This is a genomic window from Streptococcus mitis ATCC 6249, assembly GCF_000146585.1.
Taxonomy (GTDB): domain Bacteria; phylum Bacillota; class Bacilli; order Lactobacillales; family Streptococcaceae; genus Streptococcus; species Streptococcus mitis_AZ.
The window spans coordinates 240334-297373 of sequence record NZ_GL397179.1 but is presented as its reverse complement, the minus strand read 5'-3'; the positions used below and the strand labels follow the sequence as shown (position 1 = coordinate 297373).

The window sequence follows — 57040 nt, the reverse complement described above, 5'->3', positions numbered from 1 at the left end:
GAACCATACAGAGATAACTGTATTTACGACAAAATTCTAGTTCTTGTTGCAAGGTCGTTTCACGCTCATCGGAGATATTGTTACGCAACAAGCTACTAAATTCATAGATAATATCCGCCAGCTCATCTTGGCTTTCCATCACCGCATACATGCGCAAAAATTCCAAGGTATTATACATAAAATGCGGATTGATCTGAGCTTGCAAGGCTCGCATATTGGCATCTTTTTGGCTAAGTTCCAACTGATAAATATCGTGGATATTTTTTTCCAGTCGGTCCAACATATCATTGGTTGTTTCTGAGATAAGGAGTAACTCCTGATCTTTCTCAGAGGTATCGATGCGAAGTCCCTCTTCTCCTTGAGCAATAACCTGAATAGACTCGACCAAGTCCACCACCTGTTTTTGATATTTTGAAAAGGTCTGTCTCAGAGTGATATACAAAATGATGATGAAGAGAATACTTAGTCCAATAATGACAGCAGAACTAGTCAACGTTCCCTTAAGAACAAAATCCTTAGGAACGGCTACACGAACTTGATAGCCATGAGAGGTGACTCCTACAAGCCAGTTCTCCCGCTCTGCTGACACCTTCTCCCCAAGCTGAAACATCTCCGTATCAAAAGGCGAAGTCACCGTCACGGCCATTGGTGTGTTGCCTCGGGTATTGTCAATAGCTCCACGTAAGACATCTGGGGATAAAGAGATGTAGATCACTCCTAAATCCTGGTCAGAAACGGGATCGGATACAGGAATGGCAAAACTATTAGGAGCTGGTTTGAAATTTTCTGCTGGAATTTTCTCTCCACTTCGTTTCCCTCTAGTTGAAACAAAAACTTCTTTGTAATCTTGGAGGACAATTGCCACCCCTGTCACAAAATCATTACGGACATAGAGATCGTCGATATTTTCATACAAGGATACCGAGATATAGGGAGAAGCCTTGCGCTCTAATTGCCAATAAAAATAGTCTGGCGTACTGAGACTAAAGTACTTGTAAATCCCTTCGATACGAGCCTGATTTTCAACCAAAGTCTGGGCAAGCCGAGTCGACTCTCTATGGTAATATTCAATCTCACTTACTGTCCGAGTCGTCACGCGTTGAGCTACTCGCTGAGCTTCTTTCTCGCGCGAATCCCAGTCAGCATAGGAAATCATCACCGCAAAACTAGCAATGATGATGATCATAACGAGGCTATAAATCCGTAAAAGAGAGTGAAGCCAAAATTGCTTCATTCTATTTTGTCGCCAATTTTTCATGGATACTTTCATAAATAGGTTCCAACATATCACTGATAAAGAAATGCCACACACCAATTCCTACAAAAAAGAGGAGAGCAGGCATATAGTAACCAACTCCTACAAGCAAGCCTGTGCCAATCAGAACCTTGGCGATTGCTGGCAAGCTCATGAAAATCCCAATAAGAGACAATTTCACGGTATTTCGGTAGGATAAATCAAAATATACCTGAAGTTTCAAGGAAACAGTATAGGCTAGAAAGACAAGGGCCACTACAAGAACATTAAGAAAGGTTGCCAAGAGATGAAAAATAGTCTGATGGGGCAATTGAACCAAAAGATACAGACCATAAACTAATACTAAATCTACAAATACAAAACTATAGAAAGTGAGGTTGCTCTTGACAAAGTTACTCTTATAGAGTTCCCAAGCTTCTTTCAAACTATAAGCTCGATAAGTATAACCGTGCTCAGCATATAAACTCATAAGGGTTGCACTAGCTGGTGCCAAACCAAAGACCACACCTCCTGCTAGTGTGAATAACCAGAAAAAAGCCGTCACAATCATTCCTAAAAAGAAACGATTAAAGACGAATTCTAGAAATTTTCCCATGATATCCTCCTTCAAACAACTGTGTAACTATTATATCATATTTCAAACGTTTTCAAAAATATAGAGTGTCCATTTACAATCATCTAAAAGCGTGATACAATTGATTTTGTTAGTTTATATCAAGGAGAAACTCATGAAGAAAAATATCTTAACCACCCTCTTAGCTGTCGTCCTCTATTTCCTCTGTCTAGGGATTGGAGTAGTACTTGGACACCTGGTTGACTCAACGGGCAATATGTTCTATGCTCCGGCTTTTTCAGCCCTTGTTGGGGGGAGCGTTTACATGTTTCTTCTGGTAAAAGTTCCTCGTTTTGGTGCCATTTCCACTCTAGGGCTCTTTATGGCTCTCTTCTTCCTAGCTAGTAAACACGGCGCTGGAGCCTTTCTACCAGCTATCGCCTGCGGTCTTGCAGCAGATGCCACCGCTCGCCTCGGTCACTATCAGGATAAGCTTAAAAATCTTTTCTCCTTCCTAGTCTTTGCTTTTAGCACAAGTGGTCCTATCCTCCTCATGTGGATCAATCCAGCATCCTACGAGGCAGCTCTCCTCGCTCGTGGAAAATCTCAGGAATACATTGACCGTATCATGGTCGCTCCAGAGCTAGACAAAATTTTTCTCTTTGTCGCAAGCATTCTCCTTTGTGCCTTGATTGGTGCTTTGCTTGGGCAAGTCATTAGTAAAAAGTTTACACACAAAATCTAATCACTAAAAAAGAGCCCTTCGGCTCTTTTTATTTATGACTTAATTTCTTGGTCAAGAAATCTCCCAAGAACTGGATTGTAAAAATAATCAAGATGATAATGATGGTCGCTAAGATGGTCACATCGTGATTGTAACGGTTGAACCCATAGGCAATGGCCACATTACCGATACCACCAGCACCAACTGCTCCCGCCATAGCTGTTTCACCAACAAGGGAAATCAAGGTCACAGTCGTCACACGAATCAAATCTGGAAGACCTTCTGATAGGTAAACACCCACGATATCCCAGAAGGTCGCTCCGCTCGCTTGAGCCGCCTCAATGACACCGCCATCCAGCTCAGCCAAGACGACCTGCACCTGACGGGCAAAGAAGGCAAATACCGCAAAAGAGAGTGGGACAAGGGCTGCATTTGGCCCGATACTAGTCTTGACAATCAAGTGAGACAGTGGTGACAAGATGGCCAAAAGGATGATAAAGGGAACCGCACGAAAAATTGAGGTAATCTTGTCTAAAATCCAGAAAACGACCTTGTTCTCCAAGACACCGCCTGGCGCTGTCAAGACAAGGAAAAGACCTGCTACCAACCCCAAGAACCCTCCGATAATGAAGGAAAGAACTGTCATATAAAGAGTTAGGTAAATGGCTGTTCCCCAGCCTGCCTGACCAGACCAGCCCATCTTGTAGACATTTGGTAGATAAGTTTGAATCAACTCTGTCATCTTACTGTCCTCCCTTCAATACTTTTAGTTGCACACCAGCCTGACGGATAGCCTCTTGAGCGCTTGCCAGTGCTTCTTTTTCCCCTGACAAGACAACCACAAGCTCACCCACAGGAGTACCATCCAAAATTTCAATGTTCCCATAGAGAATATTGGCTGTTACTTGGTAGTGTTTGTATAATTCATTCAAAAGTGGTTCATCTGTAGAAGCGCCTGCATACTTGAGTTGTACCAAAATGCTATTCGCAGACAAATGCTCCACAATTTCTTGCTTCTCAATCTTGACCATGGCTTCGTCAATACCTGTGGCAGTTGAGATGAAGTCTTGAGTCAAAGGTTGTTTAGGATTTGAGAAGATTTCAAGGACACTGCCTTCTTCAATCAAACGGCCATCCTGCATAACTGCCACACGGTTGGCAATGTCTTTGACAATCTGCATTTCGTGTGTAATCAGGACAACGGTCAAGCCTAATTTTTGGTTCAAATCTTGCAACAAGGCCAGAATTTGCTTGGTTGTCTTAGGGTCGAGGGCAGACGTTGACTCGTCTGAAATCAAGATTTTTGGATCGTTGGCCAAGGCACGCGCAATGGCCACACGCTGTTTTTGCCCTCCTGATAGTTGTGAAGGATAGTTTTCAGCACGATCCGCCAAGCCAACTAAGTCTAACAACTTAGCTACTTTTGCTTTCTTTTCTTCCTTGCTGAGTCCAGAGTGTTTAAGGGCAAAGGCTACATTTTCCTCTGCTGTTTTTTGACTCATGAGGTTGAAATGCTGGAAAATCATCCCGATATCTTGACGTTTGCGACGCAACTGCTCTGCCGTCAAGGTAACCTTACCATCAAAAATCACATCGTCGTCAATGGTAATTTTCCCTGCGGATGGTTTTTGCAGGAGGTTAATCACCCGGACTAGAGTGGATTTTCCTGCTCCAGAATATCCTACGATACCGTAGATATCCCCTTCTTGGATATGAATGGTCACATCCTTGACCGCTGTGATGGTTCTCTTCTTTTGGTGAAAGGTCACATCGATCTGATCTAACTTGATAATATCTCTACTCATAGCTTCTAATCAGCTCCTCTACTAATTCAATATGGGTGTAGTAATCGGCGATCCGCACGTTTTCATCTCCACCGTGGTCTCGGCTATTGGCATTCCCTAAACCGAAGGCTACCATAGGTACCTCTAGGGCGTCAAAGACCGTATGCATGGGTCCTGTCCCCGCAGTAGTCGGCAAGACCGATACGCCCTGCGGATAGAATTTCTTGGCCAACTCGATCACATTGAGAATGGCTGGTGCGCTCATATCGCTTCGATAGCTCATCTCTCCCAAGGTATAATATAATTCTACCTTATCAAAACCATTTTTGTCTAGCTGTTTCCGAATTTTTTCCAGAACATCATGTGGTTCTAAGCCTGGAACCAGACGAACTTCTAGCTTGGCATTAGCTTCTGCTGGCAAAATAGTCTTAACACCCTGACCTTGATAACCAGACTGGATTCCTTCGATATTGAGTGCAGGCTCAAAAAAGAATCGTTTGAGAAAGGCTGCACGATCCTCTTGTAAGAGAGGCAATTCCAAGCCGTAAATGCGACTGATTTCCCCAGGATTGCCTTGTGCATAGGTATCCACCAAGGCTAGTTCTCGTTCATTTGGCTCTTGAACATCCTCGTACAAGCCCTCTACCAAGATATGACCATCTGCAGCACGCAGGCTACTTAAGGCCTGGAGGAGATACCATGGAGCTGATTCCACGACACCACCATAACTCGAGTGAATGTCCACATCCGCACTTTTTACCTTGGCATCAAAGGTCACAATTCCCTTGTTTCCACCCGAAATTTCTAACTGCTCCAAGGCATTTTTGGTTCCTTGCTCCCAAACTAGCAAATCTGCTCCACGAAGTTTGTCTGAGTGTTTCTCTAAATACTTGTCTAAATCCATAGAAGCAGACTCCTCTGCCCCTTCCATGATAAAGCTGATATTGACTGGCAGGTCGTCGTGGTGCTGCATATACTTTCTCAGAGCACTCAAACGAGCCGTGATATGTCCCTTGTCGTCGTCAACCCCACGCCCATACATAAATCCATTACGCACAGAAAGTGTAAAGGGATCCTCTGTCCAAATTTGATCTCCGTCCGCTGGCACAGTGTCATAGTGGTTATAGAAGATCAAGGTCTTAGCATCTGGACGCGAACTCTTGAAATGCGCCATGACAAAAGGTGCCGTGTAGCTCTCATCAATCTCAACTTCAGCTCCCACACGCTTAAAAATCTCACCCAGATAGTTTGCGACTTCCTTGAGTCCAACCTGCTGAGCAAAGACTGATTTCTTGGAAATCAAGGTGCGCAAAACTTCAAAATAATGCTGAGCTACATGATCCTTTTCAAATTTTTCAATCTGTTCTTGTTCGCTAGGAAAAACCATTTTTCTCTCCCTTTCTACTGAGGACTTGTGTCTATGGACGGACTACAAGATCATCTTCTTCAAAACCAACAGTCTAGACAAAAGCAAGAGGTGGAAACTCTCCCACCTCCCTGTGTCTTATTACCAAACTGGTTGGTCCAAACCGTCTGATGTTTCTTCGATAACTTTTTTCACTTCATCAGTGTGGTAAGCCGCGATAATTTTCTTGATGGCATCCGCTTTAGGTGATGATTCCCAATCTTTTTTCGCAACGATGATGTTGTACCATTGTTTTGAGTTTTCATCAGCTTGTTCTTTGAAGAGTGCTTTCTTGTAGTCCAATTTTGCTTCTGTAACGAAGGTATTGTTTACAACGGCAGCGTCAACTGATGACAATGAACGAGCTGTTTGACTAGCGTCCAATTCAGTAATCTTCAAGTTCTTTGGATTTTCTGTGATGTTCGCAACTGTTGCAAGAGCAGTTCCAGAAACATCCAATTTGATCAAACCAGCTGATTGAAGCAAGTAAAGCGCACGGCTTTCGTTTGTTGCATCGTTTGGTACAGCGATTTCACCGTTATCTGGGATTTCTTCCACTTTAGTGTACTTGTTGTCACTTCCATTCAAACCTGAGTAAAGGCGGATTGGCGAGATGTACGTATCTGCAATCGCTACAAGGTCTTTCCCGTTTTCTTTGTTCCAGTTGTTCAAGAAGTTGTAGTGTTGGAAAGCGTTCAAGTCTACTTCGCCATCAGCAGTTGCCTTGTTTGGTTGTGAGTAGTCTGTGAACTCTGTAAATTTCAAGGTAATGCCGTCTTTTTTGACCAATTCTTGCACTTTGTCCCAACGTGCTTCTTCAGAACCGCTGCGGTTAACTGTTGCAATTTTGACAACTGTTTCGTTGTCTGCTTTCTTTTCTGAATTTCCGCAAGCTGCAAGAGCCAAACCTGCGACTGTAGCAAGAGCCGCTACACCGAGCCATTTTTTAATTTTCATGATTCTATCTCCTTTAAAAATAATACCGTAATAGTATCTCATACTTTATTTGATTTAGCAAATTGTTATTAGATAGGCAGACATATAGTTTGAAACTATATACCTAAAAATTGAGAAATCATCCGCCTTTCTCAGACTGGATGATTTCATACGACTATTTAATGTCAGCTTCTGCTGGTAGGTAAGTATCTCCGAAGAACTGTTTAGACAATTTTTCAAGAGTTCCATCTTTATAGAGTTCTTGGATACGTTTGTCTACAAATGATTTCAACTCATCTTGACCTTTAGCAAGAAGTGGATATACGTAAGGTTGTTGGTCGCTTGGAAGTTCGATGACTTTCAAGTTATCCAAACCTTGGTTTTTGATAACTGTTTCTACACCGATCTTGTCAAAAATCTTGTAGTCAAATTGTCCATCACTCAAACGAGACATGATTTGTTGGAAATCTGCCTTAGTGTAGTTAAGAACCGTTGGATTGTCTGCGTGTTGTTTGTTATATTCTTCCAATTGTTTTGCTGAGGTTGTTCCTTGAACAACTTCAGTAGATTTTCCACCGATGTCATCGAGAGATTTGATGCTATCGTCGTCTTTCTTCACAACGAGAACGTTAGGGTTTTTAGCAGTTGGTGCTGCGTAAAGGTATTTTTCTGCACGTTCTTTGGTATAGCTGAGGTTGTTAACAGCCATTTGATAACGGTCACTATCAAGTCCTGGGAAAATCCCTGACCATTCTGTCTTTTCAAACTTGACTTCATACTTGTCAGAGTCTTTAAAGATCGCGCGGATAAGTTCAATCTCGTAACCAGTCAATTCACCATTTTCTTCATAGATAAATGGTTTTGGTGATCCGTTAGTTGCTACGATGATTTCTTTTTTACCAGATGTTGCTTCACCGGATGCTGCATCTTTCTTCTCACCACCTGAGCAAGCTGCTAGTAGACCTGCGGCAACAAGCCCTAGAGCAGCAAGAGATGAATATTTGACGATTTTTTTCATGTCATTTCCTCCAAAATAGAATACTGTACTATCTTAACAGAAAATATTTTTTTTCGCCATTATATGATATCTATCTCGGTGATAGGTTTTTTTTATGGCTGACTAAAAGACCAGACGCAAGACTGCAATCAAGACCACTCCAAAAAGAACTGTGCCCACTAGATTGCGGTAGCGAAAGGCTACCCAAGCCGTTGGAAAGACTGCTAAAAAGTCCAACCATTTGATTTGAGGAAGGCTCCCAACCTTGCCTGTCACTACGCTTGAAAGAATCAAAGCAAAGATAATGGAAACAGGCAAAAATTTCAAAAAACGCTCAACGATAGCTGGTAACCCCTTGTACTTAACCAAGATGAAGGGAATCATACGAGGTATCCAAGTCACTAGGCCTGAAAAGATAACGGCTAACAAAAGATATTTACTGACCATCTAAGACCACCCCCATTGTACATCCAAGTAGCGTCGCAAATAGAACAGCTAGAGACTGAGACACCACTGTCAAGAGCAAAAAGAAAGACACCGTAACAACTGCTAGGATCTTCAGCAGATTGCGGACAGGAATCCGTCTTTGCATAATCTGGAACTGCGAAGCAAAAATCCCGATAAACATTCCCACCAGGGCAAAATCAAGGCCAAAGATTTCTGGATTTGGTAGGAGTCCACCTAGAGCAGTTCCGACTACTGTTCCCACAAACCAAGCTACATAGCTGTTGAGATTGTTCCCATGCATCCACATAGGATTGACCTTGTCTGTATGGGCTAATTCTCCCATCAAAACTCCGTAAGTCTCATCCGTCAAGAGGCTAGACATACCGATATTTTGCCAGAGACTAGTATGACGGAAATAAGTCGACGCATGCAAGCTCAGCAAAAAGAGTCGTAAATTGATTAAAAAGACCGTCATAGCAATAGCTGCCACAGGCGCTTGGACCGCAATCAATGCCAACATGGCAAACTGAGCGCTCCCAGCATAAACAAAGAGGCTCATCAAGCCCATCTCAACAGGTGTCACATAGGGCGCGCCGATAATCCCGCAAGCTAGACCGATACTAACATAGCCAAGGGCAGTCGGCATAGCTGCCTGTACACCTTCCCAAAATCCTTTTTCTTTCATCCTTCTCCTCATATTCTCTCCAATTGCGGCTGTTCGTCATCACAGTCACAGCACGGACTATTATAACATATTCAAAGAAGAGAAAAAAGTTTCGGAATCGAAACTAAGTGCTAGCAAAAAGTGCTGAAGAGGAAGCATCATGGATACATGAGAAATTGATCCACTCGGATAGTATACTTATCGGTTTCTGTGTCTGTAGCATATTTATTTTCTGTCGGATAGACATCGACCCAGAGTTCCCACTGTTGTCCTTTCAATTTGACCTTGTAGCGATAACCGTCATCGTATAGTCCTACCGGATCAGTGGTCATGGACTGGTAATCTGGGAGTGCTTCAAGTTCTTTTTTTACAGTCTGGGATAAGTTATTGAGCAATGCTTGCTGCTCAGCTTTTGAGGTAACGGGGAAATAAGTCGCTACTGTCTCCAAGCGATGCGACTTTGAAAATGTGAATCTTACTCGACCTGTATGGCCCTTCAAAGAAATATTTTCATAATCATAGAAAAGGCGGCCTGTTTTATAGAAATAAGGGTCTTCTGCACGCCAAGTATCGCGATAAGCCATTTCCTCTTCTTCCTCCATCTCGCTAGCCTCTCCCAATACTTCTTCAAAAGATTTAACAGGCATACCGAAAGAAAGGGACTCAAACAAGACTAGTTGCGTCTTTTTGATATTCTGGCAAGCTGATAAAAGCATGAGTAAAGCTCCAAGAGCAAGCAAACTACTAATTATTTTTGTGAATTTCATATTTCTACTATACAAAAAAAGGCTAGGATTGACAAACTTTGATAGAGTCGGATTCCGTGATGGATTTTAAAATTACTTTTTCATTTAAGGTAACAAGGAATTGAGCAAGGACTATTGTTAGATATTGGAGATAAGAAAAAGACTGGGAAACCAGCCTTATCTATGTGATGTAAAAATTTCTGCTAAATCTAATACCCAAACACCAGTAAACTGACAATAATTAAGAAACTATTCCACAAGATGTGAAGGGCCATTGACCAATAAACTGAACGTGTATAACGAAAGAACATACAGAGTAGCAGACCTGCTCCTGCATAAATGATGAAGTCTGTTAACACCCATCCATACTGTAAAACATGAATGAGACTAAAAAGAGTAGAGGAAACAATGACATCAACATAGTATGTTTTAAATTTAGCTAGAGCTGTCATCAGAAGCCCACGAAAGACCAATTCTTCAACTATAGGAGCAATGAGACCGCCATAGAAAATACGCGTTATAAAGTAACTAATTCCTGTCAAATTAGCTGCTTCTTTCACAATTGCACTCCCATTTTGCGTGCTTGGAAAGATCTGAGTCGTTATATTTACCCACAAAAACATCAATATAAAGGAAAGAAAGAAGATAGCTAGATAGGGCCAACGAAACTCGAAGCGACCATAATCTTTCCAACGTTGACTCTTGACAAGAACCACAGTAGCAGCAATTCCCTCAATTACTATCAATAAAATTTGAATCCCATAAAATCCAAAATCGGATAACTGGTTCACTGAGTCTAATTTTGCTACAAGATTAAAAATCGAGTAATAGGACACGAGCACCAAAATTGTCCCTAAATAAAATTTCGTTTCTTTCCTTTTCATAGTTGATCCTTTTAAGTTTTATTTGCGTCTTCTTTCAGCCAAACCTGCCCAAAGTCCTTTCGTCCAATCAAAAGCTCTAGCACGAGGAATCGGCCTTATATTTATATTTCTAAAAAGACTCTAAAACAACAAGGGCAGAATTTGACCAATGCCGTTGTAGACTATATGCAGTCCAATTGGCCAATAAATGGACTTGGTTGCTCTAAATAAGACGGCAAATATGAGACCGCCACCCATATAGAAGACAAAGTCTGTCAAGACCCAACCGTGATTACTAATGTGCAAGATTCCAAACAAAGCAGCAGAACCAAGCACATCCAGTCCCCATTTCTTTCCTTTCTCCAGAGCAGTCATCACCAATCCACGATAAATCATCTCTTCAAAAATGGGACCTGCAATCACAGGATAGAAAAAATACATCAAAAATACCGTAGCTCCTGTAAAAGTAGGAACATCCAGTTGATAAGCAATTTCATTTTTGGTAGGTGGGAAAATAAAAAATGTAAGGAAATTCCAAATAACAAAAGCAAGAAGAGCTAGGAAAGAATAAAAAAGATAGGAACCTTTAAATTTTCTACTGTTAATTTTCTGCCATTTCCCTGACCAAATCATAACAATAATAGCAAGCAGAATCACTAGAAAATTTAACAGCATATCTGACAAATAATAGGCAAAGTCAGATAGACCAGCAGCAAGCTCGCTGTGTAAGAGCAGACGAATCAAGAACTGGTCAGTAATGACAAGTAGAATAGCTACAAACAAGTAGTAGCGTGAGATTATCTTTTTCATTTTATTTTCTCCTATACTATGAAATAAAGACAGTATAACACGAAAAATGCCCTATTTTAGAAAATCGCATATTTGACATTTTTTCTTATAGAAATTTCATTATTGCGATTGTTTGTTAATCGATAAGGTCTTTATATTGCTGTAAGCGTAGTTCAAAAAGGGCTGTTAATTGTGGATTTTCTAATATTTGCAGAGATTGGATAAAGTGTTCAATCTCTTTTTGATTGCTCCCCTTAGTTTGAAGGAAAATGCTCATCTTCTTTAAAAACTGCCACAATAATTTCTCAAAAACATCGTATGGTCGGAGCATACTCTCCAACTCGGCTTCAAAGATTGGGATATAAGAAAAAAGTTTGCGCTCCATGAGCTCTGATATGATATTCAGAAAGCCACTTTTCATATACAGTCTATTGTGTGCCAATTCTTTAAATTCCTTGGATTTTTCAAGTAAAGAGGTTGATAAAAAAATCAGGTCTTGGTTGCTCAAGAAGGGCATGGTATTGCAAAAAAGATAGAGTTCAAACCAGGTCCAAGACTCGATAGCATAGAGATAGCTAGTCAAAAACTCGCTATCCTCCTCTTCTAGCAGATAATTTTTATCCAGAGAATGGATAGCGTTTTTAATCACAATAGCATTCAAACAACGATAGGTCTTCGCCATCTGTTCTTGCTCGACCTCCTCTAATAATTGCTCTAAGCCAGCCATATCTTGATGGGCAAAGCGATCTACAACCTTCCGTCCAAATCGCATATGTGGTGATTCTTGATAATTGTTAAGCTTGTGTCCAAACTCATCGAAGGTTACATTTATCCCTTGGATAGCTAGAATCAGTTTATCCGCAGACAACATAGACTGCCCCAGTTCAAACTTGGATAACTGAGAAGCTGTTAGACCCTCACAAGCCACATCTGACTGCTTGAGTTTTCTCGCCAGACGCAATTCCTTGTAAAATTCTCCCAATTCCATTCTCTCAATCATCTCACTACCTCCTATTTTTATATATTATATCATTATTTTTATATTTTTATCAAAATATTCTGACACTTCAGCGAGTGAAAAAGCCAGCCTCAAGCTGACTCTTTATTCTATGGTATCAAAGGCGAGACTCGGTTTGGCATTAAGGTCCAAGTCTGCAAAGTTTTCTTTATTCCACTCGCTGACGCTGGCATAGGCAATCATTCCTGCATTGTCTCCACAGAGACGCAAGGGTGGAATGATGACCTTGACATCTTTGATTTCGTCTGCCAAGCGTTCTCTGAGACCTTTATTGGCTGCCACGCCACCTGCCACTACCAGAGTTTTAACAGGATATTTCTCCAAAGCCTTCTTGGTTTTTGCCATGAGAATATCCATGACAGCTGCTTGGAAGGAAGCACTCAAATCCTTTGTAGACAAGCTTTCTCCCTTTTGCTCAGCATTGTGGTGAAGATTGATAAAGGCAGATTTCAAACCTGAGAATGAAAACTCCAGATTGTCTTCCTTGATCATGGCACGGGGAAAGTCATAAACATCCTGACCTTGATGGGCCAACTCGTCAATCTCGCGACCTGCTGGATAAGTCAAGCCCATGACACGACCGACCTTGTCATAAGCCTCCCCAACTGCATCGTCTCGTGTCTCCCCAACAATCTTGTAATCGCCAGCCTCTGACACATAGACCAACTCGGTGTGTCCTCCGCTGACCAAGAGTGCTAGGAGAGGAAACTCCAAAGTCTCCACACTCTGAGCTGCCATGAGGTGACCAGCCATGTGGTTGACGGGGATAAGTGGCAAGCCATGCGCCCAAGCAAAGGCCTTGGCAGCTGACAAACCAACTAGCAGAGCTCCAACCAAGCCCGGTCCATAGGTAACCGCCACAGCTGTTATGTCCTCTTCGGTAATCCCTGCTTCTGCTAGCGCCTCCTCAATACAAGCCGTAATAACCTCGACATGGTGACGACTGGCCACTTCTGGCACTACGCCACCAAAACGTTTGTGGCTCTCGATTTGACTAGCGATGACATTGGACAAGAGCTGGTCGTCGTTTTTTAAGACAGCGACACTGGTCTCATCACAAGATGTCTCAAATGCTAAAATATATCTATCTTTCATCTATTTCTCTCTTCATGATAATGGCGTCCTCGACTGGGTCATGGTAGTAGGCCTTCCGCCGCGCGATTTCTTCAAATTTTTCTTTTTTATAAAATAGCAGAGCTGGCCTGTTCGACTCCCTCACTTCGAGGAAAATTTCTTTGTCGGCAGGCAAAAAGTCAAACAAGGCTGTCGCGATTTTCTGCCCCTGATAGCTAGGCAGTACAGCAATCTGCAAGACTTCTGCTTCAAAGTCTGTTTCCTGCCATACTAAGAAGCCGACAAGTCGACTTTCATCTTCTGCTAGTGCACAACTGTTCACATCCGAACGCAGAACCTCTGCCACTTGGTCCGCTGTCCAAGGGCTGACCTCATAGACTGCAAGTAAGAGCTGTTCCAGCTCTTCTGCTAGAACTGCCACGTCCACATCCGAGCTGTCGCTCCATTTTCTCAACTTAATCATAGGCGCTGAATGTAAGAATCACTGGATTCCTTGTGATTCTTGAGCCAATTTTCCTCGGCTTCTACCCGCTTGAGATAGTTAGGAACAAAGTCATGAATGGACTGGGCAGGCAGGTCTAAACCGAGACGACCAATAGCTGCCGCATCTGGCAAGCTTGGCTGAATGGCAGCCTGAGGAAGAGCAGCTCCAATCTGCTCCGCAAAAACCGCTGTCTCTCCGACAAAGGTGACTGGTTGGTTAGTGGCTCCAGCTATTTCCAAAACCTCTGCCAAAGGCAGATGAGCCTCTGGCCGTACAACATGACCAGACTGGTAAAAGCCAGCATAAACATTATTGCGGCGGGCATCCATGATAGGAATGACCAAGCCTTCCGCCTGCTCTGGGACTAAAGCCAGCAAACTAGACACACCAACCAGCTCAATCTTGAGGGTATGCGCCAGAGTCTTAGCTGTCGCCACCGCAATTCTCAGACCTGTGTAGCTGCCTGGACCCTGAGCAACTACGATACGATCCAAATCCGTTGGCTTCATGTCCAGACTATTCATCAGAAAATCAATAGCCGGCATCAGGGTAATGCTGTGGTTTTTCTTTATATTTAAAGTCATCTGCGCCAGCAAGGTCTCGTCCTCTAAAATCGCGAGCGTCAGCGCCTTACTTGACGTATCAAAAGCTGCAATCTTCATGCTTATCCTCTATTTTTCCTCTTGCCGCCAAAGTGAGCGGCGTTTTAATTTGTCTTCGTAGAAACTATCTACCAAAAATTCCTCTAAAATCTGGCTAAAAGCCTCCAAATTAGGCACTTGCTGCGCCAAGTGTTTTCCAAAAATCGCTTCTTGCTCAGCAATCTTGGGCAGCAAATCCGCTCCAGCAGCAGTCAAGCTCAAGCGAGAACTGCGCTTGTCCTTGCTAGAAATTTCCTTCTTGACCAAGCCTTTTTTAATCAAAGCCTGCACCAAGCGACTAGGGCTTTTTTCCTCACAAATCAGGGATTCCCCCAAGCCCTTGAGAGACAGCGGAGCATGTTCGCCCAAAACGAGCAAGACCTCGCTTTGATTGGGCGTAATTCCCAAAGGCTCTAGCAACTTCCCATATTCTCTCGTCGCTAAGCTCTCTGCACTTCTAAACAAATAGCCAAATCGAATTCCTTCTGCTACCACGCTGCTCTCCTTTCAAAAATCACTTCTATACTATTTTACACTAGATTAGGTAAATTGTTGACAATTTTAGTTAAAAAATATAAAATCTTAAATAGATGATATGTCATCTATTTGCAAAAGGAGGAAAAACGGATGACCCCAAACCCTACAAATCAAAAACCAGCTAGAACAATGACCCACGCTTTTGTGACTGGTGCGACCGGTCTTTTAGGAAATAATCTCGTGCGTGCTCTGCTAAAAGAAAACATTCAAGTGACCGCTCTCGTTCGCTCCGAGGAAAAAGCGCGCAAACAATTTGCCGACCTGCCTATCCAGATTGTCAAGGGGGATATTTTAGAGCCCGAAAGCTATCGTGACTATCTAGCAGGCTGCGACAGCCTCTTTCATACCGCTGCTTTTTTCCGCGATAATTATAAAGGCGGCAAGCACTGGCAGGAGCTCTACGACACTAATATTATAGGCACAAATAACCTCCTAGAAGCTGCTTACGAGGCTGGTATCCGCCAATTTGTCCATACTTCCTCCTGTGTCGTACTGGAAGGTGAGGCCAATCAGCTAATCGATGAAAGCATGTCTCGCTCAAAAGATACTCCTTTCGATTACTATCGCAGCAAGATTTTGAGTGAAGAGGCCGTTCGTGATTTCTTGGACAAGCATTCAGATGTTTTCGGTTGCTTTATCTTGCCGAGTGTAATGTTGGGTCCTAGAGACCTTGGTCCGACCTCCAGTGGGCAGCTGATTATCAATTTTGTAGAGCAAAAACTTCCAGGTATCTTAAAGGCTAGCTATAATATGGTGGATGCTAGAGATGTAGCAGATATTCATCTCCGCGCCATGAAATACGGACGCTCAAAGGAGCGCTATCTGGCAGTTGGACGGCAAGTGACCATGACAGAATTGTACCAAATACTGGAAAAAATCACTGGCGTTCCCGCCCCCAAGCGCAAGATCTCCCCTCTTTTCGTCAAAATCTATGCCCAAGCAAGTGAGCTCTACCACCGGCTCACCAAAAAACCAATTTTGGTTACCAATGAGCTCGCTCATCTCATGGCCGAAGAATATCTCAAAAGTAATTTTAGCTTTGCCAAAACCGAGAGCGAGCTAGGCGGACAGCATCGCCCTCTCGAAGAAAGCTTAGCTGACGTGGTAGATTGGTACCGCAAGCACGGCTATCTCTCATAAGATTAAAAGTATCCGGAACAGGCATTTCAGGAATATGGAATCCGAATACTTTTAGACTAAATCACTCTTACATTTTCTTATCTCCACCTTTTACTATTCCCTTATTTTATGGTATAATCATTATAATTGTGACGAATCAGGATTAATCTACTACTCAGAATTAAATAAAAGAAAACAGCTAATCAGCTGTTGTTTTCTGCAGGTTAATCATGAAAATATGAAAGGAAATGTAATGATTTACAAAGTTTTTTATCAAGAAACAAAAGAACGTAGCCCACGTCGTGAAACAACACGCTCACTTTACCTAGACATCGATGCTAGCTCAGAACTTGAGGGCCGTATCGCTGCTCGCCAACTTGTCGAAGAAAACCGCCCAGAGTACAACATCGAGTATATCGAACTCTTGTCTGACAAATTGCTAGATTACGAAAAAGAAACTGGCGCTTTCGAGATTACGGAGTTCTAATATGGCCTACACTCTTAAACCTGAAGAAGTCGGCGTTTTTGCCATCGGTGGTCTGGGAGAAATCGGGAAAAACACATACGGAATTGAATACCAAGACGAGATTATCATCGTCGATGCTGGGATTAAATTTCCAGAAGATGACTTGCTGGGTATCGACTACGTTATCCCTGACTACTCTTACATCGTGGACAATATCGACCGCGTTAAGGCCGTTTTGATTACACACGGACACGAGGACCACATCGGTGGGATTCCTTTCCTGCTCAAGCAAGCAAATGTCCCTATCTACGCTGGACCACTTGCCCTGGCTTTGATCCGTGGAAAACTCGAAGAACACGGCCTCTTGCGCAACGCCAAACTTTACGAAATCAACCACAACACTGAGTTGACCTTTAAAAATCTCAAGGCAACTTTCTTTAGAACCACTCACTCCATTCCAGAGCCTTTGGGGATTGTCATTCATACTCCTCAGGGAAAAATCGTCTGTACGGGTGACTTTAAGTTTGACTTTACTCCAGTTGGAGAACCTGCAGACTTGCACCGGATGGCAGCCCTTGGTGAAGAAGGTGTACTCTGTCTCCTCTCTGACTCGACAAATGCAGAAGTACCAACCTTTACCAACTCTGAAAAAGTCGTTGGCCAGTCCATCATGAAGATTATCCAAGGCATTGAAGGACGTATCATCTTTGCATCCTTTGCCTCAAATATCTTCCGTCTTCAGCAAGCAACAGATGCCGCTGTTAAGACTGGACGCAAGATTGCTGTCTTTGGTCGTTCTATGGAAAAGGCCATTGTCAACGGGATCGAGCTTGGCTACATCAAAGCTCCTAAGGGAACCTTTATCGAGCCAAATGAAATCAAAGATTATCCTGCAGGCGAGGTCCTCATCCTCTGTACAGGTAGTCAAGGGGAGCCGATGGCGGCCCTCTCTCGTATCGCTAACGGAACCCACCGTCAGGTGCAACTCCAACCCGGCGATACGGTTATCTTCTCTTCAAGTCCAATCCCTGGAAATACGACTAGCGTCAACAAACTGATTAACATCATTTCTGAAGCTGGTGTCGAAGTTATCCACGGTAAAATCAACAACATTCACACCTCTGGACACGGTGGTCAGCAAGAGCAAAAACTCATGCTCCGCTTGATCAAGCCAAAATACTTCATGCCTGTCCATGGTGAATACCGCATGCAGAAAGTCCACGCTGGACTAGCAGTGGATACTGGTGTCGAGAAGGACAATATCTTTATCATGAGCAATGGTGATGTGCTTGCCCTTACTGCTGACTCAGCTCGTATCGCAGGTCACTTCAATGCCCAAGACATTTATGTCGATGGAAATCGTATTGGTGAAATCGGTGCGGCCGTCCTCAAAGACCGTCGTGATCTATCTGAAGATGGTGTCGTTCTAGCAGTCGCAACTGTTGACTTTAAGTCGCAGATGATTCTATCTGGACCAGATATCCTCAGCCGCGGCTTTGTCTACATGCGAGAGTCTGGAGACTTAATTCGCCAAAGCCAGCGCATCCTCTTCAATGCCATTCGTATCGCGCTGAAGAACAAAGATGCTAGCGTACAATCTGTCAATGGTGCTATCGTCAACGCTATTCGCCCCTTCCTTTATGAAAATACAGAACGTGAACCGATCATTATCCCTATGATCCTCACACCAGATGAAGAAGAATAAATCATCCCTCATCTATGAAGCACACCCCAAAAGTTGGAGTTTGTCTCTTACTTTTGGGGTGTACTTCATTATTGTGTGAGCTTTATTTAAGTAAAAATTCCTGAGGACTATCAGTTCCTCAGGAATTTGATGTGCTTATGCACCACATCTTCGTTTTTCTAGTATGTTATATTTTTTCTTTTATTTTATAAAGTAATTAACTGTAAGTTCTCAACTCGGTCCAAACATTTTGGTTACTAAATGTCTTAATCCGTCCAGCTGGACGCCATTCATTAGTTCCTTGATATTTAACCTCTAATTTATAAATATTAACTGTAAAAGAAGCTTTCAAAACTATATAACCATATTTATAAGGCGGAACAAAATGAGTGGCTGCGCTTCCATAAGTAAAACCTATTCCATACTCAGAAGAAGAAAAACTTTGTCCTGATGATATTGACACACTAGCTCCTGAGCTCCCCCCATAAACAGTATAAGAAACTCGTCCAGAAACCGCTGTATCACGGTAAGAGCTGAGGTATGTTCTACGGACACTACTCACTCCATAAGAACGGAATGAACTTGCACTAGAAGGCGTTGTGTTTCTAGATTTTAAAAATTGTTCTCTAGTTTCTAAATTTTCAAACTCATAAATTACCCCAGTTTTATTTTCTTTTAATACCAACTCTGATACCACTTCAAAATCAGAACCTGGAATAGTATCTGCTTTGACGTCTAAAAATATTCCAAAAGTGAGCAAGCTAAACAACAATAAGAATATCGACTTAAGTCTGTTCATATCCAATCTACATTCTAACTAGAAAATCGAAGACGAAAAATAAAATGATATTATTTTTTCAAACTCTTAAAAATCATGATTACCCCTACCATCATTCCTAAAGATGGAACTGGACGCCACAACAAACTCCAAAATATAGATTGTATTTTTAACATTGGTTCATCATCAACTACATGGTAAGGATTTATATGAAAAAGCAAAAGACAGCAACATATGACCAAAACACCACATAGAAATAAGATATCTGGATTTATTTTTCTAATTTTAATCATCCCCTTCCACAATACTTTATTTTTTCAAAAAATGGGAACTTCTTATAGAGAGAAGTGTCTTTTTATTCGTGATAAAATGCAAGGACTAGGGTTAGTGTAACGATGTCTCGCCTAAAATCCGCTCAAAGAATCTTAGGCGAGACAATCGTTTCAGCTACCAAGTGATAGGTACTATTCTCTGGTCAACCTCCGCACCTACATTTGAAATTTGTATATATCTCCCAATTTTGAAAGTATAAAGTATAAACTAAAAGACGAATAGTGTATTCAGCAAAACAACTACTGACAGATCCCTCCCTTCTAGTTTAGCTAAATACTTTTGTTAACGCTTTCATTTTATCATAAAATAATTTCAATGTCAAATTTATTTATGAATATAGCTCTATAAATTATAATAAGTAACAAATGTCCTAGAAATTAAAAGCAAAAAACTTTTAGAATATTTATCACTTATGTTTCTAAAACCCTTATTCTCTTGTATTCAATATTCAATATTAGTATCATTGCTTTTACAACGGCCAATCTCAGATCAGTATTTCTTCCACCAATAGTATATTTAATCATTATTTTGAATATTTTGATAATGTTTTATCAGTGACATAAAAGATTTCTTTTAATTTAATATTTAAATGTGCAATATAAATCCAGAGTCCGTCAAAAAAACAGCCCCATCTTCGGAGCTGTTTTTCTCTATGCTTTCTTTTCTTGATTCTTAGAAATACTACGATTTTTACCTTCTAGGTACACCATCAAAATAGAAATATCTGCTGGATTTACTCCCGAAATACGGCTAGCTTGACCGATGGTTTCTGGATTGATGAGTTTGAACTTCTGACGCGCTTCTGTCGCAATCGAGTCAATATCATCCCAGTCTATATTGGCTGGAATGCGTTTTTCTTCCATGCGTTTCATCTTAGCAACCTGATCCATGGCTTTGGAAATATATCCCTCGTACTTGATCTCTGTTTCAATCAATTCGATAATCTTGTCATCCAAGTCCTCTGCTGCAGGTCCGATGAAAGCCACCACATCCTGGTAAGAAACTTCTGGGCGACGAAGGAACTCCTTGGCTGTCACGGCATCTGTCAACGGCTTAAAGCCCATCTCCTCAACCTTGGCATTGGTTTCCTTGACCGGCTTGAGTTTGATACTGTCTAGGCGCTTCATCTCGTTGTCAAATTGATTTTTCTTGATTTCAAAACGGGCCCAGCGTTCATCATCAACGAGACCAATCTCGCGCCCCATTTCTGTCAAACGCATATCGGCATTGTCATGACGGAGAATGAGACGGTATTCAGCCCGACTGGTCAAGAGACGGTAGGGTTCAATGGTTCCCTTGGTCACCAAGTCGTCAATCATGACCCCGATATAGCCGTCGCTTCGCTTCAAAATCAACTCAGGCTTGCCTTGGATTTTCAGAGCTGCGTTGATCCCAGCGATAATCCCTTGACCTGCTGCTTCTTCATAACCTGACGTTCCATTTGTCTGACCAGCAGTGAAAAGACCTGAGATTTTCTTGGTTTCCAGAGTGGCACGTAACTGGTGAGGCAAGACCATGTCGTACTCGATAGCATAACCCGTTCGCATCATCTCAGCATTTTCCAAACCTTTGATAGAATGAACTAGCTCGCGCTGTACATCTTCAGGCAGACTGGTTGAAAGACCTTGAACATAGACTTCCTCAGTATTGCGCCCTTCTGGCTCAAGGAAGAGTTGGTGGCGTTCCTTGTCCGCAAAGCGCACAATCTTGTCCTCAATCGATGGACAGTAACGAGGCCCCACTCCCTTAACCACACCTGTAAACATTGGCGCGCGGTGGAGGTTGTTTTGGATAATCTCATGACTGGTACCATTAGTGTAAGTCAACCAGCATGGCACCTGGTCCTTGACATAATCCTCATCACGTGAAGTATAGGAGAAGTGATTTGGCGCCTCGTCTCCTGGCTGGATTTCTGTTACATCATAATTGATAGAGGAAGCCTTGACGCGTGGAGGGGTTCCTGTCTTGAAACGACCGATTTCGAGACCCAGTTCCTTGAGATTATCAGCTAGGTTAATCGAAGCTAGACTGTGGTTAGGTCCTGATGAGTACTTGAGGTCTCCGATGATGATTTCCCCACGGAGTGCAGTTCCTGTCGTCACGATAACGGCCTTGGCAGCATATTCTTGATGGGTCGCAGTACGCACTCCAACTACCTTGCCATCTTCCACCAAAATCTCATCGATCATGGTTTGACGAAGGGTAAGGTTGTCTTGATTTTCAACTGTCTTGCGCATTTCCTTAGAATAAAGCTCCTTGTCAGCCTGCGCACGAAGGGCTCGGACAGCTGGACCTTTCCCAGTGTTAAGCATCTTCATCTGGATGTAAGTCTTGTCAATGGTTTTGGCCATCTCGCCACCGAGGGCATCGACTTCACGCACGACAATCCCCTTGGCAGAACCACCGATAGAAGGGTTACAAGGCATGAAAGCCAGCATTTCAATGTTGATGGTCGCGAGCAAAACCTTGCAGCCCATACGGCTAGCAGCCAAGGAAGCCTCAACCCCAGCATGTCCCGCACCGATTACAATAATATCGTATTCTTCCGTAAAATTATAAGTCATTTTCTCTCCTATTCTTCAAGATGAATGTGTCTTAGTTGGCCGTCCCAATCTGGTAGGGCTGTTTTTAAAAAGGCTGGAACGAGCTGGATATTCTGGAGTTTATCCAAATCAATCCACTCACAAGGCTGCCTTTTCTCATCTTCCTGCATGGTTAAAGGAGCGTCCTCCAGTAGATCAACTAAATAATGAAATTCGATGTTGTGATAGGAAACACCGTCCTGTTCAAAACGATTTTCAACCACGAAAGCTAGCTGCCCAGCTTGAGCTCTGACACCCAGTTCTTCCTTCACTTCACGGACTACCGCTTCTTCCGTTCTTTCATTGACTTGGATGGCACCACCGATAGTGTAATACTTGCCCTCATCTTTTGTAACCAAAAGCTGATTATTTTGGACAATCAAGGCTGTCGCCCGAACTCCAAAAACCGTATTTCCCACTTTGGTCCGAAAATCCACTTGAGTCATCTCTTTCCTTTCCTCAAAACGACACAAAAACAGTCAAAACTCCAAAGAAGTGCAGGACAAAAAGCCTGCAACATCCATGAGCTTTGACCATCATTTCTATTGCTGTTATTATTGTAGCAAATTGAGAAAATTTGTCAATCTATATGTACTGACAAACTTGTCCATCGCGGTAAGCATTGTCAATCAAACCACCACCGAGACATTCTTCACCGTCGTAAAAGACAACGGCCTGCCCTGGTGTAATGGCTCGCTGTGGCTCCGCAAAGATGACCTCTGCCTTGTCTCCTTTGACATGTACAGTCACCTTAGAATCAGGCTGACGGTAGCGGAATTTAGCCGTACATTCGAGCGTGAATTCCTCTGGCATGTCACGAGTAAAGTGAACTTGACTGGCCTCTAGGCTAGTTGACATGAGCGAATCATGGTAGAAACCTTGTCCGACATAGAGGATATTCTTGCTGAGGTCTTTTCCGACAACGAACCACGGCGCATTGTCCCCACCGTGTTGACCACCGATACCCAGTCCGCCACGCTGACCAATCGTATAATACATAAGGCCTGCATGCTCCCCCATATCGCGACCATCCACAGTCATCATGCGACCAGGCTGGGCTGGTAGGTAGTTGCTGAGAAAGTTTTTAAAGTTCTTTTCTCCGATAAAGCAAATCCCTGTAGAGTCTTTCTTCTTAGCAGTCGCAAGTCCTGCTTCTTCAGCTAGTCTGCGAACTTCAGGCTTTTCCAAATGTCCCAAGGGGAACATGGTTTTTTGGAGTTGTTCTTGCGAAAGTTGGCTGAGGAAATAGGTCTGATCCTTGCCATTGTCAACGCCACGAAGCATGTGAACGATGCCATCCTCATCACGCGCCACTCGAGCATAATGCCCAGTCGCTACATAGTCTGCTCCCAAGGTCATGGCATAGTCCAGAAAGGCCTTGAACTTGATTTCCTTGTTACACATAACATCTGGATTTGGCGTGCGCCCTGCACGGTATTCCGCTAGGAAATACTCAAAAACGCGGTCCCAGTACTCTTTTTCAAAATTGACAGAGTAGTAAGGAATGCCGATCTGGTCTGCCACCGCAGCCACATCCTTGTAATCTTCGGTCGCCGTACAGACGCCGTTTTCATCTGTGTCATCCCAGTTCTTCATGAAGATACCGATCACATCGTAGCCCTGCTCCTTGAGCAAGAGAGCCGTCACCGACGAATCAACACCACCACTCATCCCCACAACAACACGTGTTTTAGAGTTATCACTCATGGTAAGTCTCCCATCTATTCGTTTATTTATACCCCTCAAAATTCTATTTACTATGACTTTCAATAGAATTTATTTGAGTATAGTCATTTCGTTTGCTTTTAGTACTAGGCAACGAGTTGCAGGCATAACTTGAGTTAGGCAAGACGAGTTAACGACGTAATAAAAGATAAACGAAATGACTAGTTCACGATTGAAGGTCGTGTGTGCTTAACGATTGAAGGTCGCTTGAGCAGTATTCATTATAACACGCTTGGTTGGAGAAGACAAGGGAGGGATGGGAATACATGCAGAAAAGCAAACAAAAAGTCGAGGGATTTCCTCGACTTTTACATATTTTTCTGTTAGCTAGTTCTTAATACCAACCGTTGTTAAGCCAGAAGTTCTTGGCAGCTGTCCATGAACCGTAACGTCCTGCAACGTAGGCATCTGCTACACGTTCTTGGTTTTCAGCTGAGTAGTCACCGTTCAAGTATGAATCTGTCAATTGGTAACGTCCGATGTAACGTCCGTTTGTCGCTGTGTAGCTACCACCTGACTCTTTTTGAGCGATCCATTCTTTGGCTTCTGCTTCAGAACCACTTACTGTAGAAGCTGCTGCAGTGTTACTTTCTGCTGCTGGTGCTGCTGGCGCTTCATAGGTTGTTGTTTCAGTTGTTTCTTCTGCAGTTTCTTCTGTAGCAACTGGTGCTTCATAAGTTGTCGCAGAAGCTGCAGCGGTTGCTGTTACTGTCGATGGAGCTGTTCCTTCGATAACCAATACTTGGTCCACAAAGATCAAGTGGATGTTTTCAATCTTGTTTTTTTCTGCCAATTTTTCAACAGTAGTGTTGTACTTCTCAGCGATTTCTGAAAGAGTGTCACCTGGTTTAACTGTGTAAGTTACAGATTCTTGCGCAGACGCAAGGGCTGGTGCAAAGAAAGCAAGCAAGGCTGCTAATCCTGCAAAAGTTGTTTTAATTTTTTTAGTTGTTAATGACATATCTAAAAATTCTCCTTTTTATCTATGATACTATTTTACTCCTCGAATGTTACCATTTCTTGACGGTTTTATGTAGAAATATTACAAAAATGTTTTATATTTACCGTTTTAAGGAGGTTTTTGTCACAAAAGGCCTTATTTTATACTATCTTTAATCATTTTGAGGTTTTGATAAGGGAAATAAGCGCAGAGGTTCATTCTTTGATATAATAGATATAAGAATCTTTGTAAGGGGAAACAGATGCAATCACTTCGTTTTCAATCTGTCTTTGATATTATCGGGCCTGTCATGATTGGCCCATCAAGTAGCCATACAGCTGGTGCCGTTCGTATCGGGAAAATCGTCTCTTCCATCTTTGACGATACGCCAACAGAGGTAGAATTCCAATTATTTAACTCATTTGCCAAGACCTACCGCGGTCATGGAACGGACCTCGCTCTCGTAGCTGGTATTTTAGGTATGGATACGGATGATCCTGATATTCCAAATAGCCTTGAGATTGCCCATAAACGGGGCATCAAGATTGTCTGGACCATTCAGAAAGACAGCAATGCTCCTCACCCTAACACCACTAAAATCACTGTAAAGAATGACCATAAGTCCATTAGTGTGACAGGGATTTCCATTGGTGGGGGAAATATCCAAGTTACGGAACTCAATGGCTTTGCCGTCTCTCTCAACATGAATACCCCGACTATCATCATCGTGCATCAGGATATTCCGGGTATGATTGCCCATGTCACAGAAGCCCTCTCTCGTTTTGATATCAACATCGCCCAGATGAATGTGACTCGGGAAAAAGCTGGAGAAAAAGCCATCATGATTATCGAAGTCGATAGTCGAAGTTGCGAAGAGGCGATTGAAGAAATCCGAAAAATCCCTCATCTCCACAATGTCAATTTCTTTAAGTAGGAGGAAACATGTTTTATTCTATCAAAGAATTGGTCGAGCAGGCGGATCTAGACTTCCGAGGAAATGTTGCAGAGCTCATGATTGCGACAGAATATGAACTGACCGGCCGATGCCGAGACGAGGTTCTCCTCCTCATGGAACGCAATCTAGAAGTCATGAAAGCCTCCGTTGAGCTCGGTCTTAGTGAAAACAAATCCCGCAGTGGCCTAACAGGTGGAGACGCGGCCAAGTTAGATCGCCATCTCAAAAGTGGCAAGGCCTTGTCAGATTTTACCATCCTATCAGCAGCCCGAAATGCCATCGCGGTCAACGAACACAACGCTAAAATGGGCTTGGTCTGTGCCACTCCAACCGCAGGAAGTGCTGGCTGTCTGCCAGCCGTTCTTACTGCAGCTATCCAAAAGCTTGACCTCAGCCACGAAGAACAGCTGGATTTCCTCTTTGCCGCAGGTGCCTTTGGATTGGTTATCGCAAACAACGCTTCTATCTCAGGTGCTGAAGGTGGCTGTCAAGCCGAAGTCGGCTCTGCCTCTGCCATGAGTGCCGCAGCCTTGACCTTGGCCGCAGGTGGAACGCCCTATCAGGCTAGCCAAGCTATCGCCTTTGTCATTAAAAATATGCTAGGTCTCATCTGTGACCCTGTCGCTGGTTTGGTTGAAGTTCCTTGTGTCAAACGAAATGCCATGGGAGCCAGCTTTGCCTTTATCGCGGCTGATATGGCCTTGGCAGGTATCGAATCTAAGATCCCTGTCGATGAAGTTATCGATGCCATGTACCAAGTCGGTTCCAGCCTCCCAACTGCCTTTCGTGAAACGGCTGAAGGTGGACTCGCAGCCACCCCGACTGGTCGTCGCCTACAAAAAGAAATCTTCGGAGAATAAATTTATCTATTAGGAGAAATCATGCCCTCTATCTCAGCAATCTTTTTTGATCTAGACGGAACTCTGGTTGACAGTTCCCTCGGGATCCACAATGCCTTTACCTATACCTTTGAACAACTAGGAGTTCCAAGTCCTGATGCCAAAACCATTCGTGGTTTCATGGGCCCGCCACTTGAAAGTAGTTTCGCGACCTGCCTTCCAAAAGAACAAATCTCAGAAGCTGTTCAAATCTATCGTTCTTACTACAAGAGAAAAGGCATCCACGAAGCCCAACTCTTCCCCCGAATAACGGAGTTGCTTCAAGAGCTTTCGCAAAACTACCCTCTCTACATCACTACAACAAAGAATACTCCTACTGCTCAGGATATGACTAAAAATCTGGGAATCCATCATTTCTTTGATGGCGTTTACGGTTCTAGTCCTGAAACGCCGCACAAGGCGGATGTCATCCGTTATGCCTTACAGATGCATCAACTGCCCGCAGACCAAGTCCTCATCATCGGGGACACCAAGTTTGATATGATTGGCGCCCAAGAAACTGGCATTAAAAAGTTCGCTGTTACTTGGGGATTTGGAGAAGAGGCTGATTTACTCAGCTATCAACCTGACTGGATTGCTCATACCGTTGACGATATCATTAGCCAGCTCTAACCATACAAAAATACTCCTAACACTAGTGAACTAGGTTGAGGAGTATTTTTTTGTATAGGTTGTTACTATAAGCGATTATTTGCTGTGAAACGACTCAGCCGTTTTTAGCTAGACTAAAAATATCTTAATATTTTCGTACCATGTCTTCAAATTGAGAGTCTTTCTTATTCTCTTCATTTTTTTCACTATTTTCTATCACTTTTTCTCTAAAGCGTTGACTGGGCATAGCGAGCATAATTAGCAGTGTTAATGCACCCAAAGGGACAAATACAATAAAGATATAGGCCCAATGGATACCCACATCTCGTAAGCGACGTACTATCAGTGCTAGTAGAGGAACAAACTCAACCAGCAACAAAATAATATACATACTGAAAAGCGCTATATTGATGATGGGGTTGTCAAATTCTAATCCAGTGAACAGCGAGTAGTAGACGGGAAAGAAAATCACCATATTTAGTAGCCAAACCCACCAAAATTCTGGACGTGTGGAACGACCAGAAAAATTTAAATACCCCTTCCAAAAATTTTTATAAGCATTCAGCATGCATGGACCTCCTTTCATTATATCTATTCACCATCTAGCCCATATCTTTATCTTGCTTTCGAAAATAAATCTATCGTTTCAGATCTACTTAATCCTCAAAAACCAGCCTCCTGCTTTAAACAGAAAACTGGTTTAGCATTTTCATTTTAAAAATCAGTCGAAATCCTTACTCAGCATGGGTTGTTTCATTTGCAAAAGAAATGATCGCTTCTTTGAGCTCATCTCCACTGAGTGAACGGAACTCCTCTATTTTTTGATTGATGGCTTCTAGAGGCATGACATTTACCTTACCAACGAAAATCTTGTCCATGACTTGATTATCAACCAATTCGGTCGAAACCAAGAGTTCTTCATAGAGTTTTTCCCCTGGGCGAATCCCAACTTCAACGATTGGAATTTCACTTTCTGTATGTCCACTTAGAAGGACCATTTTCTTAGCCAAGTCATAGATCTTGACTGGTTTGCCCATATCAAGGATAAAGACTTCTCCGTCCTTGGCATAAGCGCCAGCATGGATGACCAGACGACTGGCCTCTGGAATGGTCATGAAGTAACGTGTCATACGGAAGTCTGTTACCGTTACCGGACCACCTTCAGCAATTTGACGTTCAAAGACAGGAATCACGCTACCACGGCTACCAAGAACATTTCCAAAACGAACTGCACAGTAGGTTGATTTGCTACGTTGGTTAAAGCCAGTGACAATCAACTCTGCCACGCGCTTGGTTGCACCCATAACATTCGGTGGATTGACCGCCTTGTCAGTCGAAATCATGACCATCTTAGGCACTTTGGCCTCATCCACAGCCTTGGCAACATTGTAGGTTCCGAGGATATTGTTTTTGAAGGCTTCTTTTGGATTGCGCTCCATCATCGGAACGTGCTTGTGGGCAGCGGCATGGTAGACAATGGCTGGTTTGTACTGCTCAAACACCTGTAAGAGACGATCATAGTCCTGAATATCTGCAATAACAGGAACATAATCAATTCCTTGGAATGTACGGATCAATTCATGATAAACGAGATAGATTGAGTTTTCCCCATGCCCCAGCAAAATCACACGCTCTGGATTGAAGCGGCTAACCTGACGACAAATCTCCGAACCAATCGAACCACCAGCTCCTGTTACCAAGATAGTCTTGCCTGTCAGTTCTGAACCCAGACGGGACTCATCCAGACGAATTTCCTGGCGTCCTAAAAGGTCTGTGATATCAATTTTCTGGAAGCCACTGCCTCCACCCGGTTGGTGAAGTCCTTGCACAACTGTCTCAACCTTAGGCATCTTGTAACATTTGACACCTAGCTTATTACACATCTGCAAGATGCGTTCGTACTCTGAAGGGTCAAGTGAAGGAATCGCTACGATGACACGTTCGATTTGGTGACGTTTAGCCAATTCTGGCAGATTGTCATAGGAGCCCAAAACTGGGATGCCACCTAGTTTTTGTCCCTTTTTCTTTTCATCATTATCCAAAATTCCCACTAGCTCAAGCTCGCTAGTTGGATGTTGGTAGCTGTTCATAAAGAGGGCACCACCATCACCAGCACCAATCAAGAAGGTTCGACGGTGTTCTCCATCTCCACTACCTTTTTTACGTTTGGAGTAAATCAATTGCCAAGTGATACGAGGAAGCAAGATCAGGAAGGTACTCAATAAGATGAAGAGCACGATGAAACGGATAGAAAATAGTGGAAGGAAGGCATAGCAAATCCCATAGGAAAGAACACTACTAAATGTTACTCCAAAAAAGATTTTCATAAAATCCGTAATCTTACTGTAGCGGCTAATACTAGCATTCAGCCCCCAAAAAGCAATCATGATTTGATAGAAGAAGAAGGCTAAAAGAGTGTAGATCACATAGTCCACAGGCGCAGGATTTATTAGGCCATAAAACAAGATATAAGATACGATGATGGAAACCACCATACTCAGAATGTCGAATATCCCCCAAAACACCTGTTTTTGTTGTTTATTCAAAATTTCAACCAGATCAATAACATAATCTGCTAGTTTTTTATTCATCGAAGTTTACTCCCCCTTACAAGAGTCGGATAAAGCTGTTTTCTTCATAATATGCCTCGTTTCAACATACTCAACCTGAGGCTTATTGGCTTTTTCTTAGAAGTTTGACAAAGATAAACTGACGTACAAAGCCTGGGCAGAGTGCAACGATTGCTTGAATGGCAAGGCTTTTTGCATATTCCATGTAGGAAATTTGCCCTCTCTCAAGCATGCGCTGACGAGCCTGGCGATAGAGTTTTAGGTAACGCAAGCCACCTCGACGCTCAAACATCCCTGCACCGACACGAACCTGACACAAGATCTGATCCAGATTTCCAGTCTTAGCTCCTGCGGCAATCATATTGAGCCAGAGGAGATCATCTTCCATATAAAGTCCATCTTCATAGTTACCTGCCTTGAGAACCATATCCTTCTTGAACATGACTGTCATATGGTTAAAGGCACTTCTCATTCTTTGGTAAGCCACAATGTCTGCATGCCGAGTTGGGACACGACGGTAAGAAACAATCTCGTCAGGATTGTCAATAAATTCTGCAATATGTCCACCTAAGAGATCCAGATTTTCCTGTTCCATTAGTTGGACTTGCTTTTCAAAGCGGTCAGCTACCGCTATATCATCCGTATCCATGCGAGCGATGATATCGTACTGACACTGTAAAACACCGTATCGAAGAGCCAAACCTAAACCTTGATTTTCCTCTAAGGGGCAACGCTTAACTGGAATTTCTGACTGAGCTTCCACTTCATCTAGCACCTGATAGAGTTCTGGTGTGAGAGGCCCATCCTCTACGAGAACAAGCTCACTCGGTTTTAAGGTCTGGTTTTGAACACTTTTGATGGCATCTCTCAAAAATGTCGGATTTTCCTTTACATAGACCGACATCAAGACGCTAATTTTTTGCTTTTCAGACACAGTTTTTCTCCAATATATAGATTTCCTTCCACTATTTTATCACAAAATTTCCTAGTTTCCTATTTTTATATCAAATCAAGGAAAATTCTAGTAAAGAAATCTGTCTTCTTTCTGTATATTTTCAGTTAAATCTTTCCAGCTTTCCTCCCAGTCTTTACTTGACATTATATAGAAAAAACCTTAAAATAAGCTGTTATTAAAGTCATCTTATCGAGGTTTTCATGAAAAAACAATCACTCTTTTTTGTTCTTGGAATTGTCTTAATCGGGACTGTTTTACGCTCTCCTTTTACTGCTCTTCCAACCATTTTAGGAGATATTGCTCAGGGACTAGGAGTGGAGGTTAGCTCTCTTGGGATTTTAACCAGTCTCCCTCTCTTGATGTTCGCCCTTCTCTCTGCTTTTACGAGTCGCTTGGCGCAAAAAATCGGGTTGGAACATCTCTTTACTTACTGTCTTCTCCTCTTAACTGTTGGCTCTGTCATTCGGATTTTCAATCTTCCCCTTCTCTATCTAGGGACTCTGATTATCGGTGCGAGCATCGCCATCTTCAATGTACTCCTCCCAAGTATGATCCAGGCAAATCAGCCTCAAAAGATTAGCTTCCTAACGACACTCTATGTCACTGCTATGGGGATTTCCACAGCTATTGCTTCTTATCTATCTGTCCCTATCACCCAAGCTAGTTCTTGGAAGGGCCTCATCCTCGTTCTCAGCTTTCTCTGCTTGATCACTCTGCTAGTCTGGTTGCCAAATCATCGCCACAACCACTATCTAGAAGGGCAGCAAGAAAAGAAATCGAAAGAAAATATTCTAAAAAGCAAATCTGTCTGGGCTATCATTGTCTTTGGTGGTCTTCAGTCCTTGCTCTTTTATACAAGCATGACCTGGTTGCCAACTATGGCCATTAGTGCTGGTCTTTCTAATAGTGATGCGGCTCTTCTGGCTTCTATCTTCTCGCTGATCAGCATTCCTTTTTCGATGACTGTTCCAAGTCTAACCACTCGTCTGTCAGATGGTCACCGTCGAATCATGCTGGCAATTATCTCTATCGCTGGTATGATGGGAATTGCCATGCTCTTGTATCCAGCCAATAATTTCCTCTACTGGTTAGTCGTCCATCTCTTGATTGGAACGGCCTGCAGTGCCCTCTTCCCCTACCTCATGGTTTGCTTCTCACTTAAGACCAGCTCGCCTGAAAAGACTGCGCAACTCTCAGGACTAGCGCAAACAGGGGGCTACATCTTGGCGGCCTTTGGTCCTACCTTGTTTGGCTATAGTTTTGACATGTTCCAATCTTGGGTTCCAGCGGTTCTTGCCCTTCTAGCCATTGATATCATCATGACTATCTCACTCTTTATGGTGGATAAAACTAAGAAAATCCTCTAAACTCCTAATTTTTACTAGGAGTTTTTTATATATAAAATTTTTACACATATTTCTTGACAGGGCTTTCATTTTGAGATACAATATATTTGAAAAGAGTATATATAAAATTTTTATATAATATAAAGGAGGTTTCCCATGTACTTCCCAACATCCTCTGCCTTGATCGAGTTTCTCATCTTGGCTGTACTGGAGCAGGGGGATTCTTATGGTTATGAGATTAGTCAAACCATTAAGCTCATCGCCAATATCAAAGAATCTACGCTCTATCCCATTCTCAAAAAATTGGAAGCCAGTGGCTTTCTCACCACCTACTCTAGAGAGTTTCAGGGGCGTATGCGCAAATACTACTCCTTGACCAATCGGGGCGTAGAGCAGCTCGTTACTCTAAAGGAAGAGTGGACGCTCTATACCGAAACCGTCAACGGCATCATAGAAGGGAGTATCCGCCATGACAAGAACTGACTATCTGACTCAGTTAGAAACCTATCTCCATAAATTACCTGAAGCTGACCGCATCGAAGCCATGGACTACTTTAAGGAACTATTTGACGATGCAGGTCCAGAGGGCGAAGAAGAACTCATTGCCAGTCTAGGAACACCAAAAGAAGCTGCCCATGATATCCTCTCTGATCTTCTCGATAAAAAGGTCAATGAAGCCCCTGCTCAAAAGAATGACCGCCAACTGCTACACATTGCCCTACTTGCCTTACTAGCAGCCCCTATCGGAATTCCTGTTGGAATTGCAATTATCTTAACCATTATCGGGCTTTTTATCGCGGCTGTCTCCGTCATTCTAGCCTTCTTTACCGTCTCTGTGACAGGGATCCTACTGGGCGGACTCTTTATCGTAGAGAGTTTTAGCGTCCTGGTCGAAGCCAAATCTGCCTTTATCTTGATTTTCGGGGCTGGTTTGCTTGCTATCGGTGCTTCTTCTCTTGTTCTACTAGGCATCTCCTATGTAGCCCGTTTCTTTGGCCTCCTGATCATCCGCTTGGTGCAATGGATTCTTAAAAAAGTAAAGAGAGGTGACAGACATGCGTAAATTGACAAAAGGATTTCTCATCTTTGGTGTGGTTTCTACGATCCTTGGTTTTATCATGATCATTGTAGGCGCCCAGTCCAATGGTATTCAAAGTTTGCTTGCCATGTCAAAAGACCCCGTCTATGACAATCGTATCGAAGAAGTGACCTTTGGAAATGAAGTGGAAAAACTTGATTTGACCCTTGAGGAACATAGCCTAACCATCACAGAGTCTGTAGATGACAAGATCCATATCACCTATCATCCTTCCGTGTCTGGTCGTCACGATCTGACTACTGGCATGAGTGACAAAACACTGAGCGTCACTGACAAACAAGCCTCCCAACATCGTTTTCTCGGTTCAGGAATCGAAAGCCTACTTCGTATTGCCAGCAGTTATTCTCACCGTTTTGACGAAGTCATTCTCTCCCTCCCTAAAGGAAGAAAGCTACAAGCAATCACCGTTTCAGCTAATCGTCGACAGACCACTATCATTAATGCTACCCTTGAAAATGCGACCCTCAATACAAACGGATATCTCCTCCGAATTGAAGGAAGTCGTATTAAAAATAGCAAATTCACAACACCCAATATCATCAATATCTTTAAAACAGAACTGACAGATAGTCAGGTCAAGACGGAGGGGGGACACATCTATGCTGAAAATATTCAGGTTCACGGTAAGGTTGAGCTAGACTCTCATAACCACTTAAGACTCTTTCTTTCTAAGACAGAATTCGATCGTATCAATCTAGATATGTCTTCTAAGCATGGCGGTATTTATCGTAAACCCAAAGAAGAACATCGTGGACAAAAAGAGAATGAACTTGCCAACCCTTATAAAACGGAAAAAGCCGATGTCAAGGACCTACTTATTGCAAAAGCAAACCAGGATATCTACCTACCTAAAGAAGAGTACTCTTCTCCATCTAGAAACCATTGACAAAAACGCTTTCATCTGCTAGTCTAAAGATAGAAAACGACCATAAAAAAGGAGGTTCCACCATGACACAAGAATGGTTTGAAAGCGCCGATCTTGAGAAGAAATCAGCTCAGACGAAATCGGAAATCCAGCCCGACCAACCAGAGACTTCGGAAACTGTGGAAACTGAACCACAAGCAAGCGAAGAAACACCTGTCTCACCTAAAAAGTTGGAAATGCATGAGGAGGAAACTCCCGAAACGATAGAAGAAAATCAAACCGAGGAAGAGGAAGAAGGGAAAGCTGAAGAGGAAGGCAACCAAGAAAACTCTGCAAAAGAGAAAAGCATCCTCAGCAAAGCTTTAGAAAGCCCCTATATCCCAGATATTGACCCTCGTAAAACAGCCAGATTAAAAGAAGAAATCGCACTATTTTGGACTTGGCTGCTGGATGCTATCCAAGAACCAACTACCAGCAAAACTAGGGACCAAAGGCATCGTTATAGTGTCTTTGCCCTACTCACCTTGCTGTCTTCGATTAATCTTTTCTTTAGTATCTATCATATCAAGCACCTCTACTACGGCTATATGGCATCTATTGCCAATAGTTTACCTAACCAGCTCCCTCCTTTAAATCTCTTTGCTGGACTCTCCATCTTGGTAGCTAGCGCTCTATTTTACTTTTCCATCATTCTGGGAGGCTTTACTGTCCGACGTGTGCTGGATCAGGAGAGTGACTTCACATTCCAAGAAGCTTGCAATCGTTACAGCCGACTCTTTGCTATCCCACTTGTCCTAACAGCTCTAGCAAGTTTCTTTGCACTCTTTGGTGGCTTACGATTTGCTGGTATCCTCACTCTTCTAAGCCTGACCATCTTTGCCCTTGGCAATCTCTTTGTGATTAGCAAGCCAAGTAAGACCAGTAGCCTTGACCCATTTTATCGATTCTTGCTCGCTGTCTTACTTGATGGCGCTATTCTCTTACCCTTCTTCATTGCAGAGCTTGCGCTGACGGTAGACTACCTTCGCATCCTGACTTTCTTTTAACCAAAATCCCTGCCATTTGTTAATGACAGGGATTTTTTATACTAACTCTTTTTTAAACAAGGCCTACTCGATGCTTGCCAATTCCTCAAAATCTTTTCCCAAAATGGCTTGTACTTCCAATTGATTGGCATCTAGTTGCTGGTAAAATGCTGTTGGTAGTGACTCTAGGAATTTTGCGTAATCCAAGCGAGCAATGGAATCGTAATCTTCTGCTTTGGACCCATAACCAGAAATCGTCACTAGGTCAATCTCCCAAACAAGCTCCTTGCCTGCCAGCTGCTCGGTATAAGGAGCTGGTACAAAGGGTTCCTTAGGTAAAATCGTCTTGACTCCTTGGGCTAGGTGGTAGATACCGTGTACCTTGCCTTGGGCGTCTGGGTAAAATTTCACACTGGCAAGGTAGGCATCAGAGCCTTGAACCTTCTTGACTAGCTCTTCAAAACGTGCCAATCCATCCTCAGCCAAAAAGCTCTCGAGGTATTCCTTGTTGAGATAGATAGGGGACAAGAGCCCTTGGCAGTATACTAGACGAGCCGCCTTATCCGCTAAATATTGCTTGACCGTTTCTCGGAAATAAGTTTCAAAGTCAAAGTCTTCTATCCCTTCTACCGCTTCCCCCAACTTGCCAGATAGGGCCTGGAGGAGAGTCTCTACAATCTCCCAGTCCGCTCTAGTAAGGAAGTCTGGAATCACCACTTGATAGCCTTTTTGACTATCCGCATAGTTCACTTTAAAGAGAAATTGCGACTGGCCTACAATCCCACACTCGATATACTCGAGACGATTGAGGGGCTGACGGAGATAGACCGCATCATAACTGTGTGACTCCAAGCCCTCTACTAAGGCCAAGATGGACTTGGCAGTCAAGACCTCCTGTTGTCCTAGAATGCTTTCTTTATTTGGGATAAAAAATGTTTTCGCCATAACTGGCCTCCTTTGAAATCGTTTACATATAGTATACCCTATTTTCCTGAAAGATACAGAAACAAACTTTAGATTTTTAGATAAAAAGCATAGAAAAACAGCCCCTAAGGACTGTTTGATGTTATACAGTAGCTGCTTGATCCAAGCTTTCACCGATAGCTGCTAGGCGCTCAACAACTTCTGCTTGTGTCAATTCATTTTCTGAAACATAGCGGTTACGTGGGTGAACACGGCACTCGTGTGAGCATCCACGAAGGTACTTGTCTTCATTTTCTTCTGATGTTAGGATACGACGGTTACAGAAGGGATTTCCACAGTTGACATAACGTTCACATGGCGTTCCATCAAACCAGTCTTTTCCTACGATGGTAGGGTTGACATGGTTGATATCAACTGCGATACGCTCGTCAAAGACGTACATTTTCCCATCCCAAAGTTCACCTTGAACTTCTGGGTCTTTACCGTAAGTAGCGATTCCTCCGTGCAATTGGCCAACATCTTTGTAGCCTTCACGCACCATCCAACCTGAGAATTTCTCACAGCGAACGCCACCTGTACAGTAAACCACAACACGCTTGTCCATGAATTTTTCCTTGTTGTCACGAACCCATTGTGGCAACTCACGGAAGTTGCGGATGTCTGGGCGGATAGCCCCACGGAAATGTCCTAGGTCGTACTCATAATCGTTACGCGTGTCAAGGACAACTGTATCTTCGTCAAGAAGGGCTTCTTTGAACTCTTTGGGAGACAAGTAGGCACCCGTTGTTTCAAGTGGGTTGATATCGTTATCAAAGTCGTTGTCTTCCAACCCAAGGTGGACAATTTCTTTCTTGTAGCGAACAAACATCTTCTTGAAGGCTTGTTCATTTTCTTCGTCAATCTTGAACCAGAGGTCTTCCATTCCTGGGAGGCTGTGAACGTAGTCCATGTATTTTTGAGTTGTTTCGTAGTCACCTGAAACGGTTCCGTTAATTCCCTCGTCAGCGACTAGGATACGACCTTTAAGGCCGATTGATTTACAGAAAGCCAAGTGATCTGCCGCAAATTGCTCTGCATTTTCAATTGGAGTATAGAGGTAGTAAAGTAAGACACGAATATCTTTTGCCATAAGATTTGTTCTCTTTTCTATTCTTAAATTTTCAGAATTTTTCATTCAACTATTCTAGTATACCCACTTGAGAAAACGAATGCAATTTATTTGACCGGAAATTAAAAAGGAGCTAATCCCAACGAATGTCTATTCCAATTTAAAAAATCCTTGGATTTCCCAAGGATTCTTTTTTAAACCTTTTTAGCTTTAGCCATATAGAATAGTTGGAGTAGAATACCAATGATAGCCATACCGATAACGATAAAGAAGGCCATTGTATAATCTCCTTGGTTTGCCTGTGCAAGACGTGCCCCTAACTGAGGACCAGCAATAGCAGCTACACCATAAGCAGTAAACATCCATCCATAGTTTGTCCCTACGTAGGTCACGCCCCAGTTTTCAGCAGTAATTCCTGGGAAGGAACCGAGGAAACCACCAAATGACAAGGCAACCATCATGATTCCAAGGATGGCCAAGATGCTTCCAGGACCTTTGAATAAGGCTGTGAGCAACAAACCAGTAGCGACCGCTCCAAACATGGCAATAACGGTAGGATAGCGGCCAATCTTATCAGAAACCGTACCCCAGAAGATACGACCAAATGTATTTGCAATGGATACCAGCATAACGAAGAGGGTCGCTTCTCCAACAAGTTGATATTGGTCTGAGATTGCTGCTGCAGTTCCGATAATCATCATTCCGCCTGTAGCACCAAGAACATAAATCAACCATAGAAGCCAGTAATTCCCATCACGGAGCATTTCTTTATAAGTTTTTCCTTCCGGTTGAGCATTCCCAGCCGCTGGAGCAACAGTAGGAGCTTTGGCCATAACTAGGGAAGATGTACAGATTACTAGCAAAAGGACGATACCTAGTACCTTAAAGGTAGAGTAAATCCCCATAGAAGCAATCAAAGATTTTGCAACCGGTCCGATAATTAGTGGACCCAAGCCAAATCCTGCCGCTGTCAATCCGCCAGCTAGGCCTTTTTTGTCTGGGAACCACTTTGTCGCAACGGACGTAGAGGCCCCATAGGCAGAGCCGATACCAAGTCCTAGGACGACACCGTACGTTAGATAAAGCACGGGTAGTGAGTTGGCAAAACCAGTCGCAAACATCCCTGTACCAAAGAGAATACCACCTAGAAAGACAAACTTTTTAGGTCCAACCGAATCTACTTTGGGTCCGAAAAGAATCATTCCAACAGGTACCATAGCAAAAGAAATGCTAAAGGCTAAGGAAGTCTGAGCTTGAACCCATCCTTGACTAGCATTGGTTTCTAGGAGTGCCTTCTGAAAGACCGACCAGGCATATCCTGCACCTAGAGAGAGATTCGTTAAAATGGCCGCAGCCAAAATTAACCATCGATTGGGTGTTTTTTTCATATGAATAACCTCATGTAATATTTCTTGTTCCCAAAAGGGATAGCAAACAACTTTTTATCGGATTTTCACTTGCTGTGTTTCACTTGAATCTTTCATAATTTACAAAATAGGAACAAGCTGAAATCAGACATAAATGAAACATTTAAGAAGAAATCCTGTCCACTTCTTAAATCAAAATCCAGTTAAATTTCACAATGTTAAGCGCTTTCATCGTACTCTTATTATAAGCTAGTTCATTCTAAAAATCTACTTAATTAAACTAATAGAGGTATTAGTCCAATTAATCGATATCTATATTTTATACTGGTATTTCACAAAGTTTTTAACAAGATTTTTTTACTTTTAGCTACTCTAATAAAAAAACCACTACCTCCCCCGGGAGTCCCAGAGGAGGTAGTGATAACATTTTTTAGGAATGAATACACGAAATCAGTTTGTCTTATGATTTTTTGCTTTTCAAGAATTCATCGTATTGTTTTTTAATTCAGTAAAAATTTATTTTATGAGTTGACACTCTAAAAATGAAATAGTATAATATGTATGAAATCGGTTTCAATAAAGTATAAAGGGGAGGTATTGTGATGAAAAATTTGAAAAAATGCATCGCATTAGGACTGGGAGTCACCTGCTTACTCCCCTTAGCTAGTCAGACTGTTTCTGCTGAGATGGTGTATTTCAATCTTCATGTTACACGCGAAGACTATTCCGTTAGTAGCCGAAAAACTGAAAAAACAGACGGCTCCCCTGCTGTTGCTAATATCACAGGTGGTCTTGGCTGGGGAAAAAAGGTCAGAATTCGCGCTTGGACTGCTGCTGAGGATGAACCTGCAACTGAGATGAAAATAGCTGATTCAAATGGTCGTTATAATCTTCACTATAACTACGGTTATGGAACAATTGGACGCTATTATTATCTCAACGCCTCTAAATATGGTTGGTTCGATTCGAATATTACAGGACGTTTTGACCCTTAATTCGTCTCAAAACAAAAGTAGCAAACATTGGGTTATTCGCTAGTTTATCATTTGAGCGCTCACTAGCCTAACGCCCCCTTCTAAGAGTGGAGGCATTATCTTTAAAGTATCATGCCTCCGCTCCTTTTTAAAAGGAGCCTTTTACTATGAAAAAATACCTATTATTTCTACTTATTCTTCCCTTTATCTTTTTAACAGCTTGTCAATATAGCAAAAAGCAAACAACTGAGATAAATAAGGAAAATCTTCCCATAAAAGAAGGTTATAAAGAGATAACAGAGCAAATCTATCTCGCAGACCAGATAGATACCTCCTATGAAGAAGAATTACCTTTTTGGAACTCAAAAAAAGGAGACAAAGAAACATTGGTAACAGCTATCCAAAATTTTATGGGAAGTGATAGTGAAATTAGTGAAATTATTGCCGATAAGAATCCTTTAACTAGACTCCAAAAAGGAAAGACGAGAGCAGATATTACAGTCAATAAAACTGGGTCATGGATTCGATTAACATCTGACCAAACATCAGATTTATCACATATTTTCCACAACCTACGATTAGATGCTATTGAAAATAATCTAAATCTAACCGACTTTAAAGAAGAACTTCCATTTTCAAAAGAAGACAGTGTTAACAAAGTTAAACAATTTCTAAATACCCTCCAATTAGGATTTGACGATTATGATTATCTCATCTACGCTATCTCAAAAGAAACACTCCTTGAGTATCTCCCGACCTACGAAAGAAATGCCAAAGAATTAAAAGGAACAAAGATAGCTAAAGACAATCTGACAGATATGTACTATATTACTGTTTTTCCAAAACTTTCTAGTAAAAGAGTTATTGATGGCGAAACTCAGCTAGGTTCATCTGGAGAAATTAATTTTGTTCATGGTCCTGACCTAAACTTTATCATCACCCAAACAGGGATTCAAGGAATTGACTTAGCTGGTGTTATCTTACCAACTCAAAAAACAGATAAAATGGCTACTCTTTCTGTCCAAAAAGGATTAGATGTTTTAAAAGAAAAATACGAAAATTTGATTTTGGACAGTCCAATTTATATTGAGTCATTTACAATCGAGTATATACCTATTCCCAATCAAGAAAAAGAACTCTATGGAGGAAATCTCTATCGTCCCTTCCTAATCTTTAAAATCAAAGAAAAAGATCGTATAGATAAAGTAGTTATCGATCCCGCAAACTGGAAAGAGGTAAGTTAAATGAAAATACTTCTCCCCTTTAAATATATGCTAAAAGATTGGAGGATTTGGATTGGATTACTCTTTTCCTTAGTAGTTGCATTGATGATGTCCTATACAGATCTAACAATAAAATTAGACGGAGGAAATTCACTAGCAGTCCTTGATTATTTCATGCTCTCTTTCTCTAGAAATCTGGCAATGTCATTATATATTTTAACAGCAGCTTCCACTGTAGTAACAGATTTTTCACAAGACTACCATCAAAATAGACTCCCTTTTTTACTTAGTCGTATGTCTCTGCGACAATACGCTTCTTCCTTCGTAAAACGGTTAATTTTCCGTTCTTATTTTGTAGGACTGACCTTAGGATTCTGTTTTTTAATTCTCCTCTCATTTTATTTTCCCCTCACTAATTCTCACTACTTATCTACTTTTAGCAATCAGTGGTTGTTAAATCAAGGATTTATATTCCTTTTCTACTTCCTTCTCATTAGTCTAATTGGACTCTATTTTGCATTCTTTACTCTATTAGGTGGAGTCCTCTCCGTTTTTTACCCTAATATATTAATGGTCTATCTTCTTCCAAGCATGACCTGGTTTGTCCTCACAAAATTCGGTTTAGAGAGAGCGCTCCCTTTTTTTACCCTGCCACATATCGTCTTAACGACAGATGATTATTTACGAGAAGGGCTAGCATATTTCCAAGTAGGTGACGAAAACTTTCGAAATATTTTTTCGTTACTTTATCCTTATATTTTCTTAACTCTATGGGCACTTTTGGCAATAGAGATCATTCGACTAGCTCTTAAAAAACATTGGCATTTTTATGATAAGGAGTAATCTTATGGAGATTATACGTGTAGTAACTATTCTCTTAAAACAACAATTCACCTTTAAACGATTGTTGCCTATCTTAATTTTCTTTCACCTCTATACTTTGATTTTAATGCTACCTTTTTCTAATTTAGCTAATCACTTCAAAGAAACTTATCCTGTCAGCATTGTAACCGTTCTCTTCACGAGTCAATGGTTCACTGCGATTGCTATTTTATCTGTCATACTACTATTTAGCAACCTTCCTTTAAAAGATACTTTCCAGTTTTGGTTAATCTTAAAGATCGGACAGAAAAAGTGGATGGTCTGCCAGTTTATTTATCTGATTATCGCGAGCTTAATCGCTTCGATTTACCAAATCATCAGCATTTTAATCACTTTTCTCCCTACACTACACTTTTCAAATCATTGGGGACGTCTCCTACCTTCCCTAGCTCAAGGGCGTATTTCATTTCCAGAAGGCGTTGATAGCATGACACATTTACGCTCAATTATACTACAATATTATTCTCCTTATAGAGCTTTTTTTCAAATATTCTTATTGTTGTTCCTTATATTCATATTGATTGGAGGAGTGATTTTCGTTTTCAATAGTCATTATTCTAATTTAGGAAATACCTTAGCCTGTGGATTAGTTATTGTAGAATTATTTATTACAGAAGCTTCACGTTTCTGGATTAAATTTTTATCTCCTTTAACTTGGCTAGACTTTCATTATATTAAATACGAAGCCCATTCTGGTTTACTATCCCTACCAGAAATAATTACTCGTATCCTACTTTTATACCTTTTGCTCACCATAATCCTAGTGGTGATGAAAAAAATAAGGAGGCAATAGATATGACAGACCTACATTTAAAGTCTATTCGTAAAAACTATAAACACAATGTAATTTTTGAAGACCTTTCCTTTGAGTTTTCCAGTGGGAATATATACGGAATTGTTGGATATAACGGTTCAGGAAAAACAGTTTTACTCAAGTGTTTAGCGGGATTAGAATCTATAACTGAAGGAGAAATCGAATTAGATGGAAGCATACTTGGAATCGATTTCCCCTTCTTACCCAGTGTAGGTGTTATTATTGAAACTCCAGGATTTCTGGAAGGTTATTCTGGTTTTGATAACTTACATCAACTAGCTCTAATCAAAAATGAAATAGGCGAGAAAGAAATTATCCAGAGTATGATAGATGTAGGACTCGATCCTAGTTCCTCTAAAAAAGTGAAGCACTACTCTTTAGGAATGAAACAAAAATTAGCTCTAGCACAGGCTTTTATGGAAAATCCAGATATATTACTTTTAGATGAACCAATGAACGGACTTGATAAGCAATCTGTTCAAAAAATTCGAGAAAAATTACTCCACCTAAAAGAAAAGGGTAAACTCATTATTCTAGCTTCTCATATAGAGCAAGATATCGAATGTCTCTGTGATGAAGTTCTATACTTGGGATAAGAGTGATTTATTACAGAGCCAATACTCCTCATAAAATAGCACTTCTATACAAAAAAGACCAACTATACCTAAATTATAGTAGTTGGTTTATTTTTCATTTCAAAAAATCACTACCTCCCCTGGGAGTCCCAGAGGAGGTAGTGATAACATTTTTTAGGAATGAATACACGAAATCAGTTTGTCTTATGATTTTTTGCTTTTCAAAAATTCGTCGTATTGTTTTTGCATTTCATCCAATACTTTTTGGTATGCACCTTCAGATTTCAATTTTTCCATCAATTCTGGAATAGCTTTATCAGGGTCTACAGTACCAGTGTTGATAGCTGTATCGAATTGTTGCATTGTGTTAGTGATTGCAGAGATTTCAGATTTTACGCTATCAGTGTTAAAGATGAATCCAAGCGCTGGAGATTCTTTAGCTTCTGCCAATTGTTTCTTAGAATCTTCGATTTGTTGGTCTGTAACGTTTTCGTTGATGTAAAGGATCCAGTTGTTACCAGTGTTCCATCCACCCATGTGAGTGTTTCCTTTGTATCCTTCAAGGACACGAACACGGTTTTCTTTACCTGGAATTTTCTCCCAGTTCTTGCCTTCTGGACCGTAAACAAGTCCGTTCAAGAGTTCAGGGTTCGTGTTCAAGAGGTTCAACACTTCCATTGATTTTTCTTTGTTCTTAGAGTTGTTTGAGATAACAAAGTTAGCAACTTGAGTTGTTTGGTTTTTCTTGATGAAGTTAGTGAATGGTTTGATTTGGATGTCTTTGTTAGCAACACGTGAGAGCAAGCTGTTACCGTAGTCAGCTGGTCCTACTGTTTCTTCACGAACGAACCAAGTGTCTTGTTGAAGGTCAAATGAAGTGTCGCTTGTTGCTACGTCTTTTGGAATGTATCCTGCTTCGTAGAATTTGTGAAGAGTCTTCAAGTGTTCTTTGAAACGAGGAACGTCGTAACGGTTTACGATCTTAGTAGTATCCCCTTCAAGGTCGATAACGAATGGAAGTCCGTTTGCTACTGGGTAGTCAAAGTTTTCAGAAGGGATGAAGTTCTTAGTAACTGCAAATGGTACTACATCTGGAGCTTTTTCTTTGATTTGTTTCAAGACTGGTTCAAGTGTTTCGTATGAATTTACACCTGAAATGTCGATACCGTATTTAGCAAGAAGAGTTCCGTTGAAGGCAAAGTTTTGTGAAGATGCAACGTTAGCCGCAACTGGAACAGCGTAGATCTTACCGTTTACAGTGTTCCCTTTGATGTAAGCTGGGTCAAGTGCTTTATAAAGCTCTGCCCCTTCTTTCTTGTACAATTCTGTCAAGTCAGCATAAGCACCTTTTTGCGCGTTTACGATGTAGTTATCTGCGAAAGCGATATCGTAGTTTTCACCTGATGATGTGATAACGGACATTTTCTTACCGTAGTCACCCCATCCAAGGTATTGGATATCCAATTTAGCACCAACTTTTTCTTCGATGATTTTGTTTGCATTTTCTAGCAATTCATCCAAGTTATCTGGCTTGTCACCGATTTGGTACATTTTAATAACAGGTTTTTCTCCTGATCCTGAGTCAGCAGCTTTTTTGTTGTTACCTGAAAGGTTTCCACAAGCAGCAAGACTTGCAGCCAAAGCTACTACGCTAGCAGATGCAAAAGCATATTTTTTCCAGTTTTTCATGATAAAAACTCCTTTTTTTATTTTTAAACTTATAAACGATTTAATGATTTTAACTTCAGTCACTAAGATGAAGTTGGGAAGGGAGAAACGATGTTTCTCAGTAAGTCCTATTCTTTCACACCACCGATGGTCAAACCTTTTACAAAGTAGCGTTGGAAGAATGGATACAGAATGGCAATCGGAAGGGTTGCAACGACAACCATGGCCATACGTCCTGTTTCCTTTGGAAGAGCGACTCCCAATTGACCAGAAAGGCCGACTGCTTTGGCGATGTAGTCCATATTTTGCTGGATTTGCATGAGCAAATACTGCAATGGATACAAGTTGTCACTCTTGATGTAAAGAAGGGCGTTGAACCAGTCGTTCCAGAAACCAAGAGCTGTCAAAAGCGTGATGGTTGCGATACCTGGTAATGACAATGGTAAACAGATTTGGAAGAAGATCCGTGCTTCACTAGCACCATCGATACGAGCGGACTCCAGAATGGCTTCTGGAATGGTCTTCTTGAAGAAGGAACGCATCAAGATGATGTTAAATGGTGAGAGAAGCATTGGAACAATCAAGGCCCAAACTGTATCACCTAGTTGAAGCAAACGAGTTACCACGATATAGCCTGGAACCAAACCGGCGTTGAACAACATACTAAGTAGGACGAAAACTGTAAAGAATCTGCGGTACTTAAAGGTTGTCCGTGAAATGGCGTAGGCATAAGTTGTTGTGATAAAGACGTTTGTCAAGGTTCCGACTACTGTTACAAACACTGAGATAAAGAGCGCTTGTAATATCTTATCTTTAAACTGAGCCAAAAACTCGAAGCCATCTAATCCAAACTGTGATGGGAAAAAGCTATATCCATGTTGAAGGATGCTCTTTTCATCTGTGATGGAAATCATGATGACAAAGATAAAGGGCAAGATACAAGAGAGAGCAATCAATCCAGAAATAACACTGAAGAAGATATCTGCCTTCTTACTAAAGGAGTGAATGCCGACATTATCAATTTTTGCTTTTTTAATTTTTTCTGCCATGCTTTCCTCCTTTCTAGAATAGTGCTGAATTTGGATCGACTCGTCTTGCAAGCAAGTTTGATAGGATAACCAGAATCAAACCGACAACTGACTGATAAAGACCAGCTGCTGATGCCATACCAATATCCGCTGTCTGAGTCAAACCATTATAGACATAGACGTCTAGTACGTTGGTTACATTATAGAGCTGACCAGCATTGTGTGGGATTTGGTAGAAAAGACCGAAGTCTGCACGGAAGATGTTTCCGACTGCAAGGATAGTCAAAACAGTTATCAGCGGTGTCAACTGTGGAATGGTTACATTGCGAATCCGTTGCCACTTGCTAGCCCCGTCCACTGTTGCTGCTTCGTAGTAGGTAGGGTCAATTCCCATGATAGTCGCATAGTACATGACACTGCTATATCCGAATCCTTTCCAGATACCTAGGAAAAGGAGAAGATATGGCCAAATACCTAAGTCAGCGTAGAAGTTAATTTCCTTCAATCCGATGGAAGAAAGGAAGTGGTTGATCACACCCTTGTCAATGTTGAGGAATGCATCTGTAAAGAAACTGATGATAACCCATGACAAGAAGTATGGGAACAACATAGACGTTTGGAAAATTTTAACCATTCTCTTAGAACGAAGCTCACTGAGGATGATAGCAATTCCAACCGACACAATCAAACCAATAAAGATGAATCCAAGGTTGTAAAGGACGGTATTTCGAGTAATGATAAAGGCATCTTTAGAACTAAACAAGAACTTAAAGTTATCGAGGCCGACCCACTTACTATTCATAATACTGTGGATAAATCCTTCACCACTCATATGGTAATCTTTAAAGGCGACCACATTTCCAAATACTGGGATATAGAAGAATAGAATCAACCAAAGTGCCCCTGGTAAAACCATCAAGAGAAAAATCCAGTTATCTCTCAAGGTCTTTGAAAACTTTTTCATAATTTCCTCCCATTTTATTCCTAAAAACTGATTTCATCGAATTTTTAGGTTTGATAACGATTACATAATTAGTATACTCTTATTTTAAGAATAGTTTAAACTACTAATTATAGAAAAAACTCCACAAATTATTTTATGTGGAGAAGTTTTTTATAAGAAATAGGTTTCACGAGAAACACTCTGAACAGGGGACACTGCTCTTGTTTTTATACTCAATGAAAATCAAAGAGCAAACTAGGAAGCTAGCCGCAGGCTGCTCAAAACACCGTTTTGAGGTTGTAGATAAGACTGACGAAGTCAGTAACCATACCTACGGCAAGGTGAAGCTGACGTAGTTTGAAGAGATTTTCGAAGAGTATTAAGTCGTATAAATCGTCGATGCGGTCGCAATGGTGTGCCACTGGTTGGCTGTTGTGGCTGCAAAGTCCTTGTCTCCATAAAAATCATTAAATGGAAGGATTTCAACTTCTAATTCTTCGATACGGTCAATCTGACCTGCCAGATAAGCCTCGATGCGACTCTCTGCTCGCTTGATTCTTTGTAAGAGTCCGCCCATACGGATATCAACCGTATCCAAACCAAAAACCTTGTTTTCTTTCAGCCATTGTTGACTAAAGAGTTTATGGAATGTTTCAATCTCACTTCTGAGTTTTGGTAATTCTTCTCTGGCGATTTGCTGCAAGCTGACTTTGTCACCGACTTTATAAGTTTCACGAATGCGTCGTCCTACATCAACCTTGCTACTTAAAATAGCATTCAACTGAGCCTGTGTTTCAAAGAGATAAGAGTAGGCGCCAGCTTTTTCTTTGATTTCAGCAAGGGTCTCCGCAGCCTGAGCGAAGTGGGGCTTGTCCTGTTCAGGTGTCATGTGTCGATCAAGAATCGGACAGAGAACATCCTGATAAAGGACATAGCGGTTGGGATTGATCCCGCTGAGATTGCCTGGTAGATCTGGCAAGAGGTTGGCTAGGTCTATCTGCATGAAATCCTCAACTGATAGACCCGTATTGGTCTTGAAGTGTGCAGACAAACGGTCTAGGTCATTGCGGTAGCTGAGTTCTGCCCAGATTTGCAAGCTTGGTAGGATAGAAAACTGGGCTGTCTCGCCACCATTGTCCCCCCAACCAGTTACGATGACTTCTTTGATCTGATTAGCACGACAGGCTTTATTGGCCTCGATAGCCACTAGACGGCTGAAATGGTTGTGTGGGGTAAAACCAATCCACTTCCAAGCTCCGCCTGCAAAGGCGATATCTTGGCTAATCTTGTGGTGATTACGGAAATTACGATTGTACTTTTCTTCGCTATCCTGGTAATAATCCCAATAAACCAAGGTTACACGATCTTTGAGACGGTCAAGATAAACACGAGTTTCCTCAGGAATTTCCACATCGCGGTCGTACTGGCCATCTGCTGACATGAGTTTGAAGAACATGTCACTCCACATTTGGCAGTGGAAACCATACTTATCGGCAATATCCAGCACGCGCTCCAAGTGTTGACACATGAGGAGACTACGGTCCACAACACCGTTCAAAATGAGGTAGCGCCCCAAACCAACCAAATGGGCTTCGTCCATCCCGATATTGACCTTGCGTGTCTGCAACTTAGACAGAGTGGCAAACATCCCATCAATCAAATCATAAACCTTTTCTTCGCCAATAAGGAGAATGTCCTCTACATCACGGAGTTCTTGCACTTCCTTAACGCCCCATTTGACAAAGGCTGACAAGTGGGCCAAGGTCTGGATGCAAGGCACAAAGGTCATGTCAAACTGCTGGGCGTAGGCTTCTATTTCCTGCAACTCCTCAGCCGAGTAAGCACCACGGAAGTAACCAAAGTAAGGTTGTCCCTCAATCTGATAGGTGTCTTCCATGTAAAGCTCAAAGGTTGAGTAGCCCATGAGAGCCAAGACCTCAATCATCTGCTTAGCAGAAGCCACATTTAGCACTGCATTTCGGGAACAGTCTGCCATATAGGCCAACTCTTCGTAAGCAGCTTGTTCTTCAATCTCTACCTTATCACCTTCTACTAGAGCTGTTGCCAATAAGGACAAGGCGCGGTAAAGTTGGTGAGGTTTGCGATAAGTCAGTTGATAGTGGCCTCCCTCACCCTTGATAGAGATAGAGGCTTGGTCAGACTGAGCGACTGCTACCTCTACATCTGCTAGCGAAATATGCTTTTTAAGCAACTCTAATGCTTGCTCTTGTTTGGGACTAAGTCCTGTAAAAATTACCATTGGTTTTCCTCCTGCAGCCAGTTGACAAGGGCACCATAGAGATTGGCATCTGCATGATAGGTGCAAGCTTGGATAACTGGTGCGACCGTGTATTCTTCGTAGGTTTCGACAAAAGCATCAACAGCTTTTTTGACGCCTTGGATAAAATCTGGATTTTGACTGATAGAGCCTCCCAGACTAATGACATCTGGATCGATCAGATACTGGATATTGAGCAAGCCTTGAGCCAGATTACGGTTCATGCGCTCAATGGCTTCTTGGCAAAGGACATTTCCAGCTGCAGCTTCTTGGTAAATCTTGCGACCATCCCAGTCAGTCTGACCAGATTTTTCAATTACGTAGCGAACCATGTTTCCTGTAGAGGCTAGTAGCGACCAGTTGTTGAGTTTTTCAGCTGGTTCAATGGTTGTCATATAGCCAAACTCACCACCTAAGCCGTGGCGACCACGGTGAAGTTTGCCATTGATTATCATAGCTCCGCCAATTCCTGTCCCAATCACGACACAGGCTGCATTTTCAATCTCTGGATGAGCCAGCAGTTCACTAAGTCCAACACAGTTGGCATCATTTTCTAGATGGACAGGTAGCTGATGATGAGCAAGCGTCTCATACCAAGAAAAGCCATGAATGTAAGGTACGGCACTGATTCCCTCAATCACACCTGTTTCTTGATTGACCGCGCCTGGAACGCTCATGGCAATGCCCTTATAATCTTTCTCTGCCAAGCATTGGTCTAACCAAGTCAGTAAATCTTCTAGGGTTTCTGGTGTCGGTGTACTTGTCTTATCTAGTATTTTTCCATCAGGAGTCAGACTGGCAAACTTAATCCCAGTCCCTCCGATATCAATGGTTGCAATCGTCATATTTTCACCAAAAAAGGGACGAATCAGTAGTTAATCCTTACTCTTTCGCCCCTCCTTTCTATCTCATAGTATTCGTTATCAAACACTTTAAAACTGTTAAATGTCTTCTTTTTTAATCAATTCTGTACGAATTTCTTGTGGAGCCAATAGTCCTGAATGAACTGGATATGGTCGCTCAAGTAAGTCAAGAATGGTTTGTTGGTGTTCAGATATACGCACATTTTCTTGGCTCATATTGTAGTAACGGAGTACATATCCTTCTTCATTTTCCGCCACTTTAAAGGCTGTTGGGCAAACTTGTGGTAAGCTGAGTGCCGCATGACTCAAGAGGCTGCCAGTCGCTGCCACACTTCCTTCTTGTTTAGCGACCTGAAGACTAGTGAATGGTGTTTGGAAGGCTTTGGCACGACGGAAAGCGGAGAAGCGTTCCCCTGCTTGGTGGCATTCAAGTGCAAACTCGACTTCAAACTCGCGCAAGCACTGAGCCTCTGGTGTTGGGAAGTAACCCCAGTCACCTAACTCACCTGAAGCACGAAGGATGGTCACGGCAATGGTATCGTCTCCAAGGATTTCATACTCGTGCAATCCTTTATTGGCCACCGTCACTCCTTTTTCATCATCATAAAGGCTGACAAAGGCTTGTTGGTGTTGTGGATTTTCAGGATTTTCCCAAGAAGCAGCTGGTTTATTTGGTCTTGTCACCACCTCATAGATGCTTTCAGAGTCATTGCTTGGACGCGTGTTATGAGTCTTAACCAAGAGACGGATACGGTGATCCTTGGCTGTGTTAGTAAAGCGAGTCTTGAAGCGGATTTGTGGATTATCAACAAATACGGTCATCTCTGTTTCCAGAGGTAGGGTTGTCAATTCTTCTGAGCGCCCAGCTTCACGCGTCATAAACTCGATGATGCCTCTTTGTTCTGCATCCAGTTTTTCGTCTGCACTTACTGGAATTGTCAATTCATGCTTGAGCAAAATCTTGGCAAAACGTGCTGTATTTTCCAAGACCTCATAGCCTTTTAGCTCAGCGTAGATAGGTTCTGTTCCTTTTGGTTGGAAATAGATGTACTCATTTCCAATGTCACCACGGTCTTCAAAGCGAACAACATTCTCATACGCTTCATGAGTTGTCTTGTCATAAACTGTGATATTTTCATCCACACTGACCGTTACAAATGGCGTATCAATCACTCCATTTTGGTAAATACCGTCACGGTGTTCTTGTTCTCCTTCGAGCAATTGGAAGGTTGTCCAAGAAAGTGGTGCCAGATGAACAGGTACTGTCACGCGCACTTGTCGAGCGATACGAGCCTGACGGAACTTGTCTTTTGGCAAATCATACTCAAAATTAGCTCCTAGATCTTCGATTTTCGCTTCTACAGCATGCCCTTCCAAGTCTTCGACACGGTAGCTTGGCAAGGTCAAGGCTGCCATTTTCTTATAGCCTTCTGTTGGGTGCAATTCTTTAAAATCACAAGTCGCCACATCAATCACTGTGCTGACAGTATCAACCTTGTCATGCAAGCCTGTATTGATGACGGTAAAGAGATGGTCGCTTTGAGCTTCCTGGGTTGCAATTTTACCCTTCCACTCGTTGAGAAGATTGGTCTTAACGAAGTTTCCGACTTGGTTGACCTTGGCAAAACGTGTTTCCATCTCACGGTGAACTTCGTCAATACTACAGCCACAGATACTATCATGGGGCGCATTTTGTAGAAGGACTTTCCAAGCATAGGTCAACTGGTCCTTGTGGTTATGTCCACCAGTGATGACAGTCAATGGTTCCACTACTTGTTCTAGCAGGTTGCTATTTTCTTGGAAGGCTTGTTTGAGGTAAATCCGTGAAGAAGAAGTGTTGGCAAGTGTGTACCAACCGTCTGTTTCTTGACTGGTCAACTCGCCTGTAACCGTTGATAGTTGCTCCGGCAGAGCACTTTCTACTGCGTGGATGTAGTCATCAAAGGAACTATGCACAAAGGTCACATCTGGGAAGAGTTCATTTGCCACACGAATGGCCTCACTCAGATTTCGCTGTACAGGCTGGTGGTCACATCCATTCATCATCAACCATTGGTTGGTCGAAGCGTAGTCACGCACGTCTGCCAATTTTTGTTTCCAGAAGGTCAAGGCCTCGTCTTTATCCACTGGAATTTCATTCCCATTACTGTACCAGTTGGCAAAGAGAATACCGAGGACACGACTTCCGTCTGCACCCTGCCAGTACATTTCTGAAAACTGGGAAGTAAACTGCTCATCTTCGAGGACTTGGTTGTCAAAGCCAATCGGCTTGACACCACGGCCAAAGGCTGCCACGTGAATGCCTGATTTTTGAAGGATTTGAGGAGCTTGCCCCATATTTCCAAAGGTATCTGGGAAGTAACCAACCTGGGTTGATTTGCCCCATTTTGCACATTCTGCTTGGCCAATCAAGGTATTGCGAACATTGGCTTCACTGGAAATCAAGTAGTCATCCTGCAAGATGTAAAAGGGACCAATTTTGAGTTTGCCTTGGTCGATGTAACCTTGGACTTTGTCGCGATTTTCAGGACGAATTTCCAAGTAGTCATCAAGGACAATGGTTTGACCATCCAAGTGGAAGCTCTTGAACTCAGGATCATTTTCAAAAAGGTCAAAAAGATTGTCAAATAATTCCACCAACTGCATACGGTGGCTTTCAAAAGGTAAGTACCACTCACGGTCCCAGTGACTATGTGAGATAATATGTACGACAACATTTTCCATGAAGTAAAACCTCATTCTAAATTAAATTTTTATTTTTAACGTTTTAAATGTGAATTTGTGATTCGTTCCTAGAATCAGTTGAGCAAAAGCCTGCTCCTTATACTCAATGAAAATCAAAGAGCAAACTAGGAAGCTAGCCGCAGGCTGCTCAAAGCATGGCTTTGAGGTTGTAGATAGAACTGACGAAGTCAGCTCAAAACACTGCTTTGAGGTTGTGGATAGAACTGACGAAGTCAGTAACCATACCTACGGCAAGGCGAAGCTGACGTGGTTTGAAGAGATTTTCGAAGAGTATTAACGGATACCCAGGTAATCCAAGACTAACTCACAGAACATCATGTTGGCCCATGAGAACCATTCACGAGAGTAAAGAGTCGGATCGTCAACGTGGAAGCTTTCATGCATAACACCTGTTCCACCATCGCAGGCAACTAGCTGGTCAAGCAGGTATTTTTTCTCTTCCTTATCGTTTGTTGTCAAACCTTGGATAGAAAGGGCGATTGGCCAGATATAACGATAGAAGGTGTGAGAGCTTCCAAGTCCGCTAGCGTATTCTCCTTGGTAGAAGTAAGGATTTTCCGGGCTCAGAATGGTCCGACGAGTTGCTTGGTAAACCTCATCGTCAATGTCGCAGTAGCCCAGATAAGGCGCAGCCAGCAGACTTGGTACGTTTGGATCATCCATGATGCTGGCATTTCCTAGACCATCCACTTCAAAGGCGTAAATCTTTTCACCCTTGCTGTTAGTGGTGTAGGCGTAGTTTTCGATCCCTTCTTGGATCTCTGCTTGCAGACGTTTAGCGTCTGCGATGACACTCTCGCTATCAGCTAGATTCAATTCTGCAAAGATTTCTTGGACATAACCCAAGACAATGACCGCAAACATATTGGATGGAATCAAGTAGCTATACTGACAGCAATCATCACTTGGACGAAAAGCTGACCAGGTCATACCTGTCAGGGCAAAGTCAGGTCCAAAGCCATCATTTACCAGAGTATCTTCCTTGCGGTCTGTATCGCGGACAAAACGATATGGAGAGTTGTTGTGGTCCTGCTCTACTGTCCAGAGATGAAGAATTTCCTTGGTCGCAGCGACAAAAGTTTCATCAAACTGACTGGTTTCGCCAGTCTCTTTCCAAAGGAGATAAGCCAACTGCAAAGGATAGCAAAGCGAGTCCACCTCATACTTGCGTTCCCAGATCCAGCCGTTAAGATCTGTGTGGTCAGTCTCGTGGTGGCCCTTCCAGTTCTCCTCAATGTTAAAGGAATTGGCATAAGGATCCTTGAGTACCAAGGTCATCTGACGCTTGACCAAACCTGCAATGGTCTGACGCAAGAGAGAATCTCTTTTAGCCACATGAAGATAGGGTCTGAGTTGGGCAGTCGAATCCCGAAGCCACATAGCAGGAATGTCTCCTGTGAGCACAAAAGTTGAACCATCTTCTAGGATCTCAACCGTATTGTCCAAGGTGTCGGTATAGCAACGTTCAAAGACATCCACCCACTCCGGATGGTCCTTGGCACGCTCTGCTACTTCATCCAGCCACTCTCTGACAATCTCTTTTGAATAAACCATTTTTAATTTTACCTCTTTCAAACAAGTTTCATGTTCAGTATATAGCTTTTAGTCCAGAAAATACATACACAAATGATAGTCATTTTTCTACAAAATTGCTTACTTTCGAACCCCATATCTAAAGGTCTCATTTTTCTGATATAATGTAGAAAAACAGCTAAAGGAAATACCATGAAACCACTACTTGAAACCATCGATACCCGCTTTGGTACTGCTAGCAAGCATGCCTTCTCTCAGGGAAATACCCTGCCCTACACAGGCGTGCCTTTTGGGATGAATTATTTTGTGCCCCAGACCAGTGATCAGGAGGGAGCTTGGTTCTTCGATCCGCATCTGCCCATCTTTCAGGGAATTCGCTTAACCCACCAGCCCAGCCCTTGGATTGGGGACTACTCATGGCTCCTTCTGACACCTGTCACAGGCCAGCTTGGGGGAGACAGTCTCTTTCACCGCCAGTCTTCTTATGATATAGACAAAGCTTGCTTCCAGCCTCACTATTTGAAACTCTTTTCTCTGCGTTATCAGATTGAAACCCAGCTCACACCGACTTGCTATGGCGCTTCTATTCGTTTGGAGCAAAAGCAAGGCAAATCCCTCGCCCTCTATCTTCACGCAGCAGATGAACTGACAGTGGAGCAGGTAGATAAGCGGACTCTGGCCCTCAGACAAGAAGGCAAAACAGAGACCAATAAAAATCCGCTGATACTGTTCACTTCTCTGCAAATGAACACGGATATTCTTGCTGTCAGCCAAGAAAGCAGAGACTGGCGAATTGACCTCGCAGATAGCCATGCTGAAATCCAACTAGCGACTTCTTTCATCTCTCCTTCTCAAGCGCTGCTTAATCTACCTCAAACGGACTTTGATAGCTGTAAAACAAATGCCCAAGCAAACTGGGAAAACCTCCTCCACCGTTTTGATATCGTGGAGACAGGGGAAACCGACCGGACCTTCTTTGACCACTGCCTCTACAGACTCTTCCTCTTCCCACAGACATTTTATGAGGTGAACGAGTCAGGGCAGGCCATCCACATGGATTTGTCTACTGGTACTGTCAAGCCCGGCGTCCTCTTTAGCAACAATGGTTTCTGGGATACCTTCCGCACCACCTTCCCCCTCTTTGCGCTTGTCATACCGGAACACTATCACCGCTTTCTAGAAGGTTTCCTCAATAGCTACCGCGATACTGGATTCCTTCCAAAATGGCTGGCTCCAGATGAACGTGGTATGATGCCTGGTACTCTATTGGACGGCATTATCGCAGACAGCGCCTGCAAGGATATGGCTCCCGACTTGGAAGAAGAACTCCTCCAAGCCATGCTAGAGACAGCCACTAAGTCCGACCCTCTCGACATCAATGGTCGTCACGGACTAGCCCAATACCAAGAACTGGGCTACCTCTCTACCGACCACCACGAAAGCGTCAGCCACACCCTTGACTATGCCTATAGTGATTTTTGCATCGCCAGCTGTGCCAAAAAACAAGGTCAGAATGACATCGCCCAGACTTATAAGGTCGCATCGCAGAATTTCCGTCATCTCTTTGACTCTGAGACAGGCTATATGCGTGCGCGAGATCGTCAAGGCAACTTCCGACCTGACTTCTCTCCTTACAGTTGGGGACGAGACTACGCCGAGTGTTCCGCCATTCAAGCTACTTTAGGCGTTCTCCACGACATCCCCGGCTTAATCCAACTGATGGGTGGAAAAGAAGCCTTTAGCCACTACCTTTTGAAAGCCTGTCAGGATGCTCCTCTCTTTGAAACGACCGGCTATGGTTACGAGATTCATGAAATGAGCGAGATGGCAACAGCTCCCTTTGGACAACTCGCCATCTCTAACCAGCCTAGCTTCCACATTCCATATCTCTTTCGCTACAGCAACTATCCAGACTACACTGCCCTTATCATTAAGACGATACGTCAAAAAGCCTTTCACCCAAGTTGGCAAGCCTATCCTGGCGATGAGGACAACGGTAGTCTCTCTGCTTGGTACATCTGGTCGGCTCTTGGATTCTACCCGACCTGTCCAGGCAAACCAGGTTACGATCTCGGAATTCCTCTCTTTGACTATCTCCGTATCTACCTGGCTAAGGAAAATAAATGGCTGGATATCCATGCCGAGCAAAACCACAGCCATTTCAACTTTGTCAAAGAATGCCGATTGGACCAGACCTCTGTATCTAGCATCCAACACCAAGACCTCTTGAAAGCTGAGCAACTGATCTTCACCCTCAGCTGGTTACCAAGTCAGCCGTCCACTTCCTGAAATCAAAAATCTCCTAGCAGACTTTCCTGCTAGGAGATTTTCTTACGAGAGGTACTTATTTAAGCTTTGAAAATCGGACTTATCATCTGATGTTTATCAAACAATCTACTAATTAAGCTTCTTCGTCTTCTTTACGACGACGGCCTGCAAGACCAAGACCAAGTACTGCACTTGCGGCAGCTGCTACCATAGCTACAGTAGAATCTGCTGTACCTGTATTTGGCAACTTTTTAGCTGCTTTACGCGCATTTGTGTGTTCTGATACTATTTGACCAGTATTAGCTGAACTTCCATTGTCTGTAGAAGAACGTTGTTTAAAGATATCTTTGGATACGATTGTGTAAACTTTACCATCTTTAGTAATTACAGTTGCATTTCCTGCTTTGTCGAAGATAACTTCTACCACATCAGCATTTGCTCCTTTAATCTTAGCTTTTGCAGCTTCTTTTTCTGCATCTGTTAAGTTATTGAGGTCTGCTACTGTTTCTTTTTCGAAGTCAACGTTGATGTTTTCACCATTGTTCTTAGCTACAACATCTTTAGCATCTTTAACTAATTGAGCTGCTGGAATTGTTGCTGTCTTACCTTCTGATGTTGTGACTGTTGCATTTCCGTTTTCGTCTACTACTACAGTTGCACCTGGGTTGACTGCTTTAATTGATTCTTTAACTTTTTCAATTTCATCAGCTGTTAATTTAGCTTTATCTCCAACTAACACTCTAGTTGCTGGTGTGTTTACACCATTTTGTTGAGTTGGATCAGTTAATTTATCTTCTGGAATTACTAAGTCAAGTTCTGGGATTACTAATACTGTTCCATCACCTTTAGTAACGATTACATCACCTTTATCATTTACTACTACAGTTGATCCTGGGTTTACATCCTCTACTGCTTTCTTAACTTTTGCTTTTTCTTCATCTGTTAAGTTAGCTGGATCTTTTACTACTGTCTTAGTTGCTGGTGTGTTTGCTCCATTT

At 42.4% G+C, this 57040-nt stretch carries 56 protein-coding genes (1 of these 56 cut by a window edge); 19 read left to right on the top strand and 37 right to left on the bottom strand.

Going from position 1 to position 57040, the window contains the following annotated elements; genetic code table 11:
* Both HMPREF8571_RS03405 and HMPREF8571_RS03400 read right to left on the bottom strand, forming a co-directional pair.
* A protein-coding gene (locus HMPREF8571_RS03405; protein ID WP_000800566.1) for a sensor histidine kinase crosses the window boundary here: on the bottom strand, positions 1-1258 show its 5' portion. 413 nt of this gene lie to the left of the window's left edge; the window shows 1258 of its 1671 coding nt (coding positions 1-1258); it begins with the start codon at positions 1256-1258; its stop codon lies off the left edge, out of view.
* Positions 1236-1850 (bottom strand): YesL family protein, encoded by a 615-nt coding sequence (locus HMPREF8571_RS03400; RefSeq protein ID WP_000514456.1) that lies wholly within the window; start codon positions 1848-1850, stop codon positions 1236-1238. Before HMPREF8571_RS03400 ends, HMPREF8571_RS03405 begins: the two co-directional genes overlap by 23 nt.
* 133 nt (positions 1851-1983) lie before the next feature.
* Here HMPREF8571_RS03400 and HMPREF8571_RS03395 point away from each other — a divergent pair, with 133 nt between their 5' ends.
* Positions 1984-2553: an MptD family putative ECF transporter S component gene (locus tag HMPREF8571_RS03395; protein ID WP_000739519.1), complete on the top strand. Its 570-nt coding sequence runs from the start codon at positions 1984-1986 to the stop codon at positions 2551-2553.
* A 28-nt stretch (positions 2554-2581) separates the two neighbouring features.
* Here HMPREF8571_RS03395 and HMPREF8571_RS03390 read toward each other — a convergent pair whose 3' ends face one another.
* From HMPREF8571_RS03390 to HMPREF8571_RS03320, 15 genes are all read right to left on the bottom strand, one after another.
* Complete coding sequence (locus tag HMPREF8571_RS03390; RefSeq protein ID WP_000137510.1) at positions 2582-3274, bottom strand: methionine ABC transporter permease; 693 nt, start codon at positions 3272-3274, stop codon at positions 2582-2584.
* 1 nt (position 3275) lies between these two features.
* Complete coding sequence (locus HMPREF8571_RS03385) at positions 3276-4337, bottom strand: methionine ABC transporter ATP-binding protein (protein WP_000085683.1); 1062 nt, start codon at positions 4335-4337, stop codon at positions 3276-3278.
* Entirely contained in the window at positions 4330-5703 is a 1374-nt protein-coding gene (locus tag HMPREF8571_RS03380) for a M20 family metallopeptidase (protein WP_000231774.1), read from the bottom strand. Before HMPREF8571_RS03380 ends, HMPREF8571_RS03385 begins: the two co-directional genes overlap by 8 nt.
* A gap of 120 nt (positions 5704-5823) precedes the next feature.
* Positions 5824-6678, bottom strand: a complete 855-nt coding sequence (locus HMPREF8571_RS03375; protein WP_000694529.1) for a MetQ/NlpA family ABC transporter substrate-binding protein — start codon at positions 6676-6678, stop codon at positions 5824-5826.
* A gap of 154 nt (positions 6679-6832) precedes the next feature.
* Complete coding sequence (locus tag HMPREF8571_RS03370; RefSeq protein WP_000724943.1) at positions 6833-7675, bottom strand: amino acid ABC transporter substrate-binding protein; 843 nt, start codon at positions 7673-7675, stop codon at positions 6833-6835.
* A 102-nt stretch (positions 7676-7777) separates the two neighbouring features.
* Positions 7778-8101 (bottom strand): AzlD domain-containing protein, encoded by a 324-nt coding sequence (locus HMPREF8571_RS03365; RefSeq protein WP_000253936.1) that lies wholly within the window; start codon positions 8099-8101, stop codon positions 7778-7780.
* Positions 8091-8786, bottom strand: coding sequence for an AzlC family ABC transporter permease (locus HMPREF8571_RS03360; RefSeq protein ID WP_000659757.1), 696 nt, complete (start codon positions 8784-8786; stop codon positions 8091-8093). Before HMPREF8571_RS03360 ends, HMPREF8571_RS03365 begins: the two co-directional genes overlap by 11 nt.
* Positions 8787-8923: 137 nt before the next feature.
* Positions 8924-9532 carry a hypothetical protein gene (locus HMPREF8571_RS03355; RefSeq protein ID WP_004239698.1) on the bottom strand — a complete coding sequence of 203 codons (609 nt, stop codon included), beginning with the start codon at positions 9530-9532 and terminating at the stop codon, positions 8924-8926.
* Between the two features lie 188 nt (positions 9533-9720).
* Entirely contained in the window at positions 9721-10395 is a 675-nt protein-coding gene (locus HMPREF8571_RS03350) for a CPBP family intramembrane glutamic endopeptidase (protein WP_000823102.1), read from the bottom strand.
* A 120-nt stretch (positions 10396-10515) separates the two neighbouring features.
* Complete coding sequence (locus HMPREF8571_RS03345) at positions 10516-11184, bottom strand: CPBP family intramembrane glutamic endopeptidase (protein ID WP_000720900.1); 669 nt, start codon at positions 11182-11184, stop codon at positions 10516-10518.
* Between the two features lie 115 nt (positions 11185-11299).
* On the bottom strand, positions 11300-12163 hold the full coding sequence (locus HMPREF8571_RS03340) for an Rgg/GadR/MutR family transcriptional regulator (protein ID WP_000572853.1): 864 nt from the start codon (positions 12161-12163) through the stop codon (positions 11300-11302).
* Positions 12164-12265: 102 nt separating this feature from the next.
* Positions 12266-13276 (bottom strand): tRNA (adenosine(37)-N6)-threonylcarbamoyltransferase complex transferase subunit TsaD, encoded by a 1011-nt coding sequence (gene tsaD / locus HMPREF8571_RS03335; protein WP_000655074.1) that lies wholly within the window; start codon positions 13274-13276, stop codon positions 12266-12268.
* A complete protein-coding gene (rimI, locus tag HMPREF8571_RS03330; RefSeq protein ID WP_000593858.1) occupies positions 13266-13718 on the bottom strand; it encodes a ribosomal protein S18-alanine N-acetyltransferase in 453 nt (150 codons plus the stop codon). The genes tsaD and rimI overlap by 11 nt, the downstream gene beginning before the upstream one ends.
* The gene (gene tsaB, locus HMPREF8571_RS03325; RefSeq protein ID WP_000683866.1) at positions 13715-14401 is read right to left on the bottom strand and encodes a tRNA (adenosine(37)-N6)-threonylcarbamoyltransferase complex dimerization subunit type 1 TsaB; all 687 of its coding nucleotides are present in this window, start codon (positions 14399-14401) and stop codon (positions 13715-13717) included. The genes rimI and tsaB overlap by 4 nt, the downstream gene beginning before the upstream one ends.
* Before the next feature lie 9 nt (positions 14402-14410).
* Positions 14411-14875 carry a MarR family winged helix-turn-helix transcriptional regulator gene (locus HMPREF8571_RS03320; protein WP_000225125.1) on the bottom strand — a complete coding sequence of 155 codons (465 nt, stop codon included), beginning with the start codon at positions 14873-14875 and terminating at the stop codon, positions 14411-14413.
* Positions 14876-15007: 132 nt separating this feature from the next.
* On the opposite strand from HMPREF8571_RS03320, the gene HMPREF8571_RS03315 reads away from it, so the two are divergent.
* The 3 genes from HMPREF8571_RS03315 to rnjA all read left to right on the top strand — a co-directional run bounded on the left by HMPREF8571_RS03315 (position 15008) and on the right by rnjA (position 18207).
* Complete coding sequence (locus HMPREF8571_RS03315) at positions 15008-16057, top strand: SDR family oxidoreductase (protein WP_000188662.1); 1050 nt, start codon at positions 15008-15010, stop codon at positions 16055-16057.
* 232 nt (positions 16058-16289) lie between these two features.
* Positions 16290-16523, top strand: a complete 234-nt coding sequence (locus tag HMPREF8571_RS03310; RefSeq protein ID WP_000639587.1) for a DNA-dependent RNA polymerase subunit epsilon — start codon at positions 16290-16292, stop codon at positions 16521-16523.
* Position 16524: 1 nt separating this feature from the next.
* Complete coding sequence (gene rnjA / locus HMPREF8571_RS03305; protein ID WP_000331967.1) at positions 16525-18207, top strand: ribonuclease J1; 1683 nt, start codon at positions 16525-16527, stop codon at positions 18205-18207.
* A gap of 196 nt (positions 18208-18403) precedes the next feature.
* Here the strand turns inward: rnjA and HMPREF8571_RS03300 are convergent, their stop codons facing one another.
* From HMPREF8571_RS03300 to HMPREF8571_RS03280, 6 genes are all read right to left on the bottom strand, one after another.
* On the bottom strand, positions 18404-18985 hold the full coding sequence (locus tag HMPREF8571_RS03300) for a hypothetical protein (RefSeq protein ID WP_001080868.1): 582 nt from the start codon (positions 18983-18985) through the stop codon (positions 18404-18406).
* Positions 18986-19035: 50 nt separating this feature from the next.
* Positions 19036-19257 carry a hypothetical protein gene (locus tag HMPREF8571_RS11235; RefSeq protein ID WP_141553695.1) on the bottom strand — a complete coding sequence of 74 codons (222 nt, stop codon included), beginning with the start codon at positions 19255-19257 and terminating at the stop codon, positions 19036-19038.
* A gap of 690 nt (positions 19258-19947) precedes the next feature.
* On the bottom strand, positions 19948-21861 hold the full coding sequence (mnmG, locus tag HMPREF8571_RS03295; RefSeq protein ID WP_000221897.1) for a tRNA uridine-5-carboxymethylaminomethyl(34) synthesis enzyme MnmG: 1914 nt from the start codon (positions 21859-21861) through the stop codon (positions 19948-19950).
* 8 nt (positions 21862-21869) lie between these two features.
* Positions 21870-22325: an NUDIX hydrolase gene (locus HMPREF8571_RS03290; protein ID WP_000195367.1), complete on the bottom strand. Its 456-nt coding sequence runs from the start codon at positions 22323-22325 to the stop codon at positions 21870-21872.
* 139 nt (positions 22326-22464) lie between these two features.
* Positions 22465-23586, bottom strand: a complete 1122-nt coding sequence (gene mnmA, locus HMPREF8571_RS03285) for a tRNA 2-thiouridine(34) synthase MnmA (RefSeq protein WP_001282944.1) — start codon at positions 23584-23586, stop codon at positions 22465-22467.
* Between the two features lie 352 nt (positions 23587-23938).
* A complete protein-coding gene (locus HMPREF8571_RS03280; protein WP_000060309.1) occupies positions 23939-24565 on the bottom strand; it encodes a LysM peptidoglycan-binding domain-containing protein in 627 nt (208 codons plus the stop codon).
* A gap of 241 nt (positions 24566-24806) precedes the next feature.
* On the opposite strand from HMPREF8571_RS03280, the gene sdaAB reads away from it, so the two are divergent.
* Genes sdaAB through HMPREF8571_RS03265 form a run of 3 tightly spaced genes read left to right on the top strand, consistent with a single transcriptional unit; the run spans position 24807 to position 27010 of the window.
* On the top strand, positions 24807-25478 hold the full coding sequence (gene sdaAB / locus HMPREF8571_RS03275) for an L-serine ammonia-lyase, iron-sulfur-dependent subunit beta (RefSeq protein ID WP_001191177.1): 672 nt from the start codon (positions 24807-24809) through the stop codon (positions 25476-25478).
* Positions 25479-25486: 8 nt separating this feature from the next.
* Entirely contained in the window at positions 25487-26359 is an 873-nt protein-coding gene (sdaAA, locus tag HMPREF8571_RS03270; RefSeq protein ID WP_000500048.1) for an L-serine ammonia-lyase, iron-sulfur-dependent, subunit alpha, read from the top strand.
* Positions 26360-26380: 21 nt separating this feature from the next.
* A complete protein-coding gene (locus HMPREF8571_RS03265) occupies positions 26381-27010 on the top strand; it encodes an HAD-IA family hydrolase (protein ID WP_001139326.1) in 630 nt (209 codons plus the stop codon).
* 124 nt (positions 27011-27134) lie between these two features.
* On the opposite strand, the gene HMPREF8571_RS03260 is transcribed toward HMPREF8571_RS03265, so the two are convergent.
* The 3 genes from HMPREF8571_RS03260 to HMPREF8571_RS03250 all read right to left on the bottom strand — a co-directional run bounded on the left by HMPREF8571_RS03260 (position 27135) and on the right by HMPREF8571_RS03250 (position 30493).
* On the bottom strand, positions 27135-27557 hold the full coding sequence (locus HMPREF8571_RS03260) for a DUF805 domain-containing protein (protein WP_000930811.1): 423 nt from the start codon (positions 27555-27557) through the stop codon (positions 27135-27137).
* Positions 27558-27723: 166 nt separating this feature from the next.
* Positions 27724-29580: a polysaccharide biosynthesis protein gene (locus HMPREF8571_RS03255; RefSeq protein ID WP_001035411.1), complete on the bottom strand. Its 1857-nt coding sequence runs from the start codon at positions 29578-29580 to the stop codon at positions 27724-27726.
* Positions 29581-29662: 82 nt separating this feature from the next.
* Entirely contained in the window at positions 29663-30493 is an 831-nt protein-coding gene (locus HMPREF8571_RS03250) for a glycosyltransferase (RefSeq protein ID WP_001291467.1), read from the bottom strand.
* Between the two features lie 221 nt (positions 30494-30714).
* On the opposite strand from HMPREF8571_RS03250, the gene HMPREF8571_RS03245 reads away from it, so the two are divergent.
* The 5 genes from HMPREF8571_RS03245 to HMPREF8571_RS03225 all read left to right on the top strand — a co-directional run bounded on the left by HMPREF8571_RS03245 (position 30715) and on the right by HMPREF8571_RS03225 (position 34870).
* Entirely contained in the window at positions 30715-31881 is a 1167-nt protein-coding gene (locus tag HMPREF8571_RS03245) for a CynX/NimT family MFS transporter (protein ID WP_000744874.1), read from the top strand.
* Positions 31882-32016: 135 nt separating this feature from the next.
* Positions 32017-32343, top strand: coding sequence for a PadR family transcriptional regulator (locus tag HMPREF8571_RS03240; RefSeq protein WP_000273861.1), 327 nt, complete (start codon positions 32017-32019; stop codon positions 32341-32343).
* Complete coding sequence (locus HMPREF8571_RS03235; protein ID WP_000198643.1) at positions 32330-32923, top strand: DUF1700 domain-containing protein; 594 nt, start codon at positions 32330-32332, stop codon at positions 32921-32923. The genes HMPREF8571_RS03240 and HMPREF8571_RS03235 overlap by 14 nt, the downstream gene beginning before the upstream one ends.
* Positions 32916-33845, top strand: coding sequence for a DUF4097 family beta strand repeat-containing protein (locus HMPREF8571_RS03230; protein ID WP_001229039.1), 930 nt, complete (start codon positions 32916-32918; stop codon positions 33843-33845). The genes HMPREF8571_RS03235 and HMPREF8571_RS03230 overlap by 8 nt, the downstream gene beginning before the upstream one ends.
* A gap of 62 nt (positions 33846-33907) precedes the next feature.
* Complete coding sequence (locus HMPREF8571_RS03225) at positions 33908-34870, top strand: DUF6574 domain-containing protein (protein ID WP_000191320.1); 963 nt, start codon at positions 33908-33910, stop codon at positions 34868-34870.
* 63 nt (positions 34871-34933) lie between these two features.
* Here HMPREF8571_RS03225 and HMPREF8571_RS03220 read toward each other — a convergent pair whose 3' ends face one another.
* From HMPREF8571_RS03220 to HMPREF8571_RS03210, 3 genes are all read right to left on the bottom strand, one after another.
* Positions 34934-35794, bottom strand: a complete 861-nt coding sequence (locus HMPREF8571_RS03220) for a DUF4299 family protein (RefSeq protein ID WP_001140321.1) — start codon at positions 35792-35794, stop codon at positions 34934-34936.
* A 121-nt stretch (positions 35795-35915) separates the two neighbouring features.
* A complete protein-coding gene (locus HMPREF8571_RS03215) occupies positions 35916-36902 on the bottom strand; it encodes a rhodanese-related sulfurtransferase (RefSeq protein WP_001030008.1) in 987 nt (328 codons plus the stop codon).
* A 173-nt stretch (positions 36903-37075) separates the two neighbouring features.
* Positions 37076-38269, bottom strand: a complete 1194-nt coding sequence (locus HMPREF8571_RS03210; RefSeq protein WP_000753547.1) for an OFA family MFS transporter — start codon at positions 38267-38269, stop codon at positions 37076-37078.
* A gap of 581 nt (positions 38270-38850) precedes the next feature.
* On the opposite strand from HMPREF8571_RS03210, the gene HMPREF8571_RS03205 reads away from it, so the two are divergent.
* The 5 genes from HMPREF8571_RS03205 (at position 38851) to HMPREF8571_RS03185 (ending at position 42737) form a co-directional block, all read left to right on the top strand.
* Positions 38851-39243, top strand: a complete 393-nt coding sequence (locus HMPREF8571_RS03205; protein WP_000793137.1) for a hypothetical protein — start codon at positions 38851-38853, stop codon at positions 39241-39243.
* 146 nt (positions 39244-39389) lie between these two features.
* Entirely contained in the window at positions 39390-40466 is a 1077-nt protein-coding gene (locus HMPREF8571_RS03200; RefSeq protein ID WP_000760377.1) for a hypothetical protein, read from the top strand.
* Positions 40467-41288, top strand: coding sequence for a hypothetical protein (locus tag HMPREF8571_RS03195; RefSeq protein ID WP_000698347.1), 822 nt, complete (start codon positions 40467-40469; stop codon positions 41286-41288). It abuts the gene before it with no gap.
* 4 nt (positions 41289-41292) lie between these two features.
* Positions 41293-42120: a hypothetical protein gene (locus tag HMPREF8571_RS03190; RefSeq protein WP_000402861.1), complete on the top strand. Its 828-nt coding sequence runs from the start codon at positions 41293-41295 to the stop codon at positions 42118-42120.
* Between the two features lie 2 nt (positions 42121-42122).
* A complete protein-coding gene (locus HMPREF8571_RS03185) occupies positions 42123-42737 on the top strand; it encodes an ATP-binding cassette domain-containing protein (RefSeq protein ID WP_000130639.1) in 615 nt (204 codons plus the stop codon).
* 183 nt (positions 42738-42920) lie between these two features.
* Here the strand turns inward: HMPREF8571_RS03185 and HMPREF8571_RS03180 are convergent, their stop codons facing one another.
* The 6 genes from HMPREF8571_RS03180 to HMPREF8571_RS03150 all read right to left on the bottom strand — a co-directional run bounded on the left by HMPREF8571_RS03180 (position 42921) and on the right by HMPREF8571_RS03150 (position 52220).
* Positions 42921-44405 carry an ABC transporter substrate-binding protein gene (locus HMPREF8571_RS03180; protein WP_000800426.1) on the bottom strand — a complete coding sequence of 495 codons (1485 nt, stop codon included), beginning with the start codon at positions 44403-44405 and terminating at the stop codon, positions 42921-42923.
* 107 nt (positions 44406-44512) lie between these two features.
* On the bottom strand, positions 44513-45433 hold the full coding sequence (locus HMPREF8571_RS03175; RefSeq protein ID WP_000818292.1) for a carbohydrate ABC transporter permease: 921 nt from the start codon (positions 45431-45433) through the stop codon (positions 44513-44515).
* A 13-nt stretch (positions 45434-45446) separates the two neighbouring features.
* Entirely contained in the window at positions 45447-46376 is a 930-nt protein-coding gene (locus tag HMPREF8571_RS03170) for an ABC transporter permease (RefSeq protein WP_000714574.1), read from the bottom strand.
* A 358-nt stretch (positions 46377-46734) separates the two neighbouring features.
* The gene (locus tag HMPREF8571_RS03160; RefSeq protein ID WP_000234377.1) at positions 46735-48615 is read right to left on the bottom strand and encodes a beta-N-acetylhexosaminidase; all 1881 of its coding nucleotides are present in this window, start codon (positions 48613-48615) and stop codon (positions 46735-46737) included.
* Positions 48609-49478 (bottom strand): ROK family protein, encoded by an 870-nt coding sequence (locus tag HMPREF8571_RS03155; protein WP_000150736.1) that lies wholly within the window; start codon positions 49476-49478, stop codon positions 48609-48611. The genes HMPREF8571_RS03160 and HMPREF8571_RS03155 overlap by 7 nt, the downstream gene beginning before the upstream one ends.
* 96 nt (positions 49479-49574) lie before the next feature.
* Complete coding sequence (locus HMPREF8571_RS03150; RefSeq protein WP_000432725.1) at positions 49575-52220, bottom strand: alpha-mannosidase; 2646 nt, start codon at positions 52218-52220, stop codon at positions 49575-49577.
* Between the two features lie 106 nt (positions 52221-52326).
* Between HMPREF8571_RS03150 and HMPREF8571_RS11475 the strand changes: the two genes are divergently transcribed.
* Positions 52327-52518 (top strand): hypothetical protein, encoded by a 192-nt coding sequence (locus HMPREF8571_RS11475; protein ID WP_000693215.1) that lies wholly within the window; start codon positions 52327-52329, stop codon positions 52516-52518.
* On the opposite strand, the gene HMPREF8571_RS03140 is transcribed toward HMPREF8571_RS11475, so the two are convergent.
* Entirely contained in the window at positions 52515-53795 is a 1281-nt protein-coding gene (locus HMPREF8571_RS03140) for a glycoside hydrolase family 125 protein (protein WP_000263073.1), read from the bottom strand. The two genes, HMPREF8571_RS11475 and HMPREF8571_RS03140, sit on opposite strands and share 4 nt — an antisense overlap.
* Positions 53796-53966: 171 nt before the next feature.
* Between HMPREF8571_RS03140 and HMPREF8571_RS03135 the strand changes: the two genes are divergently transcribed.
* Positions 53967-56063 carry a GH92 family glycosyl hydrolase gene (locus HMPREF8571_RS03135; protein WP_000803389.1) on the top strand — a complete coding sequence of 699 codons (2097 nt, stop codon included), beginning with the start codon at positions 53967-53969 and terminating at the stop codon, positions 56061-56063.
* Between the two features lie 112 nt (positions 56064-56175).
* Here the strand turns inward: HMPREF8571_RS03135 and HMPREF8571_RS03130 are convergent.
* A partial coding sequence (locus tag HMPREF8571_RS03130) for an LPXTG cell wall anchor domain-containing protein (protein ID WP_176601552.1) occupies positions 56176-57040 on the bottom strand: 865 nt, incomplete at its 5' end.

Excerpts from the sequence above, each read along its gene's own strand:
- HMPREF8571_RS03215 (WP_001030008.1), bottom strand. The coding sequence starts at position 36,902 with ATGGCAAAAGATATTCGTGTCTTACTTTACTACCTCTATACTCCAATT.
- mnmA (WP_001282944.1), bottom strand. The coding sequence starts at position 23,586 with ATGAGTGATAACTCTAAAACACGTGTTGTTGTGGGGATGAGTGGTGGT.
- HMPREF8571_RS03190 (WP_000402861.1), top strand. The coding sequence starts at position 41,293 with ATGGAGATTATACGTGTAGTAACTATTCTCTTAAAACAACAATTCACC.
- HMPREF8571_RS03150 (WP_000432725.1), bottom strand. The coding sequence starts at position 52,220 with ATGGAAAATGTTGTCGTACATATTATCTCACATAGTCACTGGGACCGT.
- HMPREF8571_RS03160 (WP_000234377.1), bottom strand. The coding sequence starts at position 48,615 with ATGGTAATTTTTACAGGACTTAGTCCCAAACAAGAGCAAGCATTAGAG.
- HMPREF8571_RS03180 (WP_000800426.1), bottom strand. The coding sequence starts at position 44,405 with ATGAAAAACTGGAAAAAATATGCTTTTGCATCTGCTAGCGTAGTAGCT.
- rnjA (WP_000331967.1), top strand. The coding sequence starts at position 16,525 with ATGGCCTACACTCTTAAACCTGAAGAAGTCGGCGTTTTTGCCATCGGT.
- tsaD (WP_000655074.1), bottom strand. The coding sequence starts at position 13,276 with ATGAAAGATAGATATATTTTAGCATTTGAGACATCTTGTGATGAGACC.
- HMPREF8571_RS03380 (WP_000231774.1), bottom strand. The coding sequence starts at position 5,703 with ATGGTTTTTCCTAGCGAACAAGAACAGATTGAAAAATTTGAAAAGGAT.
- HMPREF8571_RS03345 (WP_000720900.1), bottom strand. The coding sequence starts at position 11,184 with ATGAAAAAGATAATCTCACGCTACTACTTGTTTGTAGCTATTCTACTT.
- HMPREF8571_RS03210 (WP_000753547.1), bottom strand. The coding sequence starts at position 38,269 with ATGAAAAAAACACCCAATCGATGGTTAATTTTGGCTGCGGCCATTTTA.
- mnmG (WP_000221897.1), bottom strand. The coding sequence starts at position 21,861 with ATGACTTATAATTTTACGGAAGAATACGATATTATTGTAATCGGTGCG.
- HMPREF8571_RS03350 (WP_000823102.1), bottom strand. The coding sequence starts at position 10,395 with ATGAAAAGGAAAGAAACGAAATTTTATTTAGGGACAATTTTGGTGCTC.
- HMPREF8571_RS03365 (WP_000253936.1), bottom strand. The coding sequence starts at position 8,101 with ATGGTCAGTAAATATCTTTTGTTAGCCGTTATCTTTTCAGGCCTAGTG.
- HMPREF8571_RS03225 (WP_000191320.1), top strand. The coding sequence starts at position 33,908 with ATGACACAAGAATGGTTTGAAAGCGCCGATCTTGAGAAGAAATCAGCT.
- HMPREF8571_RS03170 (WP_000714574.1), bottom strand. The coding sequence starts at position 46,376 with ATGAAAAAGTTTTCAAAGACCTTGAGAGATAACTGGATTTTTCTCTTG.
- HMPREF8571_RS03205 (WP_000793137.1), top strand. The coding sequence starts at position 38,851 with ATGAAAAATTTGAAAAAATGCATCGCATTAGGACTGGGAGTCACCTGC.
- tsaB (WP_000683866.1), bottom strand. The coding sequence starts at position 14,401 with ATGAAGATTGCAGCTTTTGATACGTCAAGTAAGGCGCTGACGCTCGCG.
- HMPREF8571_RS03195 (WP_000698347.1), top strand. The coding sequence starts at position 40,467 with ATGAAAATACTTCTCCCCTTTAAATATATGCTAAAAGATTGGAGGATT.
- HMPREF8571_RS03135 (WP_000803389.1), top strand. The coding sequence starts at position 53,967 with ATGAAACCACTACTTGAAACCATCGATACCCGCTTTGGTACTGCTAGC.
- HMPREF8571_RS03155 (WP_000150736.1), bottom strand. The coding sequence starts at position 49,478 with ATGACGATTGCAACCATTGATATCGGAGGGACTGGGATTAAGTTTGCC.
- HMPREF8571_RS03310 (WP_000639587.1), top strand. The coding sequence starts at position 16,290 with ATGATTTACAAAGTTTTTTATCAAGAAACAAAAGAACGTAGCCCACGT.
- sdaAA (WP_000500048.1), top strand. The coding sequence starts at position 25,487 with ATGTTTTATTCTATCAAAGAATTGGTCGAGCAGGCGGATCTAGACTTC.
- HMPREF8571_RS03200 (WP_000760377.1), top strand. The coding sequence starts at position 39,390 with ATGAAAAAATACCTATTATTTCTACTTATTCTTCCCTTTATCTTTTTA.
- HMPREF8571_RS03245 (WP_000744874.1), top strand. The coding sequence starts at position 30,715 with ATGAAAAAACAATCACTCTTTTTTGTTCTTGGAATTGTCTTAATCGGG.
- HMPREF8571_RS03360 (WP_000659757.1), bottom strand. The coding sequence starts at position 8,786 with ATGAAAGAAAAAGGATTTTGGGAAGGTGTACAGGCAGCTATGCCGACT.
- HMPREF8571_RS11475 (WP_000693215.1), top strand. The coding sequence starts at position 52,327 with ATGAAAATCAAAGAGCAAACTAGGAAGCTAGCCGCAGGCTGCTCAAAG.
- HMPREF8571_RS03300 (WP_001080868.1), bottom strand. The coding sequence starts at position 18,985 with ATGAACAGACTTAAGTCGATATTCTTATTGTTGTTTAGCTTGCTCACT.
- HMPREF8571_RS03265 (WP_001139326.1), top strand. The coding sequence starts at position 26,381 with ATGCCCTCTATCTCAGCAATCTTTTTTGATCTAGACGGAACTCTGGTT.
- HMPREF8571_RS03355 (WP_004239698.1), bottom strand. The coding sequence starts at position 9,532 with ATGAAATTCACAAAAATAATTAGTAGTTTGCTTGCTCTTGGAGCTTTA.
- HMPREF8571_RS03395 (WP_000739519.1), top strand. The coding sequence starts at position 1,984 with ATGAAGAAAAATATCTTAACCACCCTCTTAGCTGTCGTCCTCTATTTC.
- sdaAB (WP_001191177.1), top strand. The coding sequence starts at position 24,807 with ATGCAATCACTTCGTTTTCAATCTGTCTTTGATATTATCGGGCCTGTC.
- HMPREF8571_RS11235 (WP_141553695.1), bottom strand. The coding sequence starts at position 19,257 with ATGATTAAAATTAGAAAAATAAATCCAGATATCTTATTTCTATGTGGT.
- HMPREF8571_RS03220 (WP_001140321.1), bottom strand. The coding sequence starts at position 35,794 with ATGGCGAAAACATTTTTTATCCCAAATAAAGAAAGCATTCTAGGACAA.
- HMPREF8571_RS03385 (WP_000085683.1), bottom strand. The coding sequence starts at position 4,337 with ATGAGTAGAGATATTATCAAGTTAGATCAGATCGATGTGACCTTTCAC.
- HMPREF8571_RS03140 (WP_000263073.1), bottom strand. The coding sequence starts at position 53,795 with ATGGTTTATTCAAAAGAGATTGTCAGAGAGTGGCTGGATGAAGTAGCA.
- HMPREF8571_RS03400 (WP_000514456.1), bottom strand. The coding sequence starts at position 1,850 with ATGGGAAAATTTCTAGAATTCGTCTTTAATCGTTTCTTTTTAGGAATG.
- rimI (WP_000593858.1), bottom strand. The coding sequence starts at position 13,718 with ATGATTAAGTTGAGAAAATGGAGCGACAGCTCGGATGTGGACGTGGCA.
- HMPREF8571_RS03390 (WP_000137510.1), bottom strand. The coding sequence starts at position 3,274 with ATGACAGAGTTGATTCAAACTTATCTACCAAATGTCTACAAGATGGGC.
- HMPREF8571_RS03280 (WP_000060309.1), bottom strand. The coding sequence starts at position 24,565 with ATGTCATTAACAACTAAAAAAATTAAAACAACTTTTGCAGGATTAGCA.
- HMPREF8571_RS03260 (WP_000930811.1), bottom strand. The coding sequence starts at position 27,557 with ATGCTGAATGCTTATAAAAATTTTTGGAAGGGGTATTTAAATTTTTCT.
- HMPREF8571_RS03235 (WP_000198643.1), top strand. The coding sequence starts at position 32,330 with ATGACAAGAACTGACTATCTGACTCAGTTAGAAACCTATCTCCATAAA.
- HMPREF8571_RS03315 (WP_000188662.1), top strand. The coding sequence starts at position 15,008 with ATGACCCCAAACCCTACAAATCAAAAACCAGCTAGAACAATGACCCAC.
- HMPREF8571_RS03255 (WP_001035411.1), bottom strand. The coding sequence starts at position 29,580 with ATGAATAAAAAACTAGCAGATTATGTTATTGATCTGGTTGAAATTTTG.
- HMPREF8571_RS03230 (WP_001229039.1), top strand. The coding sequence starts at position 32,916 with ATGCGTAAATTGACAAAAGGATTTCTCATCTTTGGTGTGGTTTCTACG.
- HMPREF8571_RS03175 (WP_000818292.1), bottom strand. The coding sequence starts at position 45,433 with ATGGCAGAAAAAATTAAAAAAGCAAAAATTGATAATGTCGGCATTCAC.
- HMPREF8571_RS03340 (WP_000572853.1), bottom strand. The coding sequence starts at position 12,163 with ATGATTGAGAGAATGGAATTGGGAGAATTTTACAAGGAATTGCGTCTG.
- HMPREF8571_RS03240 (WP_000273861.1), top strand. The coding sequence starts at position 32,017 with ATGTACTTCCCAACATCCTCTGCCTTGATCGAGTTTCTCATCTTGGCT.
- HMPREF8571_RS03290 (WP_000195367.1), bottom strand. The coding sequence starts at position 22,325 with ATGACTCAAGTGGATTTTCGGACCAAAGTGGGAAATACGGTTTTTGGA.
- HMPREF8571_RS03370 (WP_000724943.1), bottom strand. The coding sequence starts at position 7,675 with ATGAAAAAAATCGTCAAATATTCATCTCTTGCTGCTCTAGGGCTTGTT.
- HMPREF8571_RS03375 (WP_000694529.1), bottom strand. The coding sequence starts at position 6,678 with ATGAAAATTAAAAAATGGCTCGGTGTAGCGGCTCTTGCTACAGTCGCA.
- HMPREF8571_RS03185 (WP_000130639.1), top strand. The coding sequence starts at position 42,123 with ATGACAGACCTACATTTAAAGTCTATTCGTAAAAACTATAAACACAAT.